This window comes from Aminobacter sp. J41 (genome assembly GCF_000526635.1).
Classification (GTDB): domain Bacteria; phylum Pseudomonadota; class Alphaproteobacteria; order Rhizobiales; family Rhizobiaceae; genus Aerobium.
On sequence record NZ_JAGL01000013.1, the window covers coordinates 57,250 to 98,535 of the forward strand.

The 41,286-nt window shown below is 62.5% G+C and carries 35 protein-coding genes and 1 pseudogene (1 of these 36 only partly in view); 17 read left to right on the top strand and 19 right to left on the bottom strand.

Features of this window, described 5'->3' with window-relative positions; translation table 11 throughout:
- The 3 genes from L630_RS0110940 to L630_RS0110950 form a co-directional block, all read right to left on the bottom strand.
- Positions 1 to 1,014: the 5' portion of an FtsX-like permease family protein gene (locus L630_RS0110940; RefSeq protein ID WP_024848297.1), read on the bottom strand. 192 nt of this gene lie to the left of the window's left edge; only the first 1,014 of its 1,206 coding nucleotides appear in the window; it begins with the start codon at positions 1,012 to 1,014; its stop codon lies off the left edge, out of view.
- 2 nt (positions 1,015 to 1,016) lie between these two features.
- Positions 1,017 to 2,060: an efflux RND transporter periplasmic adaptor subunit gene (locus L630_RS0110945; protein WP_024848298.1), complete on the bottom strand. Its 1,044-nt coding sequence runs from the start codon at positions 2,058 to 2,060 to the stop codon at positions 1,017 to 1,019.
- Between the two features lie 192 nt (positions 2,061 to 2,252).
- Positions 2,253 to 3,719, bottom strand: a complete 1,467-nt coding sequence (locus L630_RS0110950) for a phosphomannomutase (protein ID WP_198019542.1) — start codon at positions 3,717 to 3,719, stop codon at positions 2,253 to 2,255.
- A 285-nt stretch (positions 3,720 to 4,004) separates the two neighbouring features.
- Here L630_RS0110950 and L630_RS0110955 point away from each other — a divergent pair, with 285 nt between their 5' ends.
- Positions 4,005 to 5,423 carry a hypothetical protein gene (locus tag L630_RS0110955; RefSeq protein ID WP_144708636.1) on the top strand — a complete coding sequence of 473 codons (1,419 nt, stop codon included), beginning with the start codon at positions 4,005 to 4,007 and terminating at the stop codon, positions 5,421 to 5,423.
- Here the strand turns inward: L630_RS0110955 and L630_RS0110960 are convergent.
- Genes L630_RS0110960 through L630_RS0110975 form a run of 4 tightly spaced genes read right to left on the bottom strand, consistent with a single transcriptional unit; the run spans position 5,400 to position 9,188 of the window.
- Entirely contained in the window at positions 5,400 to 6,137 is a 738-nt protein-coding gene (locus tag L630_RS0110960; protein ID WP_024848301.1) for an ABC transporter permease, read from the bottom strand. The two genes, L630_RS0110955 and L630_RS0110960, sit on opposite strands and share 24 nt — an antisense overlap.
- Positions 6,134 to 7,072, bottom strand: coding sequence for an ABC transporter ATP-binding protein (locus L630_RS0110965; RefSeq protein WP_024848302.1), 939 nt, complete (start codon positions 7,070 to 7,072; stop codon positions 6,134 to 6,136). The genes L630_RS0110960 and L630_RS0110965 overlap by 4 nt, the downstream gene beginning before the upstream one ends.
- Entirely contained in the window at positions 7,069 to 8,268 is a 1,200-nt protein-coding gene (locus tag L630_RS0110970; protein WP_024848303.1) for an ABC transporter permease, read from the bottom strand. Before L630_RS0110970 ends, L630_RS0110965 begins: the two co-directional genes overlap by 4 nt.
- 8 nt (positions 8,269 to 8,276) lie before the next feature.
- On the bottom strand, positions 8,277 to 9,188 hold the full coding sequence (locus L630_RS0110975; protein ID WP_024848304.1) for an ABC transporter substrate-binding protein: 912 nt from the start codon (positions 9,186 to 9,188) through the stop codon (positions 8,277 to 8,279).
- 115 nt (positions 9,189 to 9,303) lie between these two features.
- Here L630_RS0110975 and L630_RS0110980 point away from each other — a divergent pair, with 115 nt between their 5' ends.
- Positions 9,304 to 10,227, top strand: a complete 924-nt coding sequence (locus L630_RS0110980; protein WP_024848305.1) for a DMT family transporter — start codon at positions 9,304 to 9,306, stop codon at positions 10,225 to 10,227.
- A gap of 1 nt (position 10,228) precedes the next feature.
- On the opposite strand, the gene L630_RS0110985 is transcribed toward L630_RS0110980, so the two are convergent.
- Positions 10,229 to 10,465 (bottom strand): hypothetical protein, encoded by a 237-nt coding sequence (locus tag L630_RS0110985; RefSeq protein ID WP_024848306.1) that lies wholly within the window; start codon positions 10,463 to 10,465, stop codon positions 10,229 to 10,231.
- A gap of 235 nt (positions 10,466 to 10,700) precedes the next feature.
- On the opposite strand from L630_RS0110985, the gene L630_RS21310 reads away from it, so the two are divergent.
- On the top strand, positions 10,701 to 10,934 hold the full coding sequence (locus L630_RS21310) for a hypothetical protein (protein ID WP_024848307.1): 234 nt from the start codon (positions 10,701 to 10,703) through the stop codon (positions 10,932 to 10,934).
- A 74-nt stretch (positions 10,935 to 11,008) separates the two neighbouring features.
- Here L630_RS21310 and L630_RS0110995 read toward each other — a convergent pair whose 3' ends face one another.
- The 5 genes from L630_RS0110995 to L630_RS0111015 all read right to left on the bottom strand — a co-directional run bounded on the left by L630_RS0110995 (position 11,009) and on the right by L630_RS0111015 (position 16,681).
- Positions 11,009 to 12,790 carry an IlvD/Edd family dehydratase gene (locus tag L630_RS0110995; protein WP_024848308.1) on the bottom strand — a complete coding sequence of 594 codons (1,782 nt, stop codon included), beginning with the start codon at positions 12,788 to 12,790 and terminating at the stop codon, positions 11,009 to 11,011.
- Positions 12,787 to 13,719 carry a DMT family transporter gene (locus tag L630_RS0111000; RefSeq protein ID WP_024848309.1) on the bottom strand — a complete coding sequence of 311 codons (933 nt, stop codon included), beginning with the start codon at positions 13,717 to 13,719 and terminating at the stop codon, positions 12,787 to 12,789. The genes L630_RS0110995 and L630_RS0111000 overlap by 4 nt, the downstream gene beginning before the upstream one ends.
- A gap of 139 nt (positions 13,720 to 13,858) precedes the next feature.
- The gene (locus L630_RS0111005) at positions 13,859 to 14,866 is read right to left on the bottom strand and encodes a TRAP transporter substrate-binding protein (RefSeq protein WP_024848310.1); all 1,008 of its coding nucleotides are present in this window, start codon (positions 14,864 to 14,866) and stop codon (positions 13,859 to 13,861) included.
- Between the two features lie 49 nt (positions 14,867 to 14,915).
- Positions 14,916 to 16,193, bottom strand: a complete 1,278-nt coding sequence (locus tag L630_RS0111010; RefSeq protein ID WP_024848311.1) for a TRAP transporter large permease subunit — start codon at positions 16,191 to 16,193, stop codon at positions 14,916 to 14,918.
- Positions 16,190 to 16,681 (bottom strand): TRAP transporter small permease, encoded by a 492-nt coding sequence (locus L630_RS0111015; protein WP_051473210.1) that lies wholly within the window; start codon positions 16,679 to 16,681, stop codon positions 16,190 to 16,192. The genes L630_RS0111010 and L630_RS0111015 overlap by 4 nt, the downstream gene beginning before the upstream one ends.
- 246 nt (positions 16,682 to 16,927) lie before the next feature.
- Between L630_RS0111015 and L630_RS0111020 the strand changes: the two genes are divergently transcribed.
- From L630_RS0111020 to L630_RS0111030, 3 genes are read left to right on the top strand one after another with little or no spacing between them, the layout of a single operon-like run.
- Entirely contained in the window at positions 16,928 to 17,965 is a 1,038-nt protein-coding gene (locus tag L630_RS0111020; protein WP_024848313.1) for a LacI family DNA-binding transcriptional regulator, read from the top strand.
- Positions 17,962 to 18,951: a D-erythronate dehydrogenase gene (gene denD / locus L630_RS0111025; RefSeq protein WP_024848314.1), complete on the top strand. Its 990-nt coding sequence runs from the start codon at positions 17,962 to 17,964 to the stop codon at positions 18,949 to 18,951. The genes L630_RS0111020 and denD overlap by 4 nt, the downstream gene beginning before the upstream one ends.
- Positions 18,952 to 18,978: 27 nt before the next feature.
- Entirely contained in the window at positions 18,979 to 20,121 is a 1,143-nt protein-coding gene (locus L630_RS0111030; RefSeq protein ID WP_024848315.1) for a fumarylacetoacetate hydrolase family protein, read from the top strand.
- A gap of 1 nt (position 20,122) precedes the next feature.
- Here the strand turns inward: L630_RS0111030 and L630_RS21315 are convergent, their stop codons facing one another.
- A complete protein-coding gene (locus L630_RS21315; RefSeq protein ID WP_034329973.1) occupies positions 20,123 to 21,337 on the bottom strand; it encodes an MFS transporter in 1,215 nt (404 codons plus the stop codon).
- 357 nt (positions 21,338 to 21,694) lie between these two features.
- On the opposite strand from L630_RS21315, the gene L630_RS0111040 reads away from it, so the two are divergent.
- The 4 genes from L630_RS0111040 to L630_RS0111055 all read left to right on the top strand — a co-directional run bounded on the left by L630_RS0111040 (position 21,695) and on the right by L630_RS0111055 (position 25,703).
- On the top strand, positions 21,695 to 22,690 hold the full coding sequence (locus tag L630_RS0111040) for an ABC transporter substrate-binding protein (RefSeq protein WP_024848316.1): 996 nt from the start codon (positions 21,695 to 21,697) through the stop codon (positions 22,688 to 22,690).
- A gap of 18 nt (positions 22,691 to 22,708) precedes the next feature.
- Positions 22,709 to 24,382 (top strand): iron ABC transporter permease, encoded by a 1,674-nt coding sequence (locus tag L630_RS0111045; RefSeq protein WP_024848317.1) that lies wholly within the window; start codon positions 22,709 to 22,711, stop codon positions 24,380 to 24,382.
- Entirely contained in the window at positions 24,382 to 25,446 is a 1,065-nt protein-coding gene (locus L630_RS0111050; protein ID WP_024848318.1) for an ABC transporter ATP-binding protein, read from the top strand. Before L630_RS0111045 ends, L630_RS0111050 begins: the two co-directional genes overlap by 1 nt.
- 65 nt (positions 25,447 to 25,511) lie before the next feature.
- Positions 25,512 to 25,703: a DUF3008 family protein gene (locus L630_RS0111055; RefSeq protein ID WP_024848319.1), complete on the top strand. Its 192-nt coding sequence runs from the start codon at positions 25,512 to 25,514 to the stop codon at positions 25,701 to 25,703.
- 54 nt (positions 25,704 to 25,757) lie between these two features.
- Here L630_RS0111055 and L630_RS0111060 read toward each other — a convergent pair whose 3' ends face one another.
- A complete protein-coding gene (locus tag L630_RS0111060) occupies positions 25,758 to 28,088 on the bottom strand; it encodes a Tex family protein (protein ID WP_024848320.1) in 2,331 nt (776 codons plus the stop codon).
- A 454-nt stretch (positions 28,089 to 28,542) separates the two neighbouring features.
- Here L630_RS0111060 and L630_RS0111065 point away from each other — a divergent pair, with 454 nt between their 5' ends.
- The 5 genes from L630_RS0111065 (at position 28,543) to L630_RS0111090 (ending at position 34,319) form a co-directional block, all read left to right on the top strand.
- Positions 28,543 to 29,055 (top strand): NUDIX hydrolase, encoded by a 513-nt coding sequence (locus tag L630_RS0111065; protein ID WP_024848321.1) that lies wholly within the window; start codon positions 28,543 to 28,545, stop codon positions 29,053 to 29,055.
- Between the two features lie 480 nt (positions 29,056 to 29,535).
- Complete coding sequence (locus L630_RS0111075) at positions 29,536 to 30,648, top strand: carboxynorspermidine decarboxylase (RefSeq protein WP_024848323.1); 1,113 nt, start codon at positions 29,536 to 29,538, stop codon at positions 30,646 to 30,648.
- Positions 30,649 to 30,684: 36 nt separating this feature from the next.
- Complete coding sequence (locus L630_RS0111080; protein ID WP_024848324.1) at positions 30,685 to 31,923, top strand: saccharopine dehydrogenase family protein; 1,239 nt, start codon at positions 30,685 to 30,687, stop codon at positions 31,921 to 31,923.
- Positions 31,924 to 32,032: 109 nt separating this feature from the next.
- Complete coding sequence (otsB, locus tag L630_RS0111085) at positions 32,033 to 32,806, top strand: trehalose-phosphatase (RefSeq protein ID WP_024848325.1); 774 nt, start codon at positions 32,033 to 32,035, stop codon at positions 32,804 to 32,806.
- A 79-nt stretch (positions 32,807 to 32,885) separates the two neighbouring features.
- A complete protein-coding gene (locus tag L630_RS0111090) occupies positions 32,886 to 34,319 on the top strand; it encodes a trehalose-6-phosphate synthase (protein WP_024848326.1) in 1,434 nt (477 codons plus the stop codon).
- Here L630_RS0111090 and L630_RS0111095 read toward each other — a convergent pair.
- From L630_RS0111095 to L630_RS0111105, 3 genes are all read right to left on the bottom strand, one after another.
- On the bottom strand, positions 34,316 to 36,115 hold the full coding sequence (locus tag L630_RS0111095) for a glycoside hydrolase family 15 protein (protein WP_024848327.1): 1,800 nt from the start codon (positions 36,113 to 36,115) through the stop codon (positions 34,316 to 34,318). The genes L630_RS0111090 and L630_RS0111095 overlap by 4 nt on opposite strands.
- Before the next feature lie 81 nt (positions 36,116 to 36,196).
- Complete coding sequence (locus L630_RS0111100; RefSeq protein ID WP_024848328.1) at positions 36,197 to 36,781, bottom strand: DNA-3-methyladenine glycosylase; 585 nt, start codon at positions 36,779 to 36,781, stop codon at positions 36,197 to 36,199.
- Positions 36,782 to 36,849: 68 nt separating this feature from the next.
- Positions 36,850 to 38,253: an MFS transporter gene (locus L630_RS0111105; RefSeq protein WP_024848329.1), complete on the bottom strand. Its 1,404-nt coding sequence runs from the start codon at positions 38,251 to 38,253 to the stop codon at positions 36,850 to 36,852.
- A 111-nt stretch (positions 38,254 to 38,364) separates the two neighbouring features.
- Between L630_RS0111105 and L630_RS0111110 the strand changes: the two genes are divergently transcribed.
- Complete coding sequence (locus L630_RS0111110; RefSeq protein WP_144708634.1) at positions 38,365 to 38,856, top strand: MarR family transcriptional regulator; 492 nt, start codon at positions 38,365 to 38,367, stop codon at positions 38,854 to 38,856.
- A 65-nt stretch (positions 38,857 to 38,921) separates the two neighbouring features.
- Positions 38,922 to 40,112, top strand: a complete 1,191-nt coding sequence (locus L630_RS0111115) for a Bcr/CflA family efflux MFS transporter (protein ID WP_186445256.1) — start codon at positions 38,922 to 38,924, stop codon at positions 40,110 to 40,112.
- A gap of 490 nt (positions 40,113 to 40,602) precedes the next feature.
- Here the strand turns inward: L630_RS0111115 and L630_RS0111120 are convergent.
- A pseudogene (locus L630_RS0111120) lies at positions 40,603 to 41,286 on the bottom strand (AMP-binding protein); the annotation flags it as partial.

The following is a 41,286-nucleotide window of genomic DNA, read 5'->3' on the forward strand; positions in this document are numbered from 1 at the left end:
TGCGCCGAGCACGCCGCCGATCAGGCCGACGAGGATGCCCTGGATCACGAAAACGACGACGACGAAGAAGCGGCTTGCACCAAAGGCGCGCATGATGCCGATCTCCGGGCGGCGGCGATAGGTGGACAGCAGCAGCGCGCTTGCCACTCCAATGACGATAGTGACCAGCGAGAAGGCCTTGATCAGGTCGCCGGAGTTTTTCTGGGCGCGAAGGCCATCAAGGAGCTGCGCGTTGTTTTCGGTCCAGGGCGTTGCCTTGAGTCCCGTCATTGCGGCAATGCGCTGGGCGTAGCTTTCGGCTGCATTGAGGTCGTCGAGCTTGATCTCGATGCGGCTGACGCCCTGGTCAAGGTCGAACAATGAGCGCGCCGCCGCGAGGCTGACGAAGGCAGTGCGCGAGTCGAGGGTCTCGACGCCAACGGAGAAGATGCCGGCGATGATCAGCGCGCGCTCGACATTGCGATCTGATTGCAGGTTGATGACCTGGCCGACGCGCAGGCCAAGGTCAGAAGCGAGCGTTGCACCGATGATGATGCTCGAATTGGTCGTCCGGGCCGAGCCGGCAATGAGATGGCCGTCGATGTCGGAGATGGCCGAAACCTTGTCGGCCTCGACGCCCTTGACGTAGACCGGCGCGCGCGACTGACCCCGCAGAATGAAGCCGTTCCCGACGATCTGCTGCGAGGTCGCACGGATGCCGTCCATCGCCTCGAGCATAGGCAGGAAAGCATCGGCCGTGCGCAGCACTTCGCGCTGTCCGACTGCCTTTTGGTAGACGGTTGCTGCTGTATCGGGCCTTGCCGAAATCAGGGTCGCATCGCGGCTTGGCGCCTCGATGGTGACATGTGAGATGTCGCCGACGGTTCGGTCAACGAGGAACATGCCGAGGCCGCCGATCAGGGCGCTGATGAACACGAAGACGAACACGCCGATGGCAACGCCCAGCACCAGAAGTCCCGTCTGCAGCTTGCTGGAGCCGAGATAGCGCAGGGCGAATTTCAGCGCATAGAGCATGTCTAGCCCGCCGCGACCTTCGCGCCAGGCTTCACCGAGCCGGGGTCGAGGATCACTACATCTCCTTCGGTAAGACCTTCGGTGACAATGACACGCTCGGCCGGCCAGTCGGCAAATTTGACCTCGCGCTTCGACGCGACGCCATCGCTGATGACAAGAACGTGGCTCTGGGTACCTTCGGTGATGATCGCTTTGCGCGGCAGCGACAGGGCGCTGTCGAATTCCCTGACAATCACGTTGGCGTTAACCGTAAGGCCGATTGGCAGCGATCCGTCGCTGTCGAGTGAGATCTTGACCTTGCGTCCGCCTGTCGACGGATCGACCTTGGGCGCCGCGAAGGTGATGGTGCCCTCCTGAGCGACGCTCGCGCCCACTGGTTGCAGCAGCGCCTTCAGCCCCTCGCGGATGTGGGAGGAATAAAGTTCGTCGATGTCGGCCTCCACCACCAGTTCGCTGGTGTCGGCGATGACGAACAGCTCACTCTGCGTGTCGACGAGCTGGCCGAGGTCCACGCCTCGGGTGAGGATCACACCGGAGATCGGCGCGCGGATCAGGTATTGCGAAGCCTGTTCCCTGATCTGCTCGAGCACCGCCGCGAGGCGCTGCGTCTCCTTGACGGCGCTAGCCAGCGAAAGCTCGGCATCTTCCAGCGCAGAGCGGGGGCTGTTTACTCCGAGCGCCTTGGCGCGTGCGACTGTCACTTCGGCCTGGCGCTCCTTGCTGCGCTGGCCTTCGAGGGCGGCGGTAGCCTCATCGACCTGCGCCTTGACGAGTGCGGTGTCCAGCGTAACGAGCAGGTCACCCGCCTTCACCCTGTCGCCTTCATCGGCATGCAGCTCTATTGCCTTGGCTGAAACCGCCGCGCGGACCGTCACGCTATGCCGGGCCGCAACGCGGCCGTTGACCGCCAGCACCTGCGAAACGGGTCCGGCGCTAACTGTTTCGGTTGCAACGGCGATGGGCTTTTCCTCCCACGGTCGGGCATAGCCCGCCCAGGCTGCGGCAACTGCAAGGACAGCAACAACAAGGACCCAACGCTTTCTCAAATCGTGCCGCCTCGAACCCGCCAGCTGATGCTCATTGAAAATCCCGCCCCGATGGCGCGATCAACCCGCCAGCCGTCGTTCAGGTTCCCGGCAATATAATGACGCGGAAGGGCCCGACAATCCGCCGGGATTGCATTTCATCCATGCGGGAACCGTGCTCTCAGAGGGGGCCAAGGATGAATTGCGGGGGCGTTAGGAGCCGCGTGCCATGTCCAGTGCGAAAGCATTGAGCTTTTCTGCTCGGGCGCTTGAATCGGATTCGGTGTAGCAGCGAAGTTCGGGTGCATTTCCCGACGGACGAAAGTGAATGATGTCGCCGCTGGCGAAGGTCATGCGGACGCCATCAGTTTGATCGACGCTGAGGAGGTCTCCGCAGTGGCTGTACAACCGCTTGAAGAGCGGGCTCCTCTGCGGATCTGCCGCGTTGATAGCTAATTGCTTCACAATTTCCAGACTGTTCTCATTGGAAAAATCCCGCAGCCGGTCGCTGTATGTAAAGCGTTGGGGAAGCTCAGCGCACAGTTCTGATACTGTTCGTCCTCTTAATGTGGTCAGGACACTAAGAAGCGGCAGCATTGCATCGCGGGTCAACAGCGCCGTAAGGACCCGGCCATTTCGCTCGATCGTGCTGCCGAGGACGAAACCGCCGTTGGCCTCGTAGCCGCAGACGATGCCGCTGCGCCTCTCCCGCTCTGCAAGCATGGCGGAGATGAGGTAGGGGGAGCCGATCCGGGTTCGTATGATGCGTGAGAAACGGCTGCTGCGCTCAAGCGCGGTGCTGCTGCTGATGGGGGTCACAACGCACTCTGCGCCGAGTTCCCGCGCGCATAATAGGCCAATAGTGTCTCCGCGCAGCCACTCCCCGGTCTGATCCGCGAGCATCGGCCGGTCGGAGTCACCGTCGGTCGAGACAATCGCGTCCAGCCTGTGTTCCTTCACCCATGCTTTTGCCTGTAGGCGAAGGTCCGGAGGTATTGCCTCAGTATCGACAGGCACGAAGCTTTCGCTGCGTCCCAACGGAACGACCACGGCGCCCAGTTCACGAAGTGTCCGTATGAGCATATCCCGCCCGACGGCCGAATGCTGCCAAACGCCGATCTTCAGGCCTTGGAGCGTGGAAGAACCGAAGAAATCGAGATATCGGCTGACATACAGATCTGCGATAAGGTCTGCCTCGGGATGTCGAGCAACCGCCTCCAGCGTTTCGCCAGCGGTGAAGCGGAAACGCTCCACGGGCACCGGCTGGCGCAGGATCGCTGCTTCGTCATCCTTGAGGATTTCGCGGCTGGAACGGTGGAACTTGATGCCGTTTCGCTCCGCCGGGATGTGACTGCCCGTCACCATGATAGCGGGAATGCCTCGTGCGAAAGCGTAGTAAGCAAGGGCGGGCGTAGGGATCAAGCCGCAGAAGACAGGCTGACCGCCAGCGTCCCGAATTGCTCTCGCACAGGCCTGCAGCAGCCTCGGCGTGCTCTCCCTCAGGTCGCCAGCGACAGCTACAGGGCCGGAATGAAACTCGCCCTCTTGCCGGAGAAACTCAAGGAAGCCTGTCACAGCACCCCAAACGATGCTGTTCGTCAGGCTCGTCGCCAGCCCACGCAGCCCGCTGGTCCCAAATGCGGCCCCACTTCCTGCGATAAGTTCATCGACGGTCAGCAATGTCCCCTCCACAGCGCGACGGTAGGATTGTGAGCGGGGCCAGTCAATCATATGACAGAGGCCTCATCGGGAGGAACGGGATCAGGCAATGCCTGGTCTGTTTTCGCATGGATTGCTGCGAGTACGGGGCTCTGCGAAGGCCGCGGACTTCTGCGTCGGTGAGTAAGCAGAAGAATGGGCTGTGAAGTTGCAGCCTCCTACTTCCCTCAGTCTGTTCGCTACCTCCAAAGAACAGGTTTAGCTCGCCTGGGCTAGGCGCCTAAGTTCAGCGATCAGGTGATCGCGATGCCCAACCCTCAGACTCTTGCAATGACAGCCAGCGCGCAGGCAGATGCGATGACCATCCCCGCCCCGCCGTTGTCGAAGCGGCCGCGTCGTGCAGGACCATTCGGAAGGAGCCATGGGCGCACCATGGGCGAGGCAAGGACCGACAGGAAGCCCTTCCCGCTTCCATTGTTCCTGCTGCTGTTTTCCCTGCAGATCCCCTGGATCATACCGCTAGGGCCGGTGCGCCTGACCCCATATCGCATCGTACTTCTGCTGCTGGTACCCTTGTTGCTCTACCGTTGGTGGTCCGGCGGCGCCGGGCGGAAGCGGATGACGGATATTGCGCTGCTTCTCCTTTGCATCTGGGCCGGCGTGGCGATGGTGGCCGTGCACGGCGTAGATTTCTCGGTCGAACCGGTCGGCATTTTTTTCATCGAAGCGATGGGCGGCTTCCTTGTCGCGCGTTGCTATATCCGCGATGAGGACACCTTCTACCGGACGGTCCGGATGCTCTTCATCATCACCGTCATTCTGCTGCCTTTTGCGCTCATCGAGTCGGTCACGGGACGCAACCTGATCATGCAGGCCTTTCGGATGGTTCTGCCGACCTATGGTGATGCAGGCATGCCGCTGCGCTGGGGGCTGAACCGCGCGCAAGTCAATCTTCTTCATCCGATTCATTTTGGCCTGACCATCGGCTGCACCCTCACGCTGACGTGGCTGGTCCTCGGGTATGGGAAGCCACTTTTCAACCGCCTCATGAAGGCAGGGCTTGTCTTCTTCACGTCATTCCTCTCGCTGTCGTCAGGTCCGCTGACGTCCGTCGTCGCACAGATCGGCTTGATGGTATGGAACCGGGTTTTCGCGCGAGTCCCGATGAAGTGGGGACTGATGGCTGCGGGTGGCGTGACGCTCTTCATTCTCACGGAGCTGTTCGCGAACAGGTCGCTAGCCGTCATTCTGATTTCGCTGTTCGCGTTTGATGAGCACTCCGCGTACATCAGGACGCTCACATGGCAGTACGGGACCGAGTCGATCCTCAACCATCCCTTATGGGGAACGGGGTTGGGCATGTGGGAGAAGCCGGACTGGCTTACCGAAAGCATCGACATGTACTGGATCATCAATGCCGTTCGGCACGGCATTCTGGGAGGTGTTCTCACCTTCGCGGCGTTCATTCCTGCTCTGTATCAGATCGGTCGAAAACCGCTTTCCGATGAGAAGCTGAAGGCCTATCGAGCCGCCTATATGTACACCATGGCCAGCTTTTTCATCGCGGGATGGGCCGTCCACTATTGGGAATCGACGTATATCCTGTTCGTTTTTCTCCTCGGCAGCGGATTCTGGATCCTGGATTGCGAGGAACCACCTGCGGTGGACAAGCGGAGGGCGCGCAACAGGCCTCGACGCCCTTCAAGAAGTACCACGAACAGCTAGATGCCGCTCCAGCGCGAACAGCGCGTCGTGGATGAGGATCGCCATCACGGCGACGACCAGAGCCCCCTGGAGGACGAAGGCGAGGTTGTTGGACTGAAGCCCGGCGATAATGACTTCGCCGAGGGTCGGCGCGGCGACCGTCGAGCCGATCGTCGCGGTTGACAGGCTGATGACGGCGGCAACGCGAACGCCGGCTAGGATCAATGGCAGACAGAGTGGGAGCTCGACCGAAAAGAGGCGCTGCCAGCCCGTCATACCGACGCCCCTGGCCGCTTCCTGCACGTCGCGGGGGAGATTGGTGAGACCCGTTAGCGTGTTTTCGAAGATTGGCAGCATCGCATAGAGGAAAAGGGCGAGGAAGGTCGGCACCACGCCAAAGCCGGTCGCGGGTACGGCCAGCGCCAGCACCGCCACGGGCGGAAAGGTCTGGCCGATGTTGACGACGCTGCGGGCGAAGGGCAGCAGCTCGGTGCCGAACCTGCGGGTGACAAGAATGGCCAAAGCGATAGCCAGAACGCCGGCAGCAACCGTCGCGACAAAAACGAGCGCCAAATGCTGCGCCGCCAGCATGAGCAGGCTGGCGCGGTCGTAGATCGCGGGAGCGGTGCCCTGCGCCAGGCCGGAAAAGAGCGGAGCGAACGAACGGGGCGTCACCAGAAATGCGGCCAGAAGCCAAAAGGCGAGGGCGCGGAGCAGCGTCGGCAGCCACTTCATCCCGGTCCCGCCCCGTTCCGTGTCAGTGCCTCGAGGGTGATGCGCCCGAGCAGGTCGCCGTTCCCGTCAGCGACGGGAAGGCTGGAAGCCCCATGCCACAGCATCTCGGCAAGGGCGTCACGCAGCGACAAATCGCTGCAAACGGCCGGGCCCTCCGCAGGGCCGGCTTCCATGATGTCGGCGACGCGGCTGAAGGAGAGCAGCCGGAACGGCCGCTCGGCCTTGCCGACAAGGGATTCGACGAAAGCGCTCGCAGGATACCGCAGAACTTCCGCGGGATCGGCGTACTGGATCAGCTTGCCCGCATCCATGACTGCGATGCGGTTGCCCAGCGCAAGTGCCTCCTCCATGTCGTGCGTCACCATGACAATCGTGGTGCCGAGCCGCTTCTGGATCGCCAGAAGGTCTTCCCGCGCCTTATTGCGGATGATCGGGTCGAGGGCGCCGAAGGGCTCGTCCATCAGGAGAATGTTGGGTTGCGCGGCAAGAGCGCGGCCGACACCCACGCGCTGCTGCTGGCCGCCTGAGAGCTCGTGCGGATAGCGCGGGCCGTAGACTTCGGGCTCAAGCTGAAACAGCAACAGCAGTTCATCGACGCGTGCCTTGATGCGTCGACGGTCCCAGCCGAGCAGACGGGGCACCGTGGCGATATTTTCCGCGACCGTGCGGTGAGGAAACAGGCCATGCTGTTGGATCACGTAGCCCATCGAGCGGCGCAGCTCCGGCCCCGGTACGTTTCTGTTGTCGACGCCATCGATGCGGATCGTGCCGCGATCGAGCTCGACCAGCCGGTTGATCATACGAAGGAGCGTCGTCTTGCCCGAGCCCGACATGCCGACGATGGTCACGAACTCGTGGGCGTTGATCGTCATGGTGATGTCGTCGACGGCGGTAAGGCCGTTGAAGCTTTTGCCGACGCCCTCGATCTCGATCATCGCGCGCTGCCCCCTGATGGTGGCGGTGAGGCAAGCTCGATCAGCACGTCGAGAATGACGGCCGCGGAGAAGGCCAACAACACCGTCGGCAGTGCGCCGAGCAGGACGAGATCAGCCGCCATCTGGCCGAGGCCCTGGAAGACGAAAACGCCGAAGCCGCCGCCGCCAATCAGCGCGGCGATGGTGACGAGGCCGATGTTCTGGACGAGGACAATGCGCACCCCGGTCAGGATCGTTGGCAACGCGAGCGGGAACTCGATCTTCATCAGCCGCTGCAGCGATGTCATGCCCGTGCCGCGAGCGGCCTCGCGGACGTCTGGTGCTACACCCGCGAGACCGGCGATCGTGTTCGCGACCACCGGAAGCAGCGAATAGAGGTAGAGCGCAAGGAAGGCAGGGGCGGCGCCGATGCCGCGAATGCCGAGGGCGCTGGCGCCAGGAACGTTCGCTGCCACCCAGCCGAGCGGGGCAATCAGCAGAGCAAACATTGCCATCGAGGGGATGGTCTGGATCGTGTTGAGGACGTTGAGCACAGCGCCGCGCAATGACGGCGCGCGATGGCAAAAGATGCCAATCGGCACCCCGGTAAGGATTGCCGCGGCCACTGAGCCGACTGCCAGCAGAAGATGGCTTCGCCCTTCGTTCCAGAAGCTCGCAGCGCGGTTGGCGTACTCCTTCATCAGGGAGAGATCATCCCAAAGACCGATCGTCAGCCCCCCGCCGAGCAAAAGGTAGAAGCCTGCGAGAAGCAGCAACCGGATGAGCGGACCGGCCGCGAGACGGGAGAGAGCGTCCGTCACCAGAAGGCCGAACGCAAAGACAAGCAGCCAAAAGCCGGAGGCGGGTGAAACTCGCGCGAGGCGGTCGCCTTCGGGCGTAAGGTGGGTGCCGCTGAGGCCGATCAGCACGAACAGGAACGCCAAAATGCCGGCGCCTATTGCCAGACGGGGGAGCGGGTGGCTTCTGACGAGGCTGAGGGCCGCGACTACGGCGATGACGAGCGTGGCCACGATCGCAAGCGAATGGGGCACGGCGTTCCAGAGCGCTACCGCGTCGCCAGGTACGATGCGGTTGGCGCGAAACGTCGCGAACGGCAGGAAGACCAGCGCAACGAGCGCCAGCCCTGCAACGAGAAGACCGGGTTTGTCGATGTGCAGGGCTGGTTGCTTGGTGGCACTTGCGGCAGTGGTCGCCACCGCGGCGCCTATTTCAGGAGGTCGTTCGTCTTGAGGAAGTCTTCCGCGACTGCGTTCGCGGCTTCACCGCCCACCTGCACGCGGCCGTTGAGTTCCTGCAGGGTTTCGAGGTCGAGCCTTTCGAACACAGGCTTCAGTAGTTCCTCGATCTGCGGGTACTCCTTCAGAACATCCTCGCGCACAATCGGAGCTGGCTGGTAGACCGGCTGCACGTTCTTGTCGTCCTCGAGCACCACGAGCCCGGACGAGGCGATGCCTCCATCCGTGCCATAGACCATGGCCGCATTCGCGCCGCTGGTCTGGTTCGCCGCGGCGGCAATGGTAGCTGCCGTGTCGCCGCCGGATAGGGTGATCAGCTGGCCGGACTTCAGTTCAAAACCATAGGTGCTCTGGAAGGCGGGCAGCGCGGCAGCCGAGTTCACGAATTCGGAAGAGGCCGCGAGCACGACCTTGCCGCCGTCGCTGACAAATTTTCCGAAGTCTGACAGCGTCTTGAGGTGGTTTTCCTGGGCGAGTTCCTGCCTGACCGCGATGCCCCAGGTGTTGTTGGCGGGCGAGGCTGTCAACCAGACGATCTGGTTTGCCTCGTAGTCCAGCTTGCGCGCTTCCTCGTAGGCTTTCTGAGCGTCCTTCCAGATCGGCTCGTCTGCCTTATCGAAGAAGTAGGCGGCATTGCCAGTATATTCAGGGTAGATGTGGATCTCTCCGGCGATGATCGCGTTCCTCACGACCGGAGTTGCGCCGAGCTGGATCCGGTCGGTTGTAGAAATGCCACCATGCTCGAGGACCAACCGGATGATGTTGCCGAGGACGCCGCCCTCCGTGTCGATCTTGGAACTGACGACCACCTGCGCCTGCGCCGGCGTCAACGAAACGAACAGCGCAAGCGCCGCCCCTGCAAAGGATTTCACTGCCAGCATGGACCCTCTCCCAACGGACACATTTTGGAGCGCAACGCACGAGCGAGCATCTGGTTGCATTCCGCATGGAGATTGGTGCTAAGAACCGCCCACGACAAAGATTCGGACCCCCACCGTGAACCCTCCCGTACATCGCCAGTCCAACAACCGCGTCGGCATGCTCTACATGACGGCGGCCTGCCTGATCTTCGCGATCCAGGACGGCATCTCTCGCCATCTGGCGGAAGACATCAGCGTCTACATGATCGTCATGGTGCGCTTCTGGGTCTATGCGGCACTGGCGCTGATCTGGGCGGCGCGCAGGCCGGGAGGCTTCCGTACCGCGGTGGCGAGCGCGTATCCGGTGATGCAGATCCTGCGCGCAGTGTTCATGATTGCCGAGATCGTCGTGATCATGTTCTCGTTCGTGAAGCTGGGGCTGATCGCCACCCACGCTGTGTTCGTGAGCTACCCGCTGATCATCGCCGCGCTTTCGGTGCCCATCCTCGGCGAGAAAGTCGGCTGGCGCCGCTGGCTGGCGATCTTCGTCGGCTTCATCGGCGTCCTGGTGATCATCAATCCGAATGAGGCGGTACTTAGCCTGTGGACCCTCGTGCCGCTCGCAGCCGCCACCCTGTTCGCCATCTACAGCGTGTTGACGCGCTATGTGGCCGCGGGTGACAGCGCTGCGGTAAGCTTCTTCTGGACCGGCGTGTTCGGCGCCGTGATCATCACACCAATCGCTGCACTACACTGGGAGCCCATTGCGGTGCGTGAGGCAGGGTGGCTGGCGCTTCTCTGCGTGCTGGCGATGGTCGGTCACTGGATGCTGATCAAGGCCTACGACGCAGCGGACGCTTCGAGCGTTCAGCCATTCGCCTACCTCCAGTTCCCGTTCGTTTCGATTGTCGGCCTTGTGGTGTTCGGAGAGGCGCTCGCCACCAACGTTATCATCGGAGCGCTGATAGTGGTCGGCGCAGGTCTGTTCACCTTCTGGCGCGAGCGCGTGCGGCGGCGCGCTGCGCTGGCGCAACAGGCACAGGAGCATAACGCCGGCTAAACTAGCCAGCGTCCTTTTCTTCCGTTTGAATATCGGGCTCGAGAACGCCGTAATCCCCCGACTTGGCTCCTGGCTTGGCCGGGAGTTTGCCCTCCGCGGCAAGACCGCGGCGCAGAAGTTCGCGCACCGCCGCTGCTCTGCTCGGCATGCGTCGTTCAAAACGCCAGTCTTCAAGCGCCGCCAGTTCTTCGGCAGTCAGCATGATCTGAAGGCGTTCCTGGCGTTCAATTTCAGCCAACGAATCCCCCTGAACGGGATGAGTAAGTGATGCTAATTGCACAAAGTTAGGAACCGCCGGAACCAGCGTCAAGTATAGCTTGGTCTAAAGGCCTGCAATGGACGCAAGAGGGCCAGATAAAGCAGTTGGTGCATATTGCTAACTTATTGAAAATAAATAACAAATATCAGATATTACCCTTGCATTTCCGGTCAGTCCCAGTCATGCTTCGGTCATGCACAGAAAGGAGCCGTCAATGATGAAAAGGCTCGACATGCCTGAACTCAACGCCGATCTTGCGGAACTGGTTCGGCAAGCGATGGCGACCAATCGGGTCGTGAACGTCCCCGTCGTTGCGGAACAGCTCAGGCGCAAGCATGAGCATCTAAATATCGCGCTTGAAGATCTCGAAGAGCTCGTCCTGCAGTCGGCCAGCCAGCTGCCATACCCGATCGAGTTCGACACCAACGGCGACGACGCAAAGCTATAGATAGCCGGATCTGTAAAGCTGAATGCAATTGGATGGCGCTCAATCGAGCGCCATCGTTCGTCTTGAGGGCGCGATCAGTGATTGTCGCGCGGCAAGCCCTTGGTCTGGGCAATCTGCTGGTAGTCGACGGCCGGCTTGAGCACGCCTCCGTTGCCGAGCTGGTCGACCATCGAGCGCTGGATCTCCTGCCACGGCGTCTGGTGAGCGGGGTACTTGTAGCCGCCATTGGCGGTGAGGTCGGCACGCCGACGTTCCAGCTCTTCCTCAGGCACCAGCATGTTTGCTTCGCCCTTGCGCAGGTCGATGCGGACGCGGTCGCCCGTGCGCAGGATGGCAAGCCCACCGCCCGCGGCCGCTTCCGGCGACGCGTTGAGGATCGAGGGCGAGCCTGACGTGCCCGACTGGCGCCCGTCGCCGATGCAGGCGAGCGAGTGGATGCCCTTCTTGATGAGGTAGCTCGGCGGACGCATGTTCACGACCTCCGCCGCACCCGGATAGCCGATCGGCCCGGTGCCGCGCATGAAGAGCAGGCAGTGCTCGTCGATTTCGAGTGACGGATCGTCGATGCGGGCGTGGTAGTCCTCTGGCCCGTCGAAAACCACCGCACGGCCTTCGAAGGCATCGGGGTCGTCCGGGTTCGACAGGTAACGCTCGCGGAACTCCTTGCTGATCACGCTCGTCTTCATGATGGCGTTGTCGAACAGGTTGCCTCTCAAGACGAGGAAGCCTGCCTGCTCAACCAGCGGGTTGTCGAAGCTGCGGATGACATTCGGGTTTTCGCTCACGGCATTGCGGCAGTTCTCGCCAATGGTCTTGCCGTTCACCGTCAACGCATCCTCGTGGATGAGGTTGTGGCGGATCAGTTCACCGATCACCGCCGGCACGCCGCCGGCGCGGTAGTAGTCCTCGGCAAGATATTCGCCGGCCGGCTGCAGGTTGACGAGGAGCGGCACGTCGTGGCCGATCGTTTGCCAGTCCTGCAGCGGCAGGTCGACGCCCATGTGGCGCGCAATCGCGCCAATATGGATCGGTGCGTTGGTGGAGCCGCCGATTGCCGAGTTGACGACGATTGCGTTCTCGAAAGCCTTGCGGGTCAAGATGTCGGACGGCTTCAGGTCCTCATGCACCATCTGGACCATGCGCTTGCCGGTGCGCCAGGCCATCTCAGCACGGTCGCGGTGCGGGGCGGGGATCGCGGCCGAGCCTGGGAGCTGCATGCCAAGCGCTTCGGCCAGCGAGTTCATGGTCGAGGCGGTGCCCATCGTGTTGCAGTAGCCGACGGAGGGAGCCGAACTCGCGACGAGGTCGATGAACTCCTCGTAGCCGATTTCGCCAGCCGCCATCAGCTGCCGCGCCTTCCAGATGATAGTGCCGGAGCCGGTGCGCTCGCCGCGGTGCCAGCCGTTGAGCATCGGCCCCACCGAGAAGGCGATCGCCGGAATGTTCACGGTTGCGGCGGCCATCAGCAGGGCGGGGGTGGTCTTGTCGCAGCCAATGGTGAGCACCACGCCATCGAGCGGGTAGCCGTACAGAACCTCCACAAGCCCAAGATAGGCGAGGTTGCGGTCGAGGCTCGCCGTCGGGCGCTTGCCGGTCTCCTGGATCGGATGAACCGGAAACTCGAAGGCGATGCCGCCGGCCTCGCGAATGCCCTCGCGGATGCGCTGGGCCAAGACTACGTGATGGCGATTGCAGGGCGAAAGGTCCGATCCAGTCTGCGCAATGCCGATGATCGGCTTGCCCGACTGAAGTTCTTCACGCGAGATGCCGTAGTTCATGTAGCGCTCGAGGTAGAGCGCTGTCATGTCGGGATTGCCCGGCGTATCGAACCAGGCGCGAGAGCGCAGCTTCTTCATGGAATGTCTCCGGAAATGGTATCGGCAACAACGCTATTGGAGCGCTGCTGCTTGCGTTCACGAATGTAAATGACGAGACCCGAGAGGGTGATGATGGCAGCGCCAATCAGCATCACCGGTCGCGGCAGGTCATCGAAGAATAGCCAGCCGAGGATGATGCCCCACGGCAGCATGGTGTACTGGAACGGCGCGATGATCGCAGCGTCCGCCAGCTTCACGGCACGGTTCACGCAGATATGTGCGAACATAGCGACCACACCGAGCGCGCCGAGCAGGATGAAGTCAGGCGCCGTCGGCGTGACCCAGCCGAATGGTGAAAGTACGAGCCCCGCCGCGAGCGAGCCAAGCAGCTGGAAGGTCACCAACGTCTTGTCGGGCGTGCCGCGCAAGGTGCGGCCAGTGACGACCATCAGCGCGAAGGCGAGGGTGCCGACTATCGCAGCGCCGATCGCAAGCGGTTCAACCGTGCCGGACGGCGTCAGCGCGATGACAACGCCAATGAAGCCGATGGCAATGGCGGTCCAGCGGATCGGGCCGACGCGCTCGCCGAGCAGGAAGGGGGACATTGCTGCGACGTAGATCGGAGCCGCCAGCCAATAGGTGACGACGTCCGCGAGTGGCAGATACGACACCGAATAGTAGAAGCAGAACACCTCGACGGTCGAACAAACAACACGGGCAAGCTGCTGCCAGGGCCGTTCGACGCAGACGAGAGAAGAAAGCCCTGCGCGCCAGACGAAGGGTGCCAGGATGGCGAGCGCAAATGCGGAGCGGATCAACAGCACCTGGCCGACGGTGTAGGTAGAGACCAGCCATTTGCCCATCGCGTCGTTGAGCGAAAACAGGAACATGGCAAGCAGCATGACCAGCATGCCGCGTGCCGCGGGAGACAGGCCTGCTTGCGAGCGCGCAGCAGCCGCGGCGGTCATGGGCGAAACTTTCTTGCCGAATTGTCGCCCAAGCTGCTTGCGGGGACAGTTTTAGATCCGGAACCAGGGCTCAAGGGCGACATGACTCGACTTCTCAAAGTGATGGCGAGGCATTCTGCCTCACCATCAGAACTTCATATTACTGCTTGCGCAGTTCCGCGAGGGCAGCCTGCATTCGTTCCACGACTTCCTTGCCGATGCTCTCGGCATGCTTGGCGTAGACCGACTGTGCCTTCTCAACCATGCGCTGGTATTCTTCCGGCGCGACCTCGTTCACCTTGAGGCCCGCCTGCTTCACGTTCTCCAGCGACTTATCGGAGAGGGCGCGGCTGGCGCGGCGCTGCTCGTCGCGGCCGACAATAGCGCATTCCTGGAGAGCAGCCTTCTCGTCATCGGCGAGAGTGTCCCAGATCGGCTTTGAGAAAAGGACGAGGAACGGCGTGTAGGCGTGGCGGGTGACCGAAAGGTACTCCTGCACTTCGTAGAATTTCGAGGTGTCGATGGTGACGAACGGGTTTTCCTGTGCGTCGATCGTCTTGGTCTCGAGTGCCGAGTAGACCTCGCCGAAGCTCATCGGCATCGCATTCGCGCCCATGTTGGCGAAAGTGTCGAGGAAGATGTTGTTCTGCATGACGCGCACGCGCATGCCTTCGAGATCTTCCCACTTCTCAACCGGGCGCTTCGAATTGGTCAGGTTGCGGAAGCCGTTTTCCCAATAGGCGAGGTTAATGACGCCGAACTCCGGCAGCATGTCGGAGATGTACTTGCCGAATTCGCCGTCGAGGATGGCGTCGGCCTCCTGCTCGTTGGCGAACAGGAAGGGCAGGTCAAAGACGCCGAGCGCCGGGATGATGCCGACGAGCGGTGAGGACGAGGTCACCACCATTTCCTGCGTGCCAGAGCGCAGCGCCTGCGTGGCCTGTAGGTCACCACCGAGAGCACCGCCCCAGAAGTCGGCAATCTTCATCTTGCCGCCGGATTTTTCATTCAGGCAGGCGCGCATCGCTTCGACGCCGTTGCCAACTGGGTGGTCCTGGTTGACGCCGTTCGAGAGGCGAAGCGTCCGGTCGGCAAATTCCGCGCGAGCGGGCAGGGTGCTCGAAATGGCGATCGCGGCTGCGACCGTGCCCATCAGTATCGATCTCAATTTCATTGCAGTCTCCTCCACTGGTTGTTTTCGTTATCGAAAGGCGATCCTATCGCAGCCATGCGAGCGGGACGGTCACAAGCTGAGGGAAGAACACGAGCAGGAACATCACGATCGAGTGCGCGAGCAGGAACGGCAGCACGCCGATGATGACGCGCCCCATGGGCACGCGGGCGACGCCGCTGACCACGTTGAGGACGACGCCGACAGGCGGGGTGATCAGGCCGATGCAGTTGTTCATGATGAACAGCACGCCGAAATAGACCGGATCAATGCCCGCCTGGCGGATGATCGGCATCAGCACCGGCGTCATGATAAGAATGGTCGGGGTCAGGTCGAGCGCGGTGCCGACGATGAACACCACGACCATGATCGCGATGAGCAGCAGCGTTGGGTGGCCCATCAGCGGCTTCAGGATGCCGCTGATCTCTCCCGGGATGTTCGCGCTGGTAATGAGCCAGGCCGAGACAAGCGCGGATGCAACCAGGAACAGCACGACGGCTGTCGTTTTTGCAGCGCGCAGCAGCACGCCGTAGAGCTGGCTGAACTTAAGTTCGCGGTAGACGAAAAGGCCGATGAAAAGGGCATAGACGGCGGCGACGACACCAGCTTCGGTAGGCGTGAAGATGCCGAAGCGAATGCCGCCCAGAATGATTACCGGCATGAGCAGCGCCCAGCCCGCGCGGGTGGTTGCACGGCGGCGTTCGGCCCAGCTCTGCTTGGGAAGAACCGCGACATTGTCGCGCCGAACGACGATCTGCCACGCGATCAGCAGGCCGATGCCCATCATCAGGCCCGGTACAATGCCTGCGAGGAATAGTTGGGTAATCGAGACGTTGGCTGCGACGCCGAAGACGATGAACGCAACCGACGGCGGAATGACCGGGGCGATAATACCGCCAGCCGAGATAAGGCCGGCCGAGCGCGGAACGTCATAGCCGGCGGTCCGCATCATCGGGATGAGGATGGCGGCAAGCGCCGCCGTGTCGGCTGCGGCTGAGCCCGAGAGCGACGCCATGATGAGCGCGGCGATGACCGCGACGACGCCCAGGCCGCCCCGGCGGTGGCCGACCATGGCAATCGCGAAGTCAATGATGCGTTTGGATAGTCCGCCCGCATTCATCAACTCACCGGCGAGAATGAAGAAGGGGATGGCGAGCAGGATGAAGCTGTTCGCGCCCTCGATCATGTTCTGCGCCACGATCTGCGTGTTGAAGATGCCCATATAGGTCATCAGTGCGACGCCACAGAACATCAGCGCGAAGGCGATCGGAGCGCCAATGGCCATGGCGCCGAGGAGCGAGACGAGGAATACGATGATTGTCATTCGCCGCGTCCCGTCAGAGCTTCGATGTCGTCATAGTCGCCGACGAAAGCAGCGATCTCTGCTTCCGTGACCCTGCCGGTCAGGATGCGGATTAGGCGCGCAAGGGCGATCAGGCCAATGCCGACTGAGGTGAAGAAGGCGACGCCGAACACGGCGATCATCGGCATGCCACTCACCGGCGCATGCATCGACGCATTGATCGGCATCTGCAGCCAGGTGCCCCAGAACAGGATGGCACAGCAGAAGATGATGAGGATGTTGGTCAGCGCCATGCAGATGACGCGACCCTGCCGCCCGAACATGCGAACCATCGTCTCGACGCCGAGATGGCCGTTCTCGTGGAAGGTGACGACGGCACCGATGAAGGTCAGCCAAATGAAGAAGAACCGCGCCATCTCCTCGGAGATGGCGATGCCGGAGTTGAAGCCGTAGCGCAGCACGACGTTGACGAAGACCATCAGCGCCATGCCTGCGAGCAGCGCCACCATGACGAGCTCGATGATGCGCGTGGCAGCACCCGTCGCCCTATGCACGGACAAGCTCCGCCGGTTTCAGGAGCGGTTTCCTGCAAATCACGGTCATTTTCCTCCCTAGGGGCGTCCGTTGAAGTAAACGGCCGATCCTCTCCCCGAGCCGGCTGAGTAATCGAAGTCCCGGCTAGACAAACGGTTAAATGACAGCGTATGTCATTGTCAACATCCGCGGGAGATCAGAGGAGCGGATCGGGGTAGGTATTGAAGAAAAATAAGAACACTTACAAGGCGATAACATTGAAAGATGTTGCGGAGGCTGCTGATGTGAGCGTTATCACCGCATCACGAGCTTTGCGCACGCCCCACATTGTTTCGGAGAAGGTGCGCAAACGTGTGGCCGATGCGGTGGAACGGCTCGGCTATGCCCCTAACCAGGCTGCGAGGGCGCTTGCCTCGGCAACGACGCCGATCATCGGTGTCATCATCCCTTCGGTCACCAATCAGGTCTTCTCCGACGTGCTACGCGGCATCTACGACGCGATCGAGGGCTCACCCTATCAGGTCCAGCTTGGCAATACGCGCTACACCTCGCGCAAGGAGGAGGAGTTGCTGAAGGTGTTTGGCTCGCAGCGCCCTGCAGGGCTGATCGTCTCCGGCGTCGACCAGACACCGGCTGCCCGCGCGCTCCTGGCGGGCATTGGCTGCCCCGTGGTCCAGATCATGGACTACAACGACGACCCGATCGACATGATGATCGGCTTCGACCATCGCGAAGGGGGGCGAGCTGCCGCGCGCCACCTTATCGAGCAGGGCTATCGCCGCATTGGTTTCATCGGCGCGCGGATGGACCCGCGCGCGCGACGGCGTCTTGAGGGCTACGAGCAGGTGATGCACGACGCGGGGCTCTATGACGAGCGGCTGATCCTGACGACGCCAATGCCGTCCTCGGTGACGCTCGGCAGCCAGATCTTTGCCGACTTCCTCGCCATGGTGCCCGACGCCGACGCGGTGTTCTGCAACAATGACGATATGGCGCTCGGCGCACTGTTCGAGTGCCAGCGGCGGCGCATCCGCGTGCCCGACCAGTTCGGCATCATGGGTTACAATGACCTCGAATATTCCGCCACGAGCGTGCCCTCGATCTCCTCGATCCGCACCCACCGCTACGACGTAGGTCGTCGCGCGATCGAGATGGTGATCGCCGCCGCACGCGGCGAGCGGCCGAGCCCGGCTGCTGTCGACATCGGTTACGAATTGAAGGTGCGGCAAAGCACCGACAGGGGAGGTGCTCGGACATGAACATCCTGATCATCGGCGCGGCGGGCATGCTCGGCCGCAAGCTGACACACTCGCTCGTTGCCGACGGCGAGCTCGGCGGCAAGGCGATCTCGCGCATGAAGCTGGCAGATGTGGTTGCGCCGGAAAAGCCAGGCGGAAGCAGCATCGGCTTCGACATCGCGGCCGTAGACATTTCTGATCCGGCGGTGGCGGCGCGGCTTATCGCCGACCGGCCTGACATCATCTTTCACCTTGCCGCGATCGTTTCCGGCGAAGCCGAACTCGACTTCGACAAGGGATATGCCATCAACCTCGATGGCACGCGATATCTTCTCGAGGCGATCCGCCAGGCAAGTGCAAAAGAGCCTTACTGTCCGCGGTTGGTCTTCACCTCGTCGATTGCGGTGTTCGGTGCACCGTTCCCGGACAAGATCAGCGACGAGTTTTTCACGACGCCACGCACCAGCTACGGCACGCAGAAAGCGATCGGCGAGCTGCTGCTCGCTGACTATTCGCGCCGTGGCTTCGTCGATGGCGTCGGCATCCGCATGCCGACCGTCTGCATTCGCCCCGGCAAGCCGAATAAGGCGGCATCCGGCTTCTTCTCCTCGATCCTGCGCGAGCCGCTGGTCGGCCAGGAGGCGGTGCTGCCGGTCGATGAGAACGTGCGCCACTGGCACGTCAGCCCCCGCAGCGCGGTCAGATTCCTGAAGCAGGCGGCGGCGATGGATACGGCGGTGCTTGGCAGTCGCCGCAATCTCAACATGCCGGGCCTTTCCGCCACGGTCGGCGAACAAATCGAGGCGCTGCGGCGCGCTGCCGGAGAGAAGGCCGTGAAGCTGATCCGGCGTGAGCCGGACCCGCTGATCATCGAAATGGTTGACGGCTGGGCGAAGGATTTTGACGCTAGCCGAGCAAAGACGCTCGGTTTTGCCGCCGAGAGCTCGTTCGATGAGATCATTCGCGTGCATATCGAGGACGAGCTCAGCGGGCGAATCGGCGTCTGACGGCGCAGGCAAGTGGGAGGAAGAGTGATGGATGCTTTCAACGAGGGTGTTTTTCTCGGCCGTGCAAAGGTGCCGGACACCCCCCATCCCTGTGTCGTCACCATCCGCGACGGGCAGCTTGTCGACATCACTTCGCGGGCGGCGCCCACCGTGCGCGACATCTGCGAGATGGAAGAACCTGTGGCCTATGTGCGTTATGCCGAAGGCCGGGCGGTAGGCCGTGTGGATGATGCGCTCGCCAACAGCCTCGAGCAGCGCGACGCGGGGAAGCCGCTGCTCCTGTCGCCCATCGATTTGCAGGCGGTAAAAGCATCAGGCGTGACCTTCGTCGTCAGCCTCCTGGAGCGCGTCATCGAGGAACAGGCGAAGGGCGACCCCGCCCGAGCCGACGATTTGCGCGGCGACATTCTCGAACTGATCGGCGAGGACCTTTCGGCACTCGTTCCCGGTTCCGAAATGGCGGTGGCGGTCAAGCAGCGCCTGATCGAGCGCGGCGTCTGGAGCCAATATCTTGAAGTCGGCATTGGACCGGACCCGGAGATCTTCACCAAGTGCCAGCCAATGGCGAGCGTCGGTTACGGCGCAGATGTCGGGCTGCACCCGGTCTCCAGCTGGAACAATCCGGAGCCGGAGGTGGCGGTTGTCGTGTCATCAGGAGGGCGCATCGTCGGCGCGACACTCGGCAACGACGTCAATCTGCGTGATGTCGAGGGCCGCTCGGCACTGCTTCTGGGCAAGGCGAAGGACAACAACGCCTCGGCAGCACTCGGGCCGTTCATCCGCCTATTCGACGACAGCTTCTCGCTGAACACGGTAAAAACAATGGAGATCGGGCTCGAGGTGCGCGGCGAGGACGGCTTCGTCCTGGAAGGCTCTTCATCGATGAGCCGGATTTCGCGCACACCTGAGTCGCTCGTTGCGGCCGCGATCGGCGACCACCACCAGTATCCGGACGGCCTGGTGCTCTATCTCGGCACCATGTTCGCGCCGATCCAGGATCGTGACGGGGCGGGAAAGGGATTTACCCATCACCTCAACGACATCGTCACCATCTCCACGCCCTCTCTGGGCGCGCTCGTGAACCGGGTGCGGCTAAGCAACGAGTGCTCGCGCTGGACCTACGGCGCTAGCCACCTGATGCGCGACCTCGCTTCCGCTGGTCTGCTTTGAGCTACCGCCGCGCCTTTATCGCTGCGAACCAGAAACCGGCGCAAAGGCAGAGCGATCCGAGGAACATGGCGGCTAGTACCGCGTCATAGCTGCCGGTCGCTTCCCAAAGGAAGGCGGCGCCGAGCGGTACCAGCGCCGTAGTCATGTTCATCGGCCCAACTAGCGAGCCGTTGATCGCGCCGTAGTGGGTGTTGGAGATCATCTCCGGCACAGAGGTGCCGCGCACGATTGTCGCTATCCCGTTCGCGGCGCCGTAGACGGCAGCTACCGCGCTCAACATCAGCACTTCGGGCGGTGCAAACGCGAAGCACAGGATGGCGAGCGGAAAGACGATCACGGTGAACGAGCCGACGATGCGAATTGGTGCGCGCCCAGCAAAAGCCACGACGACAACGCGCCCGGCAACTTGCGCCGGGCCGATGACGCTGAGCACCGCGACCGCACCGGCTGAACTCAGTCCGCGTTCGATCAGCAGCGGGAAGAAGTGGTAGGTCAGCGTCGAAATCGCGATGGCGTAGGAAATCCAGGCAACCATTAGTCCCCAGTAGGAGGGAAGGCGCATCGCTGCCCGCACGGCACCGCGTCCTGTGTTGCTCGCGGTCGCTCCCGACTGCAGCAGGTGCACCGTCTCGTCGCGCTTCGGATTGATGACGAGGAAGTAGAGCCCGCCGCAGATGAAAAAGTTGACAGCTGCCATCAGCAGCAAGGCACTGCGCCAGCCATAGATGTCGATCGTGAACTGGATAAGCGGGATGAAGACGGTGCTGGCAAACCCGCCCCACAGCGTGAGGGTGGTGATGCCGCTTCGAGCCCTGGCCGGGCCGAACCGCCGGGCGATTACCGCGAACGCGGGATCATAGAGAGTCGCGGCCTGCATGAGTCCCAGCACTGCCAGTACAAGGTAGAACGGTACGACGGTGTCGACCTGCGACCAGATGACATAGAGGAGCGCCGCCACCACGGATGCTCCCGACATCAGGTAGCGACCGAGGCCCCGGTCGATTGCCGTGCCGACAGGATAAGCGGCGAGTCCGCCAAGTAGCATGCCGATGGTCGCCGCGCCGTAGAGTGTCGGCTTCGACCAGCCGAGGTCGGCCTGCATCGCCGCCGCGATCAACGGAAATCCGTAGAACAACGTGCCCCAGGAGCAGATCTGCGCGAGGCCCATCGCACTGGTGAACCAGAGGGAATGTTCCTTTGAATCCAAGGACTTCATTCCGTTCGTCCATGTGGACGCCTGGGTGTGGGGAAGCCCGGAAATGCGCTGCAGGCAGACTCCCGGTAGATATTGATCGACATCGGCTGCGCAGGGCCCCAATCTGTTCGCGTCAGTGCCGATAGAACAGGAGGCATGCGGCATTCGCAACAGCGAACATCGCCTGAAATCACCAACAGTTCCGAGTGGCATAATCCGCATTATGGAACCGAATAAACGGGCGAAACGAACAGGTTATCCACTCCTGACTTTAGGTCACCTGTCCATTCGTTGACGCGAAATCAGGCGCCGGATAGTTTGCCGGCGAAACGAGACAGGCCGGCCAAAAGCCGGCCCGAACCCTATTGGGAGGTTAAAATGAAGTTTCCCTTGACCCAGATCATCGCCGCTTCGTTCGCTACCCTGATGGCCGCAAGCTCGGCAAACGCGCTTGTCATCTATACCAGCGTTGACGAGGAGAACGCGACCAAGATCCTTGATGCGTTCAAAGCCGATACCGGCGTTAACGTCGAGATGGTCTTCCTGTCGTCCGGCCCTGCGCTGTCTCGCATCGAGGCCGAGGCGAGCCGCCCGCAGGCCGACGTCTGGTTTGGTGCGCCGAGCGAGAACCACATTCTCGCCAAGGAGCGCGGCCTGACCCAGCCTTACGTTTCGGCCAATTCGGGCGACCTCGCCGAGAACTTCAAGGACGCCGAGGGATACTGGCATGCGATCTACACCAACCCGCTGGCGGTTGGCGTGCGCACCGACATCCTCGAGAGCCGCGGCGCGCCGATTCCGTCCTCGTGGGAAGACCTCACCAATGAGGCTTATCGCGGCCTGATCCAGATGCCGTCGCCCCAGTCGTCGGGCACTGCCTACGCGGTCATCCTGACGCTCAACGAGCTGTGGGGCGAGGACAAGGCCTTTGAATACATGAAGGCGCTGAACCCGAACGTCCAGACCTACACCCAGAGCGGCACCGCTCCGTCGGGCGCTCTGGGCGTTGGCGAGACGCCGATCGCGCTGCAGTTCTCGCCGGGCTTCCTGAAGCTCCTTGATGAGGGTTTCCCGGTCAAGGTCGTGTTCCCGAGCGAGGGCGTTGGCTACGAAGTCGCTGCCATGTCGATCCTCAAGGACGCGCCGAATGTCGACGACGCCAAGAAGCTGGTCGACTGGATGACTTCGGCTGCGGGCCAGGCGAAGCTTTCCGAAAACAAGACCTACTTCCTGCCGATCCGCAGCGATGTCTCGGCCGGTGAAGGTATCCCGACACTCAGCGACATCAAGCTGGTGCCGTACGAGGCCAAGTTCGCTTCCGAGAACCGTCAGCGGCTGGTTGACCGCTGGGTCGAAGAAGTTCTGGGTCAGTAACTAGAGCGAGTTGACACCGTGCTGACGAACGCAAGATCGCAGCTCCGCATCCTGGCGCGAGATCCCATTCTTCTCGCGCTGGTCGGGGTCATCTTTGTCTCGATTCTCGTGTTCGTCGTCTATCCGCTGGCGATGGTCTTCATCGCCAGCTTCCAGGAGCGCGGGGTCTGGACTCTTGACCACTACGGATTGCTGGCGGAGCGCAAGCTTTACCGCAACGCGCTCGCCAACAGTCTTTCTGTAGGCGCGCTCGTCGGCCTGTTCGGCGTTGTCATCGGCTATGTTGCAGCCTTCGTGCTGACGCGTCTCGACGTGCCGTTCAAGAAGCTGCTGCACCTCATCACGATCCTGCCGATCATCTCGCCGCCCTTCGTGTCGGCGGTGTCGATCCTGTTCCTGTTCGGCTTCAACGGCCTGATCACAAAGCAGCTGATGGGCTTGCAGGACTTCAGCATCTACGGCTTTCACGGCGTGGTGCTGTCGCAGGTCTTCACCTTCGCGCCGATCGCCTATCTCTCGCTGCGGGGCGTGCTTGCTTCTATCTCTCCCACCCTTGAGGACGCAGCGCTGAATATTGGCGCGAGCCGCTGGCAGACCTTCTGGAAGGTCACCTTCCCGCTAACTCTGCCGGGTATTGCCAGCGCGTTCCTCATCGTCTTCATCGAGTCGCTCGCAGACTTCGGCAATCCGCTGGTGCTGGCGGGCGCTGCCTTCCCGATGCTGGCGCCGCAGGCCTATCTGGAGATCACCGGCTCGTTCAACTTGCCGCGGGGCGCGATGCTTGCCGTTATCCTGATCATCCCGTCGATCACGGCATTCGCTATCCAGCGCTACTGGCTCTCCAAGCGGCAGTACGTGACCGTCACCGGTAAGCCGACCGCTTCGACGTCGAAAATCGTCAGCGACCCGGTCAAGTGGCTGCTTTATGCCTTCGTGCTGCTGTTCGCGCTGATCGTCGTGGCATTCTACACGGTCATTGTTGTCGGCGCGATTACCAAGGTCTGGGGGTTCGACTACACGCTGACGCTGGCGCACTTCGCCTATGTCTTCAACGTCGGCTTCAAGACCGTCACCGACACGCTGATCATCGCGCTGATCACTACTCCGATCAGCGGTCTCTTCGGCATGCTGGTCGCCTTCCTCGTCGTGCGCCGCAACTTCCCGGGCAAGAGCGCGATGGAGTTTGGCTCGATCCTGTCCTACGCAGTGCCGGGCACCGTGGTCGGCATCGGCTACATCCTTGCGTTCAACAGCTATCCGCTGATCCTGACCGGCACGCTGACGATCCTGGTGCTCTGCTTCCTGTTCCGCTACGTGCCGGTGGGCATCCAGTCGGGCATCGCAGTGCTGCGCCAGATCGATCCGTCGATCGAGGAAGCTGCGCAGAACCTCGGCGCGAGCTCGCTGACGACGTTCCGCAAGGTGACGCTGCCGCTGATCGCGCCGGCATTTTTCTCCGGTCTCGTCTACGCCTTTGTACGTGCCATGACCGCGATCAGCGCCGCGATCTTCCTCGTTTCCGCGAACTGGAACCTGATGACGGTGCAGATCCTCAATCAGGTTGGCTCCGGTCGTCTCGGCGTCGCCGCGGCCTACTCGATCCTGGTGATTCTGATCGTGCTGGTCGCAATCGGCGTCATCAACGCCTTCGTCAATCGCATGACGAGACATACGAACATGGTGAGGTTCTGATGGCTGAGGCTGTCGTCATCCGCGAGCTGAACAAGCAGTTCGCAAGCCCTGATGCACCGGAAAGGACCGTCCATGCGGTTCGAAGCGTCAACCTGACGGTTGAACCCGGCCAGCTCGTCACGCTGCTCGGCCCCTCAGGCTGCGGCAAGACCACGCTCCTGCGTATGATCGCCGGCTTCGAGGAACCGACCTCGGGCGACATCATGTTCGGCGAGCGTCGCATGAACAATGTCGCGCCGAACCGCCGTGATGCGGCGATGGTTTTCCAGTCCTACGCGATCTTCCCGCACCTGTCGGTCTACGAGAACGTCGTCTTCGGCCTGCGGCTGAAGGGTCTTTCTGCATCCGAGATCAAGGCCAAGGCCGACCGCATCCTCGAGATCACCGGCCTGACCGCGATGCAGAAGCGCTCGCCGAACCAGCTCTCGGGCGGCCAGCAGCAGCGCGTCGCGCTTGCCCGCGCGATCGTCATGGAGCCGCGCGTGCTCCTGTTCGATGAACCGCTGTCGAACCTCGATGCGAAGCTGCGCGAGACGATGCGCGTCGAAATCCGCGAACTGCAGCAGCGCCTCGGCATCACCTCGCTCTACGTGACGCACGACCAGATCGAGGCGATGAGCATTTCCGACCAGATCGTCGTGATGAATGGAGGTGTGGTCGAGCAAATCGGCTCGCCGCGCGAGGTCTACGCGCGCCCGGCCAGCCGCTTCGTTGCCGACTTCATTGGAAAGGCGAACTTCGTCAAGGGCAAGGTCGTACCCGGCGGCGTCGAGATCTCCGGCAAGCACTTCACCCTGGCGAACCCGACCACCAAGCCGGACGGCACGAACGTCGAACTGGTGCTGCGTCCGGAAGCAATTTCGCTTTCGGACGAGAGCGGCATCTTCGCTGCTACGGTGAAGCGCGCCATGTTCCTCGGCAACGTGGCCGAGTATCTGCTTGATGTCGAAGGTCTCGGCGAGTGGCTGGTCGACGTTTCCAACCCCGGCGAACGCGGCCTGTTCCAGCAGGGTTCGCGGGTCTTCGCCTCGCCGTCGCAGGCTTCGCTGCACGTTCTGCCATAAGGCTTCGGCCGAACATTTTTCCTTCTCCGGCGTTCGGATGACGAAGCTGGAGAAGGAGATGTGTCATGCCAGCCAAATCAAAGGCGCAGCAGAAAGCCGCCGGCGCGGCACTCTCTGCCAAGCGCGGCGACGCGAAGAAGAGCGACCTCAAGGGCGCGTCCCGCGACATGTACGAGTCGATGAGCGAGAAGCAGCTCGACGAGTTGGCCTCCACCAAGCGCAAGGGCAAGCCCGAGCACGTCGACAATGACAAGTAAATTCCCGAATGGAATGAGAAAGGGCGGCCGGAGTGCCGCCCTTTGTATTGATGCCTATTTCTTCTTGTTGAAGGCTGCGGCGAGAGCGGCTCCCAGCGCTCCCTGCCCTGCCCCGCCCTCACGAGAACGATCGTTGCGGCCACTACCCCTGGCGTGCTGCGGCATATTTTGTCGTCCGCCGCTTGCGGGACGTTCATTGGAGCGCCCGCCGCCGGCACCAGCATCCTTGCGCATCGACAGCCCGATGCGATTGCGCTTGATGTCGACCTCTGTGACGGTGACCTTCACCACGTCGCCTGCCTTCACCACCTCATGCGGATCCTTGATGAAGCGATCGGCCAGCTGCGACACGTGCACCAGGCCGTCTTGGTGGACGCCGATGTCAACGAAGGCGCCGAAGGCGGCGACGTTGGTCACCGTCCCTTCAAGCACCATGCCGGGCTTGAGGTCCTTGATGTCATCGATGCCTTCCGCGAAGGTTGCGGTCTTGAAGGCCGGGCGCGGGTCGCGGCCGGGCTTTTCCAACTCGGCAATTATGTCCTTGACCGTCGGAAGGCCGAAGCGTTCGTCAACGAAGACCCGCGGATCGAGCGCCTTGAGGGCGGCAGCGTCACCCATCAACGCGCGCACGTCACGGCCGCAGGCCTGGACGATCTTTCGGGCAACGCCATAGGCTTCCGGGTGCACCGCTGAAGCATCGAGCGGCTCGTCACCGTCGCGGATGCGCAGGAAGCCCGCGCTCTGCTCAAAGGTGCGCTGGCCAAGCCGCGCAACGTTCAGCAGTTCCTTTCGGCTCCTGAACGGGCCGTTGGCATTTCGATGCGCCACAATGGCTTCGGCGAGAGAGGAGCCGAGGCCCGACACGCGCGCGAGCAGCGAAGCGGAAGCCGTGTTGAGGTCGACGCCGACCGCGTTCACCGCGTCCTCGACCACCGCGTCCAGCGCGCGTGCGAGGCGATACTGGTCGACGTCGTGCTGGTACTGGCCGACGCCGATTGACTTCGGCTCGATCTTCACGAGCTCGGCGAGCGGGTCCTGCAGGCGGCGGGCAATCGAGACCGCGCCGCGCAGCGACACGTCGAGGTCGGGAAATTCGGCCGCAGCGGTTTCGGATGCGGAATAGACGGAGGCGCCCGCTTCCGAAACGATCACCTTGATCGGCTTCGGCGGCGGCATGTCGGAGATCATCTCGGCGACCAGTTTTTCGGTCTCGCGGCTACCGGTGCCATTGCCGATAGCGATCAGCTCGACATTGTGCTTGCGGATCAGCGAGGCGAGTTCGGCCTGCGTGCCACGCACGTCGTTCTTCGGCGGGAACGGGTATACCGTCGTCGTCGCGAGCACCTTGCCCGTCCCGTCGACAACCGCCACCTTCACGCCGGTACGGATGCCGGGGTCGAGGCCCATGGTCGGACGCGAGCCGGCGGGCGCGGCCAGCAGCAGGTCCTTGAGGTTGCGGGCAAAGACGTTGATCGCCTCTTCGTCAGCACGCTCGCGCATGTCGCGCATGAGGTCGAGCGAGAGTGACAACGACAGCTTCACGCGCCAGGTCCAGCCAGCGACGTCGAGCAACCAAGCATCGCCCGGCAGCGTCGAGCCGATGTCGTAGGCGTTGGCGATCATCCGCACCACCGGCTTTATCGGCGACGGATCGTCGGCATCGACCTCTATGTCGAGCGCCAGCACGTCCTCGTTGCGTCCGCGCAACATGGCGAGCGCGCGGTGGCTCGGTACCGTCGCCCAGCGTTCGACGTGGTCGAAATAGTCTGAGAACTTGGCACCGGCTTCTTGCTTACCCTCGATCACGCGGGAGCGCAGGAAGGCGTGCTCCTTCATGTAGTTGCGCAGCTTGCCGATCAGTTCAGCATTTTCCGAGACCCGCTCGGCGATAATGTCGCGCGCACCTTCCAGCGCCGACTTCACGTCCGGCACTTCGTCGGTGATGTAGCCGGCTGCCAGCTCGCCCGGCAGTGAAGCACGATTGGCAAGGATTGCCTCGGCCAGTGGCAGCAGGCCGCGCTCGATCGCGATCTGCGCCTTGGTGCGGCGCTTCGGCTTGTAGGGAAGGTAAAGGTCCTCAAGGTCCGCCTTGGTAGCAGCCGCCGCGATGCCGGCTTCCAGCGCCGGGGTCAGCTTGCCCTGCTCGCGGATCGAGTTGAGGATCGTCTCGCGCCGCGCTTCCAGTTCGCGCAGGTAGATCAGCCGTTCAGAGAGAAGACGAAGCTGCGTGTCATCCAGCCCGCCGGTGACTTCCTTGCGGTAGCGGGCGATGAACGGGACGGTCGCTCCCTCGTCCAGCAGCCCGATCGCTGCCTCGGCCTGTTGCGGTCGTGCTCCGATCTCGTCGGCGATACGGGCGGCAAGCTTTTTGATGTCTGTAGCCATAACTCACACGGAATCAGAAGAACGGGGCACCATACCCACGCACGGAGGTGATTTCTAACCTTTGTGAGGTGCGACATCCGGCGCAGGGCTTCTGCTGTCTATAGCGCCTGCTAACGCCTTGAAAACGCCGAAAAAATCCCCACATTGAAGTTATGTGCATGAAAACGTTCATCAGAATGACGAGGCTTGCCGGCGAAGCGCGGACTTCGGCCCGGAGCGTCGTTCTTCATCCTGAACGCCGCACCTGACCAGGACGCTCCGGGCACAGCCTCAAGAACATAGCGGCTTTTGCGATGCTAACGGCATCGCCAAGCTGGAGCGTGCCAATGTACCATTTCTGGAACCGCCCGATCTGTCCTTCCTGCCGTCGAACCCTTCCGCGAGCCGCCTGGCGCTGCCCGTGGTGCAAGGTGCCCGCCCCGATCCATCCACGTGACGGCATGGGAGGGCTGCGTTGACCGCGATCATCGAACAGGTTGAAACCCACCCGCGTCCTGCAGTTCTCGAAGCGTCCGCCCGGCAATACGGTGTTCTGCCGTGGCGGCTCTCCGGTAATGGCGAGTTGCAGATCTTGCTCATCACGTCCTTGAAGCGGCGGCGCTGGGTCGTGCCAAAGGGCTGGCCCGCCAGCGGACAGGCGCCGTTCATGGCCGCTGCCATTGAGGCCTTCGAGGAGGCCGGCGTCATTGGTGACATCGGCCCCAACATCGTTGCCGAATACAGCTGCATGAGCGATCGGGAGGTCGGCCCCCCCCTGCCCTGCCGGGTTGCCCTCTTCGGCTTCCGGGTGCGGGGGACGCTGACGCATTGGCAGGATGCGGGTAGGCGGAAGCGGCGCTGGTTTAACGTCAGTGAAGCTGCGAAGCTGATCGACGAACCTGAGCTTGCCGAGTTCCTTGCGCGCCTCGCCGAGGAACCGGAAATCCTCACCAGACAGCCACGGCGGCGTATACTACCCGCTTCGTGAGGCGCGTTATCGCCAACGCAAGTTTAACGGGAGAAACTGAAGCGGCGGCCAATGAAATTATTGATCGCCGCTCCATTGGTGCTATAAGGCCCGCCTGCTTATGATGCAGCTTCATCTACTGGTTGGAGAGGACGCCATGATGTGCGACGCCCTCTTCCAATTGGGGATGGGCCCAGTCGTACTGGAAGCCACCCAAACGGAAGAACCTTCGAGCATGCCGCTCATGAGAGCGTGCGATGCCAGTCTCCGTGATACCTTCGCCGGTATGACGCCCCAGTTGCGCCTGCCATTCAGGCCGAATTTTCCGTACCCACGCCGAGGTAACAGCGCGAAAGCGCTTATTACTTCGGCATAGGCGATGCCTGCCAACCTCGGCGAGGCTGGCAGCTGAGCATTAACTTCCCACGCGGCTGGCACACCGCTGCGTGATCCATCTCCCGTTATTCCGGCAAATGCCGGCAAGAATTAGCAGGTCTGCCCATGTCCGCTTCGAGCGAGCCGCGTACGCCTTACTACCTGATCGACAAGTCCAAGCTTCTGGCGAACATGCAGAAGATCGACCGCGTGCGCGAGCAGTCGGGCGCGAAGGCGCTGCTGGCGTTGAAGTGCTTTGCCACCTGGTCGGTGTTCGACCTGATGCGCGAGCACATGGACGGCACGACCTCGTCGTCGCTCAACGAGGTGCGCCTTGGCCGCCAGCGCTTCGGCGGCGAGACGCACGCCTATTCGGTGGCGTGGGCTGACCATGAGATCGATGAGGCCGTGTCCTACTCGGACAAGATCATCTTCAACTCGATCCAGCAGCTGGAGCGCTTTGCGGGTAATGCTGCGGGCATCGTGCGCGGCCTTCGCCTCAACCCCGGCGTATCGTCCTCGTCCTTTGACCTTGCCGATCCGGCGCGTCCGTTCTCGCGCCTGGGCGAGTGGGACCAGGAGAAGGTGCTGCCGGTTATGGACAAGATCACCGGCTTCATGATCCACAACAACTGCGAGAATAGCGACTTCGGCCTGTTCTCCCGCATGCTTGACCAGATCGAGGAGCGGTTCGGCGAGCTCCTGAAGCGCGCCGAGTGGGTCAGCCTTGGCGGCGGCATCCACTTCACCGGCGAAGGCTACCCAATCGACGACTTCTGCGCGCGCCTCAAGGCCTTCTCGCAGAAGTTCGGCGTGCAGGTCTATCTCGAGCCGGGTGAGGCTTCGATCACCAAGTCGACGACTCTTGAGGTGACCGTGCTCGACACGCTGTTCAACGGCAAGCACCTCGCCGTGGTCGACTCATCGATCGAGGCGCATATGCTCGACCTGTTGATCTACCGCGAGAACGCGAAGATCGCGCCGAACCAGGGCGACCACGAGATCATGATCTGCGGCAAGTCGTGCCTGGCTGGCGACATCTTCGGCACGTTCCGCTTCCCAGAGCCCCTGAAGGTCGGCGACCGCATTTCGGTGCAGGACGCCGCCGGCTACACGATGGTCAAGAAGAACTGGTTCAACGGCGTGGCCATGCCCGCTATCGCAATCCGCGAGCTGGACGGATCGATCCGCACCGTTCGCGAGTTTGGCTACGACGACTACGAGTCGAGCCTCTCCTGAGTTAACCTCCCCTGTTGCATGGAGTTCACGCACGGAATGAAAAAGAACGTCCTCATCATCGGTGCCGGAGGCGTGGCGCAGGTCGTCGCGCACAAGTGTGCCCAGAACAACGATGTGCTTGGCGACATCCATATCGCTTCGCGCACGCTGGCCAAGTGCGAGGCCATCGTGGCTTCCGTTCGCGAGAAGAATGCTCTCAAGACCGACGGCAAGCTGGAAGCCCACGCGCTGAACGCGCTGGATGTGGACGCCACGAAGGCGCTGATCGAGAAGACCGGCGCCCAGATCGTCATTAACGTGGGCTCCGCCTTCCTGAACATGTCGGTCATGTCGGCCTGCATCGCCACCGGTGCTGCCTACATCGACACGGCTATCCACGAGGATCCGCTGAAGATCTGCGAGACCCCGCCGTGGTACGCGAACTACGAGTGGAAGCGTCGCGAGGAGTGTGAGAAGGCCGGTGTGACGGCTATTCTTGGCGCAGGTTTCGATCCGGGCGTCGTCAACGCCTATGCCAAGCTCGCCCTTGATGAGTACTTCGACAAGGTCGACTCCATCGACATCGTCGACATCAACGCCGGCAGCCACGGCCGCTGGTTCGCGACCAACTTCGACCCGGAGATCAACTTCCGCGAATTCACCGGCCAGGTCTGGTCGTGGCAGAACGGTCAGTGGGTCTCGAACAAGATGTTCGAGATCGGCAAGGAGTGGGACCTGCCCGTCGTCGGCAAGCAGAAGGCCTACATGACCGGCCACGACGAGGTCCACTCGCTGTCGCAAAACCTGGGCGTCCCGAACGTCCGCTTCTGGATGGGCTTCTCGGACCACTACATCAACGTCTTCACGGTGCTGAAGAACCTCGGCCTGCTTTCCGAGCAGCCGATCAAGACCGCCGAGGGCCTCGAGGTGGTTCCGCTGAAGGTGGTGAAGGCCGTGCTGCCCGATCCGAGCTCGCTCGCGCCCGACTACACCGGCAAGACTTGCATTGGTGACCTCGTCAAGGGCACCAAGGATGGCAAGGAGCGAGAGGTCTTCATCTACAACGTCGCGGACCACAAGGAAGCCTACGAGGAAGTCGGCAGCCAGGGCATCTCCTACACCGCCGGCGTTCCGGCCGTCGCCGCGGCGATGTTGATCGCCACCGGCGAGTGGGACGTGAAGAAGATGGCGAATGTCGAGGACCTGCCGCCGCAGCCGTTCCTCGGCCTCCTAAACAAGATCGGCCTGCCGACCCGGATCAAGGACGAGAACGGCGACCGCGATCTCACCTTCTGATGAAATCAGCACGGCCTGGAGCACTCGCCCGGGCCGTTCTTTTTCAAGCCGCTGTGGATGACTGCGGTTGCGGGGGAACGAAGTCGAAGCAGCGGCATTTGCAGGACAAATGCCAGACCCTTCGCACAACTCTCCGCCACCCATCCTGTCGCCTAGAGGGACCGCCTTCTTCCTCGACCTCGACGGGACTCTTGCCGAAATAGTCTCCGATCCGCTCGAAGCGCGGGTGGCACAGGAGACGCTCGACGTTCTTGCGCGCCTGCAGGACGCGACACGCGGCGCCGTTGCCGTCGTGTCGGGGCGCAGCCTCGTCCAGCTTGAAACGATGCTCCATCCGTTGCGACTGCCGATGGCCGGGGTGCATGGAGCAGAACTGCGCAACGGCGAGGGCGTGGTCCGACGTGCGGAGGTCGACTCCGATCTCCTCGCAGACATCGTCTCTGCTGTCGTTGAGTTTACATCGCTACAGCGCGGCCTGCTGGCAGAGGCAAAGTCCGGCGCGGTTGCCCTGCATTATCGCAAGCGTCCGGAGCTCGAAACGATCTGCCGAGACTTTGCACGCGAGCTTGCCAAGCGCGACCGGCGCATCCGCCTGCTGCCGGGCAAGATGGTGATCGAGCTGACACTGGCGCAGCTCACCAAGGGCGATGCGATCGCCGAGTTCATGGCGCAGCCCCCTTTTGCCGGGCGCCTGCCCTTTTTCGCCGGTGACGACGTGACCGATGAGGCAGGGTTCGGGATCGTCAACGGGATGCTTGGCGTCACGGTCAAGGTTGGGGCGGGAGCGACTTCAGCGAACTACCGCCTCGCCTCCGTGCGCGACGTGACCCGCTACCTCGCACAAGTGCTGGACGACCGGGCCGCGGGACAGGGAACAGGGTGAACGTTGAGATTGTTGGCGCTGATGAAGAAGGGTCCGGTCTCGCTTCGATGATCGCAGGCCCGCGGGGATAGCTGAAATAATGAGCAGGCTTGTCATCGTATCCAATCGCGTTGCTGACCTTCGGGCAGGTGCCCATTCCGGCGGGCTCGCGGTCGGGCTTGCCGATGCGCTGAAGGAGCGCGGAGGCATCTGGTTCGGCTGGGATGGCGAGGAAGACGGAACGACCGGGGCAGAGCCGCAGGTAGAGACCATCGGCAAGGTTGAACGCATTGCTGCTTCGCTGTCTGCCGAGGACCTCGCCAACTACTACCTCGGCTACGCCAACAGCGTCCTATGGCCGATGTTTCACTACCGGCTCGACCTCGTCGGCTACCAGACGGAATTTTCGGAGAGCTACTGGCGCGTTAACGAGACCTTCGCGCGGCAGCTCATGCGGTTCCTGAACCCCGACGACCTCATTTGGGTGCACGACTACCATCTCATCCCGCTCGCCGGATTTTTGCGTCAGCTCGGCTGCCGGCAGAAGATCGGTTTCTTCCTGCACATCCCCTTCCCGCCGAGCGACCTGCTTTCGGCCGCGCCGGAACACACGCGGCTGGTGGATGCGTTGCTCAACTACGACCTGATCGGCTTCCAGACACAGACCGACGTCAACAATCTCAGGCACTACCTGGTCGAAAGTGCCACCGCGGAGCAGCTGGATGAAAACACGTTCAGCTTCGGCGACCGGATCCTGCGTATCGACCGGTTCCCGATAGGGATCGACGCGGCGGGTTTTGCCGACATGGCGATTGAAGCCGATGATGAAGTTGTGATGGATCAGATGCGGCGCAGGATCCTGGGCCGCCGGCAGATCATCGGCGTCGACCGGCTCGACTATTCCAAGGGCCTGCCGGAACGGTTCAAAGCATTCGGGCGGCTGCTCGAACAGCATCCGGAGCTTTCGAAGAAGGTCAGCTTTCTGCAGGTCGCCTCCCCTACTCGCGAGGCGGTTGATGCCTATGCGGACATCCGCATCGAACTCGAAACTCTCACCGGTTCGATCAACGGCCGCTTCGCCGACTTCAACTGGACGCCGCTGCGCTACATCAATCGCGCCATCCCGCGTGAGGTTCTGGCGCCGCTCTATCGCGGCAGCCAGGTGGGTTTTGTCACGCCGCTACGTGACGGCATGAACCTGGTCGCCAAGGAATATGTCGCCGCGCAGAAGCCGAGCGACCCGGGCGTTCTGGTCTTGTCACAGTTCGCTGGCGCGGCGGAAGAGCTAACCGAGGCCCTTATCGTCAACCCGTACGACATCGACGAGATGGCGCGCCAGCTGCATCGTGCCCTCGAAATGCCGTTGGACGAGCGGCGCGAGCGCCACGCAGCGCTGCGCCAAAAAGTGTTCCAGCAGGACGCGCGCGCCTGGCTGAATTCGTTCCTGAACGTGCTCGAAGGGGCTGGTGCTGCTCCGGCCAAAGACCTCGCCGATCAGGTCCTTCCGGGCGAGCGCACCGCGCAAAGCAGCTAGAGTACGTCTTCCCAGCGCCGCGACAGGTGCATCGCCGCGTAGATCAGGCCGACCATCGAATAGGTCTGCGGGAAGTTGCCCCACAACTCGCCTGTGTCCACGTGCAGGCCCTCCGATAAGAGGCCAAGGTGGTTGCGGCGCGAGAGGACGTCTTCGAAGATCTGCCGCGCGTCGGCGTGGCGCCCGGCGCGTGCAAGAGCGTCGATCAGCCAGAATGTACAGGCGGTGAACGCCGTTTCCGGCTCGCCAAAATCGTCGGGCGTGCGGTAGCGATAAAGGTGGTTGCCGAAGCGCAGGTGCTGCTCGCACGCATGCAGGGTTGCGAGGAAGCGCGGATCGTGCGCCGGCAGGAAGCCAAGCTCCGCAATCATCAGCAGGCTTGCATCGAGGTCCTTGCCGCCGAAACTCGAGACGAAGCTTTGCAATTCTTCGTTCCATGCCTGCTCTAGGATGCCGGTATGAATGCGATCGGCGTGACCGCGCCAGTATGCTGTGCGTTTGGTGAGGCCGAGCCGGGCTCCGATCTTGGCGAGCCGGTCGCACGCTGCCCAGCACATGATTGCCGAATGGGTGTGGATCGCGCCGCGCGTGCGGAATTCCCACAGTCCGGCGTCCGTCTGGTTCCATCGGTTGGCTGCCTGCTCGCCAAGCCGCTCCAGCCGCTCGTAGAGGGCTAGCCCGCCCATGGTCGGCAGCCGCTCGTCAAAGAAACACTGGGTGATCGCCAGGATGACGGAACCGTAGCCGTCGTTCTGAACTTGCGTGTAGGCGGCATTGCCCCGGCGGACCGGGCCATACCCGCGATAACCTGGCAGCCCGTCAACAATCACCTCATCGACCCGCCGCTCCAGGCCGAGGCCAAACAGCGGTTGCAGGTAGCCGTCCGGTGAACTCGCGGCGATATTGGAGACATAGGCGAGATAGTCTTCCATCGTCTTGGTCGCGCCGAGCAGGTTCAGCGCCTTGACGGTAAAGTAGGAGTCACGCAGCCAGCAGAAGCGGTAGTCCCAGGTCCGGCCGCTCGCGCCGTATTCGGGAATCGAGGTCGTCAGTGCGGCGACGATGCCGCCGGTCTCCTCGTTCGAGCAGAGCTTCAGAGTTATCGCCGAGCGGATGACAACGTCCTGGTAGTCGATAGGCACAGAGAGGTAGCGGACCCATTCGAACCAGTAGTCCTGCGTCTCTTCCAGGAACCGGCGTGCGAGCTGGACAGGGCCCTCTGAAAGCCGCTCGTCGGGGCCGAGCAAGAACGCGTATGGGCGATCAACCAGAAAAGGGCGGCTGCGCTCGATGAACTCCACAGGCGCGTTCGTGGTCAGGCGAAGTACCTGATCGCCCAGCAGGTAGCGGATGTGGCTGGTGCCCCTCGTTGTGTCGGGCACCGCAGCGCCATAGTCCTGGAGCGGTCGCACGCGCATCGTCATGCGTGGTGAGCCCTCGATCGGCTCGACCAGCCGGACGATCATCTGCGGCCGGAAGATGCGACCGGCCGATTTGAAGCGCGGCGCGAAGTCGGTGATCCGCAGGCGGCTGCCATCGTCGTCCGTCAGGATGGTTTCGATAATGGCGGTGTTGCGCAGGTATCTCTGCTCGCTGTGGGCTAGCCGCTCCAGCGAGATCGTCCATGCGCCCTCCCCCTGATCCCCATTGCGCAGCAGGCTGCAGAAAACCGGATCACCGTCCATGCGTGGCGCGCACATCCAGACGATGCTGGCGTTGCGGTCTACCAGCGCAGCGGCCGCCGCGTTGCCGATCACGCCGAGATCGAGGGTGGAGGTTGCGGGACCTGCGGTCATGCCTTTTCCTTTCAGCTGGGGGCGCTGCAAAATCTGCGTGGAGAGGCTGGCGAAAGCTAGCCGAATTCTTAAGCTGGGCAGCTATTCGTGCTGCCCCAGCGGAAACGGCTTCGAAATGAAGCGGGAGCCGGCAAGACCGAACCGCCATGGCTGTTCGACGGCGCGCGAGATGCCGATGCGCGGACCGCAAGCGACAGGATGCGGTCGGGCAGGCAAGCGCAGCTGAAATGGAGCGCCCTGCAGTGACCGCCCGTTCAGCGAAATGTCGACGGCGAGCGCCTGGCATAACCGCCCCGGGCCCGCAGCCAGCAGGCGCAATTTCTCCATGCCGCGGCGCACCTGCATGTGCTCGATACCGGAAGTCGGCTCCAGCGCGCGCAGGAGCACGGCACTGCCCGGTTCACACACCACATTGAGACACCAGTGGATGCCGTAGGAGCGATAGACGTAAGCGGTCCCGGGATCGCCGAACATCGCGGCGTTGCGCGCAGTCTTGCCGCTAAAACTATGTGACGCCGGATCATCCGGCGTATAGGCTTCCGTCTCGACGATGATGCCCCCTACTCCGTCTACGAGAAGTTGGAAGCCGATCAGCTCCCGTGCCACCGACACGGCGTCGCGAGCGAAGAAGTCGGCGGGAGGAGCAAGCGAGGGAAGTTCTGTCATGGAAGGCAAAGCGCTGAATCCGCTCCTCAACCTGTTTGCTGTGGGATCGTTCCGCGCCCTCCCTTTCGCTAGTCCTGCTTCGCAGGCAGGGTTGCACCGAGGATGCAGCAGGCGACCATCACCGCAGCGGCGAGACCGTACACGCCCGTAAATGCATGGGCAAATTCGGCTGGACCCAGATCGGCTGCGGCAGCGCTGCCCTCCGAAGGCAGACGCTGGTTGAGTATCGAGCCATAGAGTGAGGTTGCGACCGCAGCACCCGCGATCCGGAACAGGCTCACCGCACCGGTCGTTGAGCCGAGGTCCTTCTTTGGGGCATGTAATTGTGCCAGCAGCGTCGGCACCTGCTGTCCAAGACCGCTGGTGAGGCCGAGGCCGGCGAAAAGAACTCCCAAAACCCAAAGCGGCTGGCCAGCCGGCAGGAAGGCAAGCAGCAGGAACATCACCGCGCATCCGGCAAGGCCAAGGCACATCACCTTGCGGTACTGGCCGGTGCGCGAGATCCAGCGGCCGCTGACCAGCGACCCAGCTGAAATGCCCAGCATCAGCACGATGAAGAAGGAGCCGGCCGCCGAGGGTGCCAGGCCGGTGGTCTTCTGCAGGTAGAGTGCGTGGAAGTTGGCAAGGCCAAGCGCAATCGAGCCGGCACCCACCGAAATGGCGAGCAGTTTCCAGATCACTCTATGCCTGAGGATCGACAGCGCGATGATTGGCTCTGGCGCGCGCCGCTCGGCCCAGACGAACACGAAAGAAAGGATGATCAGACCTACGAGCAGGGCAATGGCTGGCTGTGCGGTGAAGCTTCCGAACAGCTGCGGGCTGTCGGACCAGATGACGAGGCAGGTGACGAGTGCGGCGATCACCGTGCCGCCAAGATAGTCGATCTTCGGCTTGCGGCCCGTCGGCTGGTCTGGCAGCACCTTGATCAGCAGCACGAGCGCAACCCCGCCGAGCGGCAAGTTCGCGAGGAAGATCGAACGCCACCCCCAATACTCCGTCATCACGCCGCCCAGGACCGGGCCGACGGCAGCGGACAAGAGCAGGACCAAGCTCGAGAAGCTCTGGTACCTGGCTCGCTCGCGTGGCTCAAAGAGGTCACTGGTGACGGCGAAGACCGAGACAATGATGCCCCCTGCCCCGAGTCCCTGGAAAAGGCGCGCGGCGATCAAGCTGTTCATCGACGGAGCAACGCCGCAGGCAAGCGAGCCGAGCAGGAAAATCACCACTGCCGCGAGGAGCACCGTCTTGCGGCCAAACAGGTCGCCCAGCTTGCCGGAAATCGGCATCACAGCGCTGTGGGTGATCAGGTACGACGCCGCAACCCAGCTGTACTGCTCAATGCCGCCGAACTCCTGCACGATAGTTGGCAAGGCCGTCGCGACGATCTGGCTGTCGAGCATCGCAAGAAATGCGCAGCACATGAGGACGGCGAAGATGGTCCGCTTGGCCGAGGCGGAAAGTTCTTGGGGCATGGTCTTAGAAGATCGTGCTTGAAGTCTGAAAAGGTCTGAAAGGCGGAAATGGTGCGGCAGTAGCAGATGGGCCGGTCATGCGGACGTGATCACAGCCCTGTTGCCTAGGCTGTGAGCCTCGTCTATATGCATGACATGTCATCTATCGTCAAATCTCTCGACCGCCACTTCGGTGCGACGGGCCGTGACCGGCTCGGGCGTCTCTTCGGGGGCGTACTGCGGAGGTGGCGGCGCCATGTTGACGAGGTGTTCCGGGAGGAGGGGTTTACCGAAGGGACCCGGGCGCCGTTGATCCTGCTCTACGATCTTGATGAGCCCGTGCGGCAGAAACATCTCGCCGATGAACTCGGCCTCGATCCGACCGCGCTTGTCAGAGTCATCGGCGTCCTGTCGCGCCGCGGCCTGGTCGAGTGCATCGCCGACCCGGCGGACAGGCGCGGCAAACTGATTTCGCTCACGCAAGCCGGTAGGGAGTGCGCCCAGCGGCTGATTGGGCAGATCGTCGAGATCGAAAGGCGTCTGTTTTCAGACGTGACCGATGACGAACTCGCCGTCGTTCGGACAGTGTTTGCAAAGGTGATGGCGCGGCTTGCCAGCGGCTGAACACCTGCATGCCGGTTCGGCCGGCTCTTCCCGTTTTCAGTTTCCTCCTTTTCCTTCCTGGTACCATGTCCCAACCTGCTTCGCGTTCCGACGCACCTGTCCGCGTTTCGCTCGCCCTGCTCGTACTGATCGCCTTCAGCGGCACGCTCGCCATGCACATCTTCGTGCCGGCCCTGCCGCGCGCCGCCGAGGCGCTGGCGACGGACGGCCCGACCATCCAGCTCACCGTCACCATCTACATTCTCGGCCTTGCGATCGGCCAGCTGGTCTACGGCTCGCTTGCCGACGCCTTCGGGCGCCGCCGCGCGGTGCTAATCGGCCTCTCCGTCTTTCTCGCGGGCTCCGTCGGCTGCTTTCTTGCCCCGAGTGTCGAACTGCTGCTGGTCGCACGTCTCGTTCAGGCACTCGGCGGCGCGGGCGGGCTTTCGCTCACGCGCGTTATCGTTGCCGATACCAATAAGGGCGCGGCAGCAACGCGCAACATCGCTGTCCTGAACATGATCCTGCTGATCGGCCCGGGTGTCGCGCCGGTCGTTGGTGCCCAGATCGCCGAACTGCTCGGCTGGCGCACGACCTTCATCTTCCTGTCGCTGATGGGGCTTACCGCGATTGCTCTTTCGGCCGTCGGGCTGCCCGAGACAGGCAATCCGACCGGCACATTCAGCCTCGGTCGCATGGCCGCCGACTTTGTCGGGCTCGTCCGCAACCGCAATTATCTGCAGTCGGCTGTTGGCGGCGCGCTGGGCTCGACGGCCTGCTACGCTTACTTCGTCTCTGCGCCCTTCATCCTGCACAGCGAGATGGGGCTCAGCATTCAGGCTGTCGGCTACAGCGTCGGGGGCACGCTCGGCGCGGCTGCGCTGGGGACGATGCTCACGCGCTCGATCGTCGGGAAGTTCAGCAACAAAATGATTTCTCTGACCTTCTCCATGATCGGCGTTGCCGCCGGCCTTATTTTCCTCGCCGGTGCGATCGGGGATTTCCTTAATCCGGTGCTGGTAATCACCTTGAGCTGCATCGTGCTGTTTTCCGCCGGCGCGCTTGGGCCGGTTTCGGTCGGCATGACCCTGAGCGACGCGGGGCCAATGGTCGCCGCCGCCTCAGGTGTTTATGGCTGCTTCCAGATGACGGTCGGCGTGATCTGCAGCTTCCTCGCCGGACTGTTCATCGACCACGAACTCGGCTGCGGCGTGATCCTCACCGCGGCCTATGTGATCTGTTGGTTGCTGTTCTTCCTGCGCTACAGGCGGGGCTGAAAGCGGTCGGACCACATCGATGGTTGGGTCTTCCTTGAGGAGACTCAGTAGCTAGCAAGAGGAGTGCCCCGAGCTTCATGGTTCCCTCCCCTGCTCTCCCCTCCCCTACCCTGCCGGCGACTAATATTAGTGACGGCTAATGGAGAGGGTTTGCGTTGTTACTCGCCACTGCTGGATTGTTGGCAGCGTTCCGGCCTGGATCCTCGGGTCGAGCCCGAGGATGACGAGGTGGGGACGTAATCGTTAAGTCAAAAAGGCCTGGCGGCTGAACGCTTCTGGCAGGCACCTGCGCCACTGCAGAGTTCTTTCTCGTCAATCCAATCGTCATCCTCGGGCTCGACCCGAGGATCCAGGCCCGAACGGTGGAGCCGCACCGCGGTGACTGTCTGGTGACGGTATAGATGCGCTGCCGCGCGCGGTAGCCAGAAAAAGCAGCGCCGCGCGGGTGGTGCGCGGCGCTGTGATGCTTGATGGCTAGCGAGGCTTCGCCTCAGGCCCTTTTGTTCTGCCGGTTCTCGATCAGATCGGTGACGACGGCGGGGTCGGCAAGCGTTGAGGTGTCGCCGAGCGACTCGAAGTCGTCCTCGGCAATCTTGCGCAGGATGCGGCGCATGATCTTGCCTGAGCGCGTCTTCGGCAGGCCCGGCGAGAACTGGATCAGGTCCGGCGAGGCGATCGGGCCGATCTCCTTGCGCACATGCGCAATCAGCTCCTTGCGCAGCTCATCCGAGCCCTCCTCGCCCGCCATCAGCGTCACGTAGCAATAGATGCCCTGACCTTTGATCGGGTGCGGATAGCCGACCACGGCTGCCTCCGAGACCTTTTCATGGGAGACAAGCGCGGATTCGACTTCCGCCGTGCCCATGCGGTGGCCCGAGACGTTGATGACGTCGTCGACGCGGCCGGTGATCCAGTAATAGCCGTCCTCGTCGCGGCGGCAGCCGTCGCCGGTAAAGTACTTGCCCTTGTAGGTGGAAAAATAGGTCTGGATGAAGCGCTCGTGGTCGCCATAGACGGTGCGCATCTGTCCCGGCCACGAGGCGATGATGCACAGATTGCCGTCGGCGGCACCTTCCAGAACATTGCCGTCATTGTCGACCAGCTGCGGCTGGACGCCGAAGAACGGCCGCGTGGCGGAGCCGGGCTTCAGGTCCGTTGCTCCGGGAAGCGGCGT

Bases quoted from the DNA above. Each gene is read 5' to 3' on its own strand.
- L630_RS0111060 (WP_024848320.1), bottom strand. From the start codon at position 28,088: ATGGCTACAGACATCAAAAAGCTTGCCGCCCGTATCGCCGACGAGATC.
- L630_RS0110995 (WP_024848308.1), bottom strand. From the start codon at position 12,790: ATGAAGAAGCTGCGCTCTCGCGCCTGGTTCGATACGCCGGGCAATCCC.
- L630_RS0111105 (WP_024848329.1), bottom strand. From the start codon at position 38,253: ATGCCCCAAGAACTTTCCGCCTCGGCCAAGCGGACCATCTTCGCCGTC.
- L630_RS0111075 (WP_024848323.1), top strand. From the start codon at position 29,536: ATGTCCGCTTCGAGCGAGCCGCGTACGCCTTACTACCTGATCGACAAG.
- L630_RS0111040 (WP_024848316.1), top strand. From the start codon at position 21,695: ATGAAGTTTCCCTTGACCCAGATCATCGCCGCTTCGTTCGCTACCCTG.
- L630_RS0111000 (WP_024848309.1), bottom strand. From the start codon at position 13,719: ATGACCGCCGCGGCTGCTGCGCGCTCGCAAGCAGGCCTGTCTCCCGCG.
- L630_RS0111010 (WP_024848311.1), bottom strand. From the start codon at position 16,193: ATGACAATCATCGTATTCCTCGTCTCGCTCCTCGGCGCCATGGCCATT.
- denD (WP_024848314.1), top strand. From the start codon at position 17,962: ATGAACATCCTGATCATCGGCGCGGCGGGCATGCTCGGCCGCAAGCTG.
- L630_RS0111100 (WP_024848328.1), bottom strand. From the start codon at position 36,781: ATGACAGAACTTCCCTCGCTTGCTCCTCCCGCCGACTTCTTCGCTCGC.
- L630_RS0111015 (WP_051473210.1), bottom strand. From the start codon at position 16,681: ATGGTGGCGCTGCTCGCAGGCATGGCGCTGATGGTCTTCGTCAACGTC.
- L630_RS21315 (WP_034329973.1), bottom strand. From the start codon at position 21,337: ATGAAGTCCTTGGATTCAAAGGAACATTCCCTCTGGTTCACCAGTGCG.
- otsB (WP_024848325.1), top strand. From the start codon at position 32,033: ATGCCAGACCCTTCGCACAACTCTCCGCCACCCATCCTGTCGCCTAGA.
- L630_RS0110955 (WP_144708636.1), top strand. From the start codon at position 4,005: ATGCCCAACCCTCAGACTCTTGCAATGACAGCCAGCGCGCAGGCAGAT.
- L630_RS0110960 (WP_024848301.1), bottom strand. From the start codon at position 6,137: ATGAAGTGGCTGCCGACGCTGCTCCGCGCCCTCGCCTTTTGGCTTCTG.
- L630_RS0111090 (WP_024848326.1), top strand. From the start codon at position 32,886: ATGAGCAGGCTTGTCATCGTATCCAATCGCGTTGCTGACCTTCGGGCA.
- L630_RS0110965 (WP_024848302.1), bottom strand. From the start codon at position 7,072: ATGATCGAGATCGAGGGCGTCGGCAAAAGCTTCAACGGCCTTACCGCC.
- L630_RS0110975 (WP_024848304.1), bottom strand. From the start codon at position 9,188: ATGCTGGCAGTGAAATCCTTTGCAGGGGCGGCGCTTGCGCTGTTCGTT.
- L630_RS0111080 (WP_024848324.1), top strand. From the start codon at position 30,685: ATGAAAAAGAACGTCCTCATCATCGGTGCCGGAGGCGTGGCGCAGGTC.
- L630_RS21310 (WP_024848307.1), top strand. From the start codon at position 10,701: ATGATGAAAAGGCTCGACATGCCTGAACTCAACGCCGATCTTGCGGAA.
- L630_RS0111050 (WP_024848318.1), top strand. From the start codon at position 24,382: ATGGCTGAGGCTGTCGTCATCCGCGAGCTGAACAAGCAGTTCGCAAGC.
- L630_RS0111115 (WP_186445256.1), top strand. From the start codon at position 38,922: ATGTCCCAACCTGCTTCGCGTTCCGACGCACCTGTCCGCGTTTCGCTC.
- L630_RS0111055 (WP_024848319.1), top strand. From the start codon at position 25,512: ATGCCAGCCAAATCAAAGGCGCAGCAGAAAGCCGCCGGCGCGGCACTC.
- L630_RS0111095 (WP_024848327.1), bottom strand. From the start codon at position 36,115: ATGACCGCAGGTCCCGCAACCTCCACCCTCGATCTCGGCGTGATCGGC.
- L630_RS0111030 (WP_024848315.1), top strand. From the start codon at position 18,979: ATGGATGCTTTCAACGAGGGTGTTTTTCTCGGCCGTGCAAAGGTGCCG.